This window comes from Arthrobacter sp. NPDC057009, from assembly GCF_042673905.1.
Classification (GTDB): Bacteria; Actinomycetota; Actinomycetes; order Actinomycetales; family Micrococcaceae; genus Arthrobacter.
The window spans coordinates 129,661-170,685 of the sequence record NZ_JBHUSB010000011.1; the positions used below are offsets into that span (position 1 = coordinate 129,661).

Consider the following 41,025-nt stretch of genomic DNA (forward strand, 5'->3'; position numbering starts at 1 on the left):
GGGCCGGGCATGCTTGGGCTCCTGGGGCGCCTGGGTATCTTTGGGGATAGCCACTTACCTGGGCAGGTGCTCGAGCAGGTGCCCCGTCACCGCACCGTACGCGAGGTGCGGCACGATGTCGCTGACCCAGTCCGCGGCGCTCCAGGTCCGCGGATCGGTGATGCCCAGCGCGGTCATGGGAACGTTGGAGACGAGAAGGGCTGCAAGGGACGCCACGCCCACCGATGCGACGGGTCCGGTGCGCAAGCCCAGCGACCCTGCAGCTCCCAGGACGGCACCCAGGCCCATGCCGGTGGCGATCCCGAGCAGCGGTCCAAGGGCCTCCACCCGGTTCCCGCGCTGGGCCTCGGTTCCCGGGATGGTGACCCCTGTCCGTTCGGCCAGCCGCTCCACCGAATCGGTGGGGGTCGTGCTCGCCGCGCGGCCCCGCCACACCATATCCAGGTAGCTGGCGGCATTCAGCGCGGTGGTTCCCGCGGCGCCGGCGAGCGCTCCGTTGACTAGTCCTTTGACCAGGGACATCCCGGCTCTCCTTCAGGCTGCGTGCTGGGCATTTCTATCCTGAAACTTACGTGTTGCCACAAATCCCGGCAACGCCGGCGGCCGCCAACGGCGGGACGTCCCGCCGCCGTTTGACCCGGACGTCTTCACATTGTCCGGACCCATAGAGCTGTGAAAACATGCCTCATGCGTGCCATGCAGAATTCCAGCCGATTGCAAGAAGTCCGTTACGACCTCAGGGGTCCGGTGCAGCATGCGGCGAAGAAAATGGAGTCGGAAGGCCACAGCATCCTGCGCATGAACCTGGGGGATCCGGCGCCGTTCGGCCTGCACGCGCCGGAGTCCATCGTGGTGGACATGATCCACCACCTCCGCGAGGCCCAGGGCTACAGCGACTCGAAGGGCATCTTTTCGGCCCGGACCGCCATCTCCCAGTACTACCAGACCAAGGGCCTGATGGAGATCGGTGTGGAGGACATCTTCATCGGCAACGGGGTCAGCGAGCTCATTTCCATGACACTCCAGGCATTCCTGGAGGATGGCGACGAGGTCCTGATCCCCTCGCCGGACTATCCGCTGTGGACCGCTGCCACGGTGCTTTGCGGCGGCACCGCCGTGCACTACGTGTGCGATGAGGAGAACAACTGGTGGCCGGACATGGCGGACGTCGAGGCCAAGATCACCGAGCGCACGCGGGCCATCGTGCTGATCAACCCCAACAACCCCACCGGGGCTGTGTATCCCCGGCACATCCTGGAGGGGTTCGCCGATCTGGCCCGGCGCCATGACCTGGTGCTGTTTTCCGACGAGATCTACGAGAAGATCCTGTTCGAGGACAACGTCCACATTCACATGGCTTCGGTGGCCCGGGACATCCCGGTGCTGACCTTCTCCGGCCTGTCCAAGGCCTACCGGATGCCCGGCTACCGGGCCGGCTGGGTGGCCGTGAGCGGTCCCCGCTGGGCCACCGCCGCCTACCGGGAGTCCCTGGAGCTGCTGGCCTCGCTCCGGCTCTGCCCCAATGTTCCTGCGCAGCACGCGATCCAGACCTCGCTGGGCGGTTACCAGAGCATCACGGACCTGATCCGGCCCGGCGGCCGGCTGCGGGAGCAGCGCGATCTTGCCTGCCGGCTGCTTAACGAGATTCCCGGTGTGAGCTGCGTGCCGGCGGCCGGCGCGATGTATTTGTTCCCGAAGCTGGATCCGGAGATGTACCCGTTCGTGGACGACGAGCAGTTCGTCCTTGACCTGCTGCAGGACCAGAAAATCCTGGTCTCGCACGGGACGGCGTTCCACTGGCACGCCACTGACCATTTCAGGTTCGTCATCCTGCCCGCGGTGGACGACATCCGCGAGGCCGTGCGCCGCATCTCCACCTTCCTGTCCTCGTACCGGGCCAAAGCCGGGCGCGCCCGCGCCATGTCCGGCAACGCGGCCCACCACGGCCAGGACGAGCTGACCGCCTAGGCACTGGCGCAAGAGGACGACGGCGGGAGGCTCCCGCCGTCGTCCGCTTTTCTGATGCTGTACCCGGCACTGTTCTTCTGCCCGGGCAGGACGACCGTCAGCCGATCGGCTCCGCCATCTGCTCCACGACGTACTGGACGTCCACGGAGTCGTCCGTCACCGGATCGGTCATTTCCACCTTCCAGCTGCGGGCGAACTGGTTGACGCCGTGGGTCATGGCCACCGTTCCGGAAATGAGCACCGTTCCGGGGGCGTTCAAGCCGCGCTCGGTGAGGACGTCCAGCCAGTAGTCAGGCGTCAGCAGGGCCTCCAGAGAGCTGTCCTGGATGAGGGTGTCCGGGGTGTCCCCTTCCCCCACCCATGCCTTCAGGGTGATCTGGTCCAGGTGGTCCCGCACGTCATCGAGGCGCCAGGCCTTGCGCCCCAGCACATCAGGGCTGGCGTTCTTGCTCCAGGCCACCCCATGCACTTCGAGGGCGCGGTCGGTGTGGTCGCAGGCGACGGTGAGCAGCACCCCGTCCCCGGTGATGACCATGGCCCATTCCGCTTCCCCGGAAGTCCGTCCATGCTGCACCTGAACTTCCGATACCTGTTGCGCCAGATAGGGGGACACTGGATACAAGGCGGGAGTAGTGGTGGGTCCCGGAACGCCAAGTTCAGCGAGCTCGGCAATATGGGCCTGGACCTCATCCTGCTCACGCCCGGCGTAGCCGGCATTCAGGAGGTGCCTGACCTCCACGTCCTGGGTGCGGCCGCCAGGTAGTTCGAAGCTCAGAGTCGTCATCGTGGATCCATCCTTTGCATGTGCTGCTGAAAAAATTTACAGATCGGAAACCGGAAACGGTCGCCAATGTACATCCAGTATGCGTAATGTATACATTTAACGCCAGCGTGACAGGCGTCACTATAAAAAACCTCGTGGAGGACTACACAAATGGCTAACGTCCCAGTTCCGGCTTCCGGTGGAGCGCCGCACCCGCACCCGCAGCCGCATCCGACGGTTCACCCCAAGGGCCTGTACAAGGCCTTCGCCGCCAGCCTTACCGGCACGGCTCTTGAGTGGTACGACTTCGCCGTCTACTCGGCGGCGGCCGCCGTCGTATTTCCCATCGTCTTCTTTCCGGCGTCCGATCCCCTGACCGGCACCATCCTCGCGTTTTCCACCTACGCGGTGGGCTACGTGTCCCGCCCGGTGGGCGGCATCATCTTCGGCCGGCTCGGGGACCGCATTGGCCGTAAGAAAATCCTCGTCACCACGCTCATGATCATCGGTGTAGCTACGGTGCTGATCGGCGTGCTTCCCGGGTACGACAGCATCGGAGTCACCGCCCCGATCATCCTGGTCCTGCTGCGGTTCGCGCAGGGCGTGGGCGTCGGCGGCGAGTGGGGCGGCGCCGTGCTGCTCTCCAGCGAATACGGTGATCCGCACCGCCGCGGCTTCTGGGCCTCCGCCGCGCAGGTGGGCCCGCCCGCCGGCAACCTCCTGGCCAACGGCGCGCTGGCCGTGCTGACCGTCGCACTCACCGAGGAGCAATTCCTGAGCTTCGGCTGGCGCATCGCGTTCCTGGTATCTGCCGTGCTGGTCGGCTTCGGCCTCTGGATCCGGCTGAAGCTGGAGGACACTCCGGTGTTCAAGGCCATCCAGGCCCACGGCGAGCAGCCGCACGCCCCGATCCACGAGGTCTTCCGTAAGGAACTCCGCCCGCTGATCGCCGCGATCCTGTGCCGCGTTGGACCTGACGTGCTGTACGCGCTGTTCACCGTCTTCACGCTGACGTACGGCATCCAGGTCCTGGGCTACGAGCGCAACCAGGTCCTGACCGCCGTCCTGATCGGCTCCGCTTTCCAGCTGTTCATGATCCCGCTGGCAGGCGCCGTCTCCGACCGCTTCAACCGCCGCCTGGTCTACGGCGTCGGCGCCACGGTGGGAGCGGTCTGGACGTTCATCTTCTTCGGCGTCCTCGGCGGGAACAACCAGCCGATGCTGATCGTCGGCATTGTGCTGGGTCTGATGGCGCACTCGTTCATGTACGGCCCGCAGGCCGCCTTCATCGTGGAGCAGTTCTCCCCCCGGCTGCGCTCCACCGGCAGTTCGCTGGCGTACACCTTCGCCGGCGTCATCGGCGGCGCCATCGCGCCGCTGCTGTTCACGGTACTGCTGGCTGAGTACGGAACCTGGATTCCGGTGGCCATCTACGTGGCCGTGGCGGCAGCCGTGACCCTCCTGGGTCTGGCCCTCGGCCGGGACAACGACGCCGTGGAGGACCTGGACTACCGGCTGCTGCTGGAAGGTTCCGCATCGGCCCGCCAGCAGTCCGGCGTCGAATCCGCCTAGCGGTTCCGAGTTTTTGCACAGATGTTGGCCGCCGAGGGCCCCGGAAGTCCCATTATCTGTACAAAAACTCCGTCAGGTGCGGAGCAGGATGTCGCGGGTGACGGCCAGGTGATGGTCGATCGCCTCCTGCGCCTTCGCCGCGTCTCCGGACACCAGGGCATCGAGGATGTCCTGGTGTTCGGAGCACACCTGCTCCCGCCTGCCTCCCGTCCGGAACAGGGCGGAAACCCCGACGACGATCTGCCGGACGTGCAGCTTGCTGTACGTCCGGGAAATGAGTTCGTTGCCGGCCGCGTCGATGAGGTGCTGGTGGAAGAGGGTGTCCAGCCGGATGAACTCCTGGGCGGCTTCGGCACTCTGGTCTTCCGGCAGTTTGGACTGCTGGTCCAGGGTCTCCTGCATCTTGCCGGCCGGCACGCTCCGGTGCGCAATGACAAGCCGGGCTGCGTGGCTTTCCAGCACGCCGCGCAGTTCCATCAGTTCCGAGATTTCCCGGCCAGTCACCGGGGGTACGTAGGCGCCGCGCTGCGGGATCAGTTCCACCAGCCCGTCAGAGACCAACAGCAGCAGGGCCTCGCGGACCGGGGTGCGGGAAACCCCGATCTCGGCGGCCAGCTCCTGTTCGTTGAGGAAGCGCCCCTGCATCTCCGGATTGGTCAGGATGTTTTCACGCAGATAGGCGTACGCCTTCTCCCGGCCGGACGCCGCCGTCCCCGAACTTTTTCGCATACATCAGGTATACAACAGGATCGTGTATATGACAGAGAGAAGCAGATACATGCGTTTAGCAGTCGCCCAGATCGTCACGGGCGCCAGCCCCGAAGCCAACCTAGAGCTCATCCGAGACTACGCCACGCAGGCAAAAAAGGCCGGGGCCGAGCTGGTGGTCTTCCCGGAGGCGGCCATGCGTGCCTTCGGTAACCCGCTGGCGGATATCGCCGAGCCGCTGGACGGGCCGTGGGCCACCGCGGTGCGGGCCATTGCAGCGGACCTGGACATCGCCGTCGTGGCCGGCATGTTCACCCCCGGCGACGGAGGGCGGGTGCGGAACACGCTCCTGGTGACCGGACCGGGGATCGACACGTCCTACGACAAGATCCACCTCTTCGACGCGTTCGGGTTTGCCGAGTCCGATTCGGTGGATGCCGGGACCGCGCCGGTGACCTTCGAGCTGAACGGCACCGTCATCGGCCTGGCCACCTGCTACGACGTCCGCTTCCCGGCACTATTCACCGCCAACGCCCGTGCCGGAGCCACCATCAACATCGTCTGCGCATCCTGGGGCGCGGGCGCAGGCAAGGCGGAGCAGTGGGACCTGCTGGTCCGTGCCCGTGCCGTGGACAGCACCACCTTTGTGGTGGCCTGCGGCCAGGCCGACCCCGCCAGCCTGGGGCTGCCGTCCGCCGGCACCGCCCCCACCGGGATCGGCCACAGCGCGGTGGTGTCGCCGCTCGGTTCCCCGCTGGTGGCGCTGGGCGGCAAACCCGAACTGGCGGTCGTCGACGTCGACCCGGCCATCATTCCGGACGTCCGCGGGAAGCTGCCCGTGCTGGCGAACGCCAGGAGCTTCTAGCCCGGCCACAAGTGCAGCCCGGCCATAAGTACAGCAGGGCAACGAAAAGCGGGGCAGGGCCACACCGAGTGGCCCTGCCCCGCCGTCGTTCTTCCCTGTTGCCGTGCCTTACTTACCGGCCGGCACCCGGTACGTGCTCTCCGGAACGTCCGTGATGAACATGTGTCCGGGAGCGTGGCTGATGGCAAAGGCAGGCCTGGACGCCATGACCGCGCTCTGCGGGGTGACACCGCAGGCCCAGAACACCGGGACCTCCCCCGGCCGGATGTCCACGGGGTCCCCGAAGTCGGGGCGGGCGAGGTCCGCGATGCCCAGGGCCTCCGGCGATCCGGCGTGGACCGGGGCGCCGTGGACCTTGGGCACTTCCGCAGTGACCCGGATGGCGGTGTCCACGAGTTCGGCCGGCATCGGGCGCATCGAGACGACCATGCGGCCATGGATCCGCCCCGCCGGGGTGCACTCGACGTTCGTGCGGTACATGGGGACGTTGCGGCCCATCTCGGTGTGGCGCAGCGGGATGCCCTCGCTGGCCAGGGCAGCCTCGAAGGTGAAGCTGCAGCCAATGAGCACGCCCACCATGTCGTCGCGCCACAGGGACCGGACGTCGGGCACCTCCGCGGCCAGAACCCCGTCCTTCCACACCCGGTAGGCCGGGATGTCGGTCCGGATGTCAGAGCCGGGGGCGAGGGCACTTTCATACTTTCCCGCGGGAATGACGTCGACCACCGGGCACGGCTTGGGATTCAGCCGGCAGAATTCGAGGAATTCGTCCGCGTAGTCGGCCGTCACCGCGATCAGGTTGGCCTGGGTGTAGCCGTCGCTCCAGCCGGAGGTGGGTGTGACCAGGCCGTTGCGGAACTGCAGGCGGGCTTCCGACGGCGGCAGGAGTGCGTTGGCCTGGCTTACCCGGGCGCTGCTCATCGGGTTGCGCTTTCGGCAGGTTCTGCGGATGCCCGCAGGTATTCCTCGTCCTCGGCCACGTTCGAGTCGCGGCCCAGGGCAAGGCCCACGAGGGTCAGCAGGCAGGCAACGCTGAGGTAGACGGCCACCGGAACCCAGCTGTGGAAGGTGCTCTGCAGCAGGGTGAACATGAACGGTGCGATGGCGCCGCCGATGATGCCGGCAAAGGTGTATGCCAGCGAGCTGCCCGTGGAGCGGAGCCGCGGCGTGAACTGCTCGACGACGAACGCGGCTTGCGGGCCGTACATGAAGGAGTGGCACAGCAGGCCCAGCACGGTGCCCACCACGAGCATCACCGGGGAGCGGCCCTCCAGGACGATGAAGAACAGGTAGGCCCAGACTGCTGCCGCCACTGCGGCGATGCCATAGACGAGGCGCCGGTTGATCCGGTCGGAGATGGCGCCCGCGAGCGGCATCGTGAAGAGCTGCAGGCCCGAGCCGATGAGCACTGCCAGGAGTACCTGCCCGCGGTCGAAGCCGAGTTCCTGGATGCCGTACGTCAAGGTGAAGACGGTGCACAGGGCATAGGTGACGTCCGGACCGATGCGGCTGAGCATGGCGGCAAGGAGCGGCCTGCGCTGCGTGGTGAGGACTTCCCTGATCGGGGCCTTGGGCTGATCGCCGCGGGCTTCCATGGCCTTGAAGATGGGCGTGTCCTCGAGCTTCAGGCGGATCCACAGCCCGAACGCCACCAGCAGGGCCGAGATCAGGAAGGCAATGCGCCAGCCGTAGTCCAGGAATGCCTGCTCGGACATGGCCAGGGTGAGGACCGCGAGCGCGCCGTTGGCCATCAGGTTTCCGGCGGGCGGGCCGATCTGCGCCGCAGAGGCCCAGAAGCCGCGCCGGCTGGGTTCCCCGAACTCGCTGGACAGCAGGACTGCGCCGCCCCATTCGCCGCCGACCCCCACACCCTGCGCAAACCGGAGGAAGACAAGGATGGCCGGGGCGATGATGCCGATGTTGTCGTAGGTGGGCAGCAGGCCGATGAGGAAGGTGGCCACGCCGATCAGCATCAGGGTGAACACCAGGATCTTCTTCCGCCCGATTTCGTCGCCCAGGCGGCCAAAGATGATGCCGCCGACCGGCCGGGAAATGTAGCCTACGGCGTACGTCGAGAAGGCCAGCAGGGTCCCCGTCACTGGGTCGGACGCCGGGAAGAAGATCAGTGGGAAAACGATGGCGGCAGCTGCGGAGTAGACGGCGAAGTCGTAGAACTCCAGCGCCGTTCCCGTAAGGCTGGCCGCGAATGCCTTGTACATGTCCTTGCGCCCGACGGCGGGCCTGGTACCTGCGGAGGCCAGTGCGGATTGATTGGCCATTAGTTCCTCCATGAAGAGTGTGGACGGCATCCGTTAGCTGCGGATGCACTGGGTGCGCCAGTCTGTCCGGCCTGCGACGTTGACAGGCGCGGGCGCTGAGGCTGGGTGGCGGCTTCCCCCGGACAGCCGCCGATAGCGGAGCGTTCTGTTGGATTGTGGAAATGTAGAACAATCCGGAACTTGTTGAACAATGTACGCGACCCAGATCACATGGTCAAGGGGTTCACACGGTCAAGGAGTTAAAGCGCGAACGGACACTTGTGGCCCTTGGAAAGCGGTTCCCAAGGGCCACAAGTGTCCGTTCGCGCTGTACCTAATTCGCGCTGTACCTAGGACGAGCTGTGACTAGGACGAGTGGACGGCGGTCTGGTGCTCCTCGGACCGGTCGAGGTAGGCCAGGAGTCGCTCGGCGGCGCGCTCATACTCCCCCGCCTCCAATGCCTTGCAGATCTGCTCGTTGTCCGCCAGGTAGTCCTGGTAGAAGCCGCCGTCGATGGAGGCCTTATGGAAGAACAGCCGCATCTCGGCCAGCACCTGCGACATGATGGTGTTCAGGCGTTCGCTGCCGGCCATGGCCACGAGGGCGCCGTGGAAATGCTGGTTGGCGCTGCCCAGCCCTTCACTGTCCCCGGCCTCGGCCGCGCGCTTACCTTCCTCCACGGCGGCACGCACTGCGGCAATACTCTCGGCGCTTCCGCCGCCGCGGACGGCGCTGACCTCGATGGCCCGGCGGACGGCATAGACGTCGTGGATGTCGCTGGCGTCAAGGCTCGCCACGAAGACGCCCCGGTTGGGCTGGCGGACCACCAGCCGCTCGCTGGCCAGTTCGGCAAATGCTTCGCGCACGGTGTTGCGGGAGACCCCGAGCTCTTCGGACAGCGCCTCCTCCTTCAGCTTGGTCCCCGGCGGAAGCGCCCCTTCCGCGATCTGGAGCCGGAGCTCACTCGCCACACGGGTGGCCACCGACGGCACCGCCACGCGCAGCCGGGAGACGCCTGGGCTCGGGTTCACTGTGGCCATACACCGAATCTACACGAATCCACCACAATTGGATTGTTGAATTGTTGAACATTTCTGCCGGAGGGTGCATCCTTGTGTTAGGACGAGTTGAGATGAGGGTCACAATGCACGCAATAGATTTGAACAGCGACGTCGGTGAATCGTTCGGGCGATGGAGCCTGGGAGACGACGCAGCCATGATGGCCTCCGTGTCGAGCGCCAATGTAGCCTGCGGATTCCACGCCGGCGATCCCAGCGTCATCAGAACCACCTGCGAGGCGGCCGCCAAGGCCGGCGTGGTGGTCGGCGCCCACGTGGGCTACCGCGACCTGGCCGGATTCGGCCGCAGGTACATGGAGGTGGACCCGCGCGAGCTGGCCGACGACGTCGTCTACCAGATCGGTGCGCTGCAGGCCCTGGCAGCGACGGCCGGCACCCGGGTCCGCTACGTCAAGCCGCATGGCGGCCTCTACAACGCGATCGTCCACAACACCGCTCAGGCCGGCGCCGTGGTGGACGCGGTGAAGTCCGTGGATCCGGAACTGCCCATCCTTGGCCTGCCCGGCTCAGAAGTCCTGCGCCTCGCGGAGGCCGCAGGGCTCCGGGCCGTCACCGAAGCCTTCGCGGACCGCGCCTACAACCCGGATGGCACGCTGACGTCCCGCTCCCAGCCCGGTTCCGTGCTCGAAGACCCGGACATGGTTGCGGCCCGCGTCCTGCAGATGACCACCGGGGAGGCCATCCGTGCCATCGACGGTTCCAGCCTGAAAATTGACGCCGAATCGGTGTGCGTCCACGGGGACTCCCCGGGCGCGGTGGCCATGGCTGTGGCCGTGAAGCGCGCGCTGGACGACGCCGGAATCAACATCAGGGCCTTCGCCTAGCATGAAGCGGCGGATTCAGGACCCGATGGCGAACGCCAACGTTGCAACCAGCCCGGGCAGGGTGCGCTCGGTGCGGCCGGTGGGAACGCGCACCGTCCTTGCCGAGGTTTCCGGCACCCAGGAAGTGGTCGCCCTCCAGGCCGCGCTCCTCGAGGCTCCGCTGCCGGGGCAGCAGGATGTCCTGGCCGCCGCCGAAACCGTCATGATCAGGGCGGAATCACCCGCGGCTGCCCGGCGGATCGGGCAGGCCCTCCTGGAGCTGGACCTCACGGCGCCGGCGGAGCAGGCCGGCGGCCTGGTGGTCATTGACACCGTGTACGACGGCGAGGATCTCGCCGAAGTGGGGACGCTCACCGGCCTCGGTGCCGACGGCGTGGTCGCGGCCCATACCGGCCAGGTCTGGACCGTTGCCTTCGCGGGCTTCGCGCCGGGCTTCGGTTACATGGTGGGTGAGAACCAGGTCTTGGAAGTTCCGCGCCGGAGTTCCCCGCGCACCGCTGTTCCGGCAGGATCGGTGGCGCTCGCCGGAAACTACTCTGCCGTCTACCCGCGCAAGTCGCCGGGAGGGTGGCAGCTCATTGGCCGCACCGGAGCCAGGATGTGGGACCTCGACCGCCCCGAGCCCGCCCTGGCCAGCCCCGGTCACCGGGTTCAGTTCCGCGCCGTCCGCGACGTGGTCCGGATGGCGCCTGAAGCCTCGGCGGACAACGGCGCAACCGACAGCAAGCAGGCCGACAGCACACAGTCAGCCCCGGCAACCACGCACGGCCTCCGTGTCCTGTCGCCCGGGCTCCACAGCCTCATCGAGGACCTGGGCCGGCAGGGGCATTCGGCCCTTGGTGTCTCCGCTGCCGGCGCCCTGGACCGGGCCTCGCTCCGGCGGGCAAACCGCATTGTGGGGAACGCGCCGTCGGCCGCCGCCATTGAGACAGTCTCCGGCGGGCTCAGGCTGCAGGCCCTTGGTGACCAGGTCCTGGCCGTCACGGGGGCGCCGTCGGCACTCACCGTTGTGACGCCGTCGGACTCCCCCGGCAAGACGGAAACCGCAGATGCGACGAACACCCGAGCAGGGGCGCGTCAGCGCACAGTTCCCATGGCTGCGCCGTTCGCCCTCCTCGACGGCGAAATCCTGACCATCGGCGTGCCCGAGGCGGGCTTCCGCAGCTATATCGCTGTCCGCGGGGGTGTGGACGTGAAGCCAGAGCTGGGCAGCCGCTCCACCGACACGATGTCCGGCATCGGACCGCAGCCGCTGGCGCCCGGCCAACTGCTGCCCTCCGGGGGCGAATCCGAATCCGGCGTCGTGGGCAGCCCGGAACTCCAGCCCGACTATCCGCGCGGTGGGGTCACCGTGCTGGACATTGTCCCGGGACCGCGGGCGGACTGGTTCGACCAGGCCGCGATCGACTCCCTGTGCGGCCAGGACTGGACGGTCAAGCCGGAGTCCAACCGCGTGGGCATGAGACTGCACGGAACACCCCTGCAGCGCAGCCGCACCGGCGAGCTGCCCAGCGAGGGGACCGTGGCGGGTGCCATCCAGATGCCGCCGGAGGGCCTGCCGGTCCTCTTCCTTGCCGACCATCCCATCACCGGCGGCTACCCCGTGATCGGCGTGGTGGTGGACCACCAGCTGGACCTCGCCGCCCAGGTCCCGATCGGCGGCAGCATCCGCTTCCGCATCGCCCCCGAATCGGCCGCCGCCCCGGCCGGCCCCTCCGACGAAATTTCCGAACGAAAAGCGAGTAACTGATGCACAAGGTCCTCATTGCCAACCGCGGTGAAATCGCCGTCCGCATCGCCCGGGCGTGCGACGACGCGCAGTTGGCCTCCGTGGCCGTGTATGCCGACATCGACGCGGACGCCCTGCACGTTGCCGCCGCCGACGAGGCCTTCAGCCTTGGCGGAAACTCGCCGGCGGACACCTATCTGAACATTGGGAAGCTGCTCGGCGCGGCTGCCGCTGCCGGGGCGGATGCGGTCCATCCCGGATACGGTTTCCTGTCGGAGAACGCGGATTTTGCGCAGGCGGTGCTGGACGCCGGGCTCGCATGGATCGGGCCGTCGCCGGAGGCCATCCGCCAGCTCGGCAACAAGATCACCGCCCGCGAGATCGCCGTCCGCGCCGGCGCCCCGCTCGTGGCTGGCAGTGACGGGCCGGTCGGATCCGCCGCCGAGGCGCACGCCTTCGCCGAAGAGCACGGGCTCCCGATCGCCATCAAGGCAGCGTTCGGCGGCGGCGGCCGCGGCCTGAAGGTGGTCCGGAACATGGACGAGGTCGAGGAGGCCTTCGATTCAGCCGTCCGCGAGGCGGTGGCCGCGTTCGGCCGCGGTGAATGCTTCGTGGAGCGGTACCTGGACAGGCCCCGCCACGTGGAGGCGCAGGTGCTGGCCGACACGCACGGCAACGTCATCGTCGTCGGAACCCGGGACTGTTCCCTCCAGCGCCGCCACCAGAAGCTGGTGGAGGAGGCTCCGGCGCCGTTCCTCACCGAGCATCAGCGGGCCCGGATTTACGACGCCGCCAAGGCAGTCTGCCGGGAAGCCGGCTACTCGGGCGCGGGGACGGTGGAGTTCCTGGTCGCCGCCGACGGCACGGTCGCCTTCCTCGAGGTGAACACGCGGCTGCAGGTGGAACACCCCATCACCGAGGAGACCACGGGCATCGACCTGGTCCAGGAACAGTTCCGCATCGCCGCCGGGGAACGGCTCCGCTTCACCGAGGATCCCGCACCGCGTGGCCATGCCTTCGAATTCAGGATCAACGCCGAGGACGTGGGGCGCGGCTTCCTGCCCTCCCCCGGCACCGTCACCGGATTCACCGCACCCACCGGCCCCGGCATCCGGCTGGACACCGGAGTCCGCTCCGGCTCTTTCGTGGCACCGCAGTTCGACTCGCTGCTGGCCAAGCTGATTGTCACCGGAGCCGACCGCCAGCAGGCGCTGCGGCGGGCCCGCCGTGCCCTCGCCGAACTCAGCATCACCGGGGTGGCCACCGTCCTGCCGTTCCACCGGGCCGTAGTGGAGGCCCCGGACTTCGTTTCGGAGGCCGCCCTGAATGTGCATACCCGCTGGATCGAGACCGACTTCGCGGACAGCATTCCGGCCGATCCCGACTTCAGCCCCACCGGACCCGAAGGCCGGCGCCGCACCATCACCGTGGACGTGGACGGACGCCGGCTCGCCGTCGGGCTTCCTGCCGATCTGCTGGACGGCTGGGCACGCTCCGGCCAGGGACTTCCCGGCGGCGTTGCGGCTGTTCACGCCGGCGGAGGCCCGTCCGACGGCGGTTCCTCCGACCCTGCCGAGCTCCGCGCCGCCATGAGCGGCACCGTGGTGAAGTGGCTCGTGGAGCCGGGAACCGAGGTGGCCGAAGGCGACCCGGTGGTGGTGCTGGAGGCGATGAAGATGGAGACCAGCGTCCCCGCGCACCGGGGCGGCATTCTGTCCGGCATCGCCGCCGGAGCAGGCGAAGTGGTCGCCGCCGGGTCAGTCCTGGCGGTCATCGGCTGAGCGCGAACGTACACTTGTGGCCCTTGGCAAGCGCTTGCTGAGGGCCCCAAGTGTACGTTCGCGCGTAATGGGGTGTGGCTAACCTCACCCATCCTTCGGGGTCAAATCGGTTGAAATGCCCTTCCGCGCCTGTGCATCATGGAGTGAGACCGAGTAGGAATACGCTTTCCGATTCGGTCTTGCTGAGAAGTTCAAACACAACAAAATCCTGGTGGACGCAATGAGGCCAAACCGGTGAGCTCGTCGAGCTGCCCTAGGCCTCCGAGCGTTCCTGGGCTGTCCTGTTCCGCGGCATCGCATAGGCGCCTTGCCCAGACACGAAAGCACTGAGAGATGACCTTTGACAACGCTGAATCAATGACGATCAAGATCTGGGACCGCTCCGCTGTGGACCACACCCTGGAGTCGCTGGTGCACGATTTTTCGAGCCGGGCGAACGCCCACAAGAATGACGTGGCCGTCCACCTCACCGGTCCGAACACCTTCACGCTCAGCCTGAACACGGCGGCGCTGTAACCAGCACCAATCCAAACGCAAGAGGACGACGGCGGGAACCCCCCGCCGTCGTCCTCTTGCTTTTGCCCTTGGCCGGCAGCCCGTCCCGGCCAGGGCATCAGCTAGGCGACGGAGTGCTCGGCCAGGAGGGCACCAATCTGCCCGGCGGCCTCCTTCATGCCTTCCTCCATGCCCATTTCCATCATCTCGTTCATCTGCTCTTCGGACTCGAACACGGACCGGACCGTCATCCGGGTCCGGCCGCCGATATCCTCGAGCGTGACGGTGGCGTGGGAGGCGCCCATGGCCTCCACCGGGGCGCCGTTGTCGTCGGCAAACCCGTCGTCGAATTCGAGCCGGTGCGGTGCCTGGATGTCGGTGATGCGCCACCAGCCGTGGGGCTTCTCGCCTTCCGGGCCGGTCATGTAATAGGAGGCCTCCCCGCCGGGAGTGAATTCGTAGCGGCTGAATGTGGCGGGGTAGGTGGGCGGGCCCCACCAGCGCTCGAGCTGCCGCGGGTCTTCCCAGATCTGCCAGACGCGCTTCACATCGGCGTCGAACTCCGCCACGAGGGTGAAACTGAGATCCTCGGGATTCTTGCTGGTGCTGATAACCGTCATTGCCGGACCCTTCCTATTCTTCAGTGCGGATGCCCGCTTCTTCAGTGAGGATGTCTGCGATCCGGGCGACGCGCTGCCGCCAGATCGCCTCGTACTCGTCAAGCAGGCGGCGGGCTTTCTCCAGGCCATCGTGGTTGCCCCGCACGATCTGCTCCCTTCCGCGCTTTTCCTTCGTGACGAGGGACGCGCGCTCCAACACCGCCACATGCTTTTGAACGGCGGCAAAACTCATGGCGTAGAGGGCCGCCAGACCGGTCACCGAGTACCCACCCACCGTCACCCGGCGCATGATGTCCCGCCGGGTGGTGTCCGCGAGCGCCTGGAAAAGGCGGTCAAGTTCGGCATCACTAAGCTGATCTACAACCATTTGGTTGTAGGATATGGCCGCCCGCCGCGGGTGTCAATGGGTCTGGAGAGCATCCGCCTCGGCGACTGCCTCCGCGGGCCTGGTCCCGTCGTCCTCGTACTCCACCACGCCAGCCAGGTCGCGGCCTGCCACGTACCCGAACGCGAGCGCCGGCCCCAGGTTGATGCCGCCGGCCGGATAGTGCCCGCCCATCACGCTGGCCTGGTCGTTGCCGGCGACGTACAGGCCCGGGACCGGCCGGCCGTCGTCGTCCAGGGCGCGGGAGCGGCCGTCCACATCCAGGCCGGCGAAGGTGCCGAAGCTCCCGGGCACGATGCGCACGGCGTAGAACGGGCCCTTCCCGATGGGGCCGAGCGAGGGGTTCGGCTTCACCGCAGCATCGCCGCCGTACCGGTTGAACGCCGTGGCACCCCGGCCAAAGTCCGGGTCCTCGCCAAGGGCCGCATGGCGGTTGAACCGCTCCACCGTCTCTTTCAATCCGGCAGGATCGATGCCGCATTTTGCGGCCAGTTCCTCGATGGTGCGGCCCTTCCTGAGGTAGCCGGAGCGCAGATAGGGGAAGAGCGGCACGGGCAGCGGCTTGGCCATGCCCAGCGGGAAGCGCCGCACAAAGCGGGCATCGGCGACCTGCCAGGCCTCCGCCTGCTCCCCCGCCGGCGTGGCCTCGAGCATTGCCGCCACGTAGTCGTAGTACCCGTTGGCCTCATTGACGAACCGCTTCCCGTTGCGCAGGACGCCGATGCTGCCAGGCTTGGCGCGGTCCATGATGTGCGGGAACGTGCCGGTCCGGCCGCTGCGGTACGGCACCAGCGACACCGGGCACCACGCAGCGGCGGATTTCACGTCGGTCCTGAAACGGGCACCCACCGACTGACCCAGGCTGATCCCGTCACCGTTGGCCTCCGCAGGGGCCAAGGTCCAGTGTTCGTGCCCGGAAGGCGCGTGCGGGAACAGCGCCTTCCGGCGCTCTACGTCGTGCGGGAAGCCTCCGGCGGCCAGCACAACTCCACGTGAGGCGTTGATCCGCAACTCCCCTTCTGGAGTTTCGACGACGGCGCCCGCCACTTTGCCTGCCGCGTCGGTCAGGAGACGGCGGGCAGGCGTGGACACGCGGATGTCGACACCGAGCTGGTCCGCCGACTGCAGCAGCCTGCCGGTCAGTGCCGTGCCGTTGACCAGCTGCATGTTGCGCCGGTGCGTCAGCAGATCCAGGAGGTGCAGGCCAAAGCGCCAGCCTGCATGCAGGATCCCGCGCGGATTGCCCCGGGAAGCGGACAGGAACTTGCCCAGGTCCTGCCCTGCCATGATGCCCATTCCCAGGAACGAGGTTTCATACAGCTGGTGCCGCAGCCTGGCGCGTACCTCCGGCCGGATCCGCCGGGCGTTCAGGGGCTTGGGCCCCACGGAGCGGTGACCGGTCCCGGCGCCGGGGAGCCCGCCGTAGATGTCGTTGATGTTGGCGCCGGGAACGAACTGCAGCGCCGTCTTGTCGTGAAAGAAGCCCACCATGTGCGGCACGGCTTCCAGGAATGCGTCCACCCTGTCCGCCTGGTAGTCGGGTCCCAGGACACCGCGCAGATAGGTCCGGAACGCTTCCTTGTCGTCGCTGACACCGGCGGCCTTGGCCAACGGATTGCCGGGCGCCCAGGCCCAGCCGCCTGACCACGCCGTGGCACCGCCGCACACGTCCGCCTTTTCCGCCACCACAACCTTTAGCCCGTGGAAAGCGGCCGTCACGGCGGCGGCCAGTCCGCCCGCGCCGGAGCCCACCACCAGAACGTCGCAGTTCAGCGATGGGGTTGTTGCATCAATCGGGGAAGTCATCTTTTACTCCATCAGTTTTTTCAGTGTCCGAATTCGTCAGAGTCCAGCCGCGGCGGTGCGCCGGTGTCCAGGGCGTCGATGGCTGCCATTTCCGGGGTGGTGAGGGCAAAGCCGAAGACATCGAGGTTTTCGCGCTGCCGCCGGTCGTCGGCGGACCTGGGGATGGCAATACGGCCGGACTGGACCTGCCAGCGGAGCACCACCTGCGCCGGCGTCTTGCCATATTCCGCGGCCGGGCCCATGACGGCGGGGTCGGAAAGGAATCCGCCGCCGCGGCCCAGCGGGCTGTAGGCGGCGGTCGCAATGCCATGCTCCGCATGGAAGGCCAGTTGATCCGACTGCTGGTGTTCAGGATCAACCTGCACCTGGTTGAGCGGAACGTCCAGGCCTGCCGCCTGCAGCTCCCGAAGGTGGGCAGGCTTGAAGTTGGACACGCCCCAGCACCGGATCAGTCCCTCCTCTGCAAGCCGGATGAGCCCTTCCGCCGCTTCGACAAACCGGCCCTGGGCAGGATTCGGCCAGTGGATGAGGAAGAGGTCCAGGTACTCGGTGCCGAGCCGCCGGGCTGCCGCACCGAAGGCCTCGCGCACACCGGCCTTGCTGTGCCAGTGCCGGTTGAACTTGGTGGTGAGGAACAGTTCTCCCCGGTCAATGCCGCTGCGGCGGATCCCCTCCCGAACGGCCTCCTCGTTGCCGTAATTCTCCGCGGTATCGATGTGCCGGTATCCGTTGGCGATGGCGCGGTCCACGGCACTGGCCGCGTCTTCGCCGGTCATGGGCCAGGTGCCCAGTCCTATGAGCGGAATGACGACGCCGGGTGCCAGTTCCGCCGTCGTTCCTGTTTCCGCCGTGGTTGCGGTTGCTTCTGCTGCTGTTTCCCTCATGCTTTTACCGCTTTCGCTGCTGCTGACGCTCTCTCTGATGTAGACACCGGCGCGAGGACGGCGAGCGCGGTCTCCCTCAGCTTCCGGGCCCAGCCGAGCTCGCCCAGTTGCGGGACCGTGCTGTCAGACGGCGCCTCGACACTCACCGGGACGTCCGCGGGAAAGAGGTGCACCAGGGCGGCGAGGTCAAAGCCGCCTTCGCCGGGCACGCCGCGTTCTGAGCGCGATTCCGCCACCAGCGCCGGCCGGTCGGCCGGACCCTGTGCCGGTCCGTCGCACAGCTGCAGCAGGGGCACCAGATCCAGGTTCCCTTCAAGGTCCTGCCATTGCTGCGAGCCCGGGACCGCACCGAAGCGGTTCAGGTGCAGCGCGTCCACCACAATGCTGCAGCCGGCGGCGCGGGCAAGGACCACAGCGGCGGGGATCGAGTTCACCGCCTGGTAGGAAATCGGCTCGAGCGTGGGCACGATTCCGTGGTTCCGGCCGTCCTCCGCCATCTGGGCCAGCGTGTCCGCGAGGCGGGCGGTGTCCGGGTCTGACGCGGCCACGGTCAGCGATGCGGCACCCAGCGCCTGCCCGGCTTCCATCATCGCCAGCCACGAGGCACGCTGGTCGGTGCCGTCCAGCAGCAGGAACTCGATGTCGCGGACGGTGACCCCGGTGTCGGCCATCCGGGCCAGCGTCTCCTTCAGCATCGGCGATCCCGGCTGCAGGTCGTAGGGCCGCTCGGTGGGCGTGACGGCGCGGACGCGGGCGCCGATGAAGTCGAAGCCGGCCTCTGCGGCGATGGCCACGAGCTGCGGCGGGGCGGTGTTGAGGAGGGAGAGCTGGGCCAGGCCCAGCAGGCGGCCAGGTGCGCTCATGATGTTGCTCCGTTCATGCTGAGTTCGCTGTATGTGGGAATGCCGGGACGGTCAGGTTCTGCACCGCCCGCGGCTTCGGCGGCGAGGGCTGCGGCGATGCGCTGCGCTGCGTCATAGCCGCTCTTCACGGCGTTGGACGCAATGGCAGGGGCCGGGTCCGCCACGGTTCCGGCGAACACCACCGGCACGCCGGCAGTCCGGGTCAGGTCAGCCTCGCGGTCAGCCACCGGGACGGAACCGTCCAGCGGCAGCACCGAGCGGGACACCAGGAGGCTTCCCGGCGCGTCCAGCCACTTGTCGGCTCCGGACCCGTCCCGTGCCGGTCCCGAGATCCGGATCCGGCCGCCGTCGTATTCCTCGATCGTGGCATCCAGCCGGATCCGGACCCGCGGGTTCTGTTCGAGCCTTGGAACGGCAAGGATCTTCGCCCGCCGTCCGGATTCCGGTGCCAGGACGTGTTGCGGCCCCACCAGCAGCACCGCGGTGCCACGGTCCGCGAGGGTATCCGCCAGGCTCATGGCCACGGAGTCGGCGCCCCAGATGGTCACAGCTTCCGGAACATCGCCTGACTCATTCACTTCCGGATGGTCCGCCAGCCAGTCCCGCACGTCCATAACTCCCGGCAGGTCGGCGCCCGGAAAGTCTGCCCCGGGACGGGTCCCGCCTGTGGCCAGGACGACGGCGTCGGCTCCGGTTTCCCGGGCCAGCGCCCCTGCGTCGCGGGTATTAATACGGCAGCCCAGCCGCAGCTCGATACCCAGCCGGTCATTCTCGGCGGCGGCCCAGTCGGTGAACCGGTGGAAATCCGGCGTCGATTTCATCTGTTCCGCAAGGGCGAACTGCCCGCCCGGCCGGGCGCCGTCGTCGAACACGGTGACCCGCGCACCTGCCAGGGCAAGTTCCCGGGCGGCCGTAAGTCCCGCCGGTCCGGCACCCACCACGGTGATCCGGGCTCCCGGACGCACGGCCGGCGTGGGAAGCGGCACCCGCGAGCGCCCGACGGCAGGGTTGACGGTGCAGGTAACCTGCCCCTGGCCGAGGGTGTCGATGCAGACGTTGCAGGCGATGCAGGGACGGTAAACCTCACCCCGCAGGACGCCGCCTACAAAGCCGGGGTCGGCGTGTATGGCCCGGGCCAGGCTGACGAAGTCACAGACGCCATCGCCGAGGACCTCCTCGATGACGGCCGGAGTGTTCAGCCGCCCGGCCATGCCGAGGGGAAGCCCGAACCGGCGATAGGCCGCTGCGTAGTCGCGCAGCAGCCCGAGCTCCCATTCACCGGGCTGCACGATCCATTCGCCGGCGTCGTAGCTGCCGGCGGACAGGTCCAGGAAGTCCAGCTGCTCCAGGTGCGCCTTGGCCATGATGGCTACCTGGTCCTCTGCGCTGATGCCGTCCGCCGGGCCCTCCAGGACGGAGACCCGCATGCCGATGATGGCATCCGGCGCGGCATCGCGGACGGCGTCGATGACCAGGTTGAGGAAGTGCTCGGGCGCGGCAAACTCGTCGGTGCGGTGGTTGGAGATCGGCGACGTGAACTGGTGGATCAGGTAGCCGTGGGCGCCGTGGATGTTGATGACGTCGAAGCCCGCGGCCACCGCCCGGCGGGCGGCCGCGGCGTAAGAGGCCACCAGCTCATGGCATTCGCTGGTGGTCAGCTCCCGGGGAACCTCCCCTCCGGCCACCTCACACGGCACCGGGGACGGCGCCACGTTTTTGTGCCCGGACACCGCTGTTTGGGCGGTCCGGCCGCCGTGGTTAAGTTCGACGGCGACCAGCGCACCTTCCGCGTGCAGCGCACCGGTGAGACGGCGCAGCCCGGGAATCACCGCGTCGGTGTGCAGGCCCAGCTGGTGTGTGCGGCCTTTGCCGTCGGCCCGGACGTACGTGGCTTCAGTCGTGACCAGCCCCAGGCCGGCCCTGGCCCGGGTGACGAGGTAGTCGATGTACTGCTCGGTGATGTGACCGTCGGCGGTGCCGTAGTTGCGTTCCATCGGCGCGGAGGCGAGCCGGTTGCGGAGTGTCCGCGGCGTGCGGCCGTTCCGGCCGAGGGTGAGCGGGCGGGCGGCGTGGCGAGTGTTGTTCATGGCTCAGCCTGCAGCTTCCGCCGGGACCCGGGTGCCGCCTGAAACCTCGACGTCGGCGGGCAGCTGGACTCTCGCCGGAGCTTCGGCATCAGCGAAGCGGACCGGGAGCCCGGTGCGTGCGGATTCGTAGACCGCCAGCAGGATCCGCAGCGACTTAAGGGCATCCTTGCCGGTGATGGCGGGTGCGGTGCCTGCCTCCAGCGCCTGCACGAAGTCCCGGACCTGGCTGGTGTGGTGCGGAATCAACTGGCCATTGATGGTGGACAGGTCCACGTTGGGCTCCACGCCCTCGGGGTGGACAGGCTCCACGGTGATCTTCTCCCCCACGGCCCACAGGTCCAGCCGGCCGTCGCTGCCCTCGGGGAATTCAGTGAGCGATGCCGAGGCACCTGTTTCACCGGTGATCCGGAGCTGGATCCCCAGGTTGGGGGACACCGCCGTCGACGCTTCCAGCGTTGCCATGGCGCCGGAGGTGAAGGTGATGACGGCCGTGGCGGAGTCCTCCACCTCGATGTAGTCGCCGTGCCGGTAGGTGTTGACCTTTCCGTAGACCTCCGCGACGTCGCCGAGGTACCACTGCAGCAGGTCGATCTGGTGGATGGCCTGCGTCATGAGGACGCCGCCGCCGTCGTTCTTCCAGGTGCCGCGCCACGCGTCGCGGGAATAGTATTCCGGCGCGCGGTGCAGCATCACGGAACACTGGGCCAGCAGCGGCCGGCCCAGCGTCCCGTCGTCGATCGCCGAGCGGATCCGCTGCGCCGCCGGCCAGAAGCGGCGCTGGAACAGCGCGCCGAACTGCACGCCGGCGTCCTCGCAGGCAGCCACCATGCGCTCGGCCGGCTCCAGCCGCGTGGCGATGGGCTTTTCGCACAGCACATGTACCCCTGCTGCCGCGGCCTTGAGCACCACCTCCTCGTGGGTGGGGTGGGGCGTGCACACCGAGAGGATGTCCAGGCCCAGCGCCAGGAGCTCGTCCACGGTGTTCAGCGCGTTCGGCACGTCCCAGGCACGGGCGGTGGCGCGTGCCCGGTCCGGGTCGATGTCGCACACACCCACCACCTGGACGTTATCCAGGGCGGCGAAGGCCTCGAGGTGGTTGCGGGAGATGGCGCCGCAGCCCACGATTCCGGCTCTGTACGTTCGGCGGGCGGTTGCTGGCGGGGTCATGGTTCCAACTTTCTTTCTGGAGGGGAAGGGGCGGGGAACGGGGAATCAGGCGGACATCCGGCGCTGGCGCGGCAGGCCGAGTTCCTCGAGCGGCGTTCTGTGGGTTTCGCGGGCCGTGGCGATGGCGATCGCGGACACCGCCAGGCAGGCCACCGTGAAGGCTGCCACCGGGACCCAGCCTCCGGGTCCGGGCTGGGCCAGGAGGGTGGCAATGGCGGGGGCGAAGCCGGTCAGGATCAGGCCCACCTGGCTGCCGATGGCCATCCCGGAGTAGCGGACCGGCGCCGGGAACATCTCAGGGAAAAAGACCGTCCAGACGCCGTTCCAGCAGGAGTAGAAAACGGACATGTTCAGGATCCCGAAGGCGAAGATCAGGGGGATGTTGTGCTCACTGATGGCCCAGAAGTACCCGAACGAGGTGACGGCGCAGCCGAAGGCACCCACCAGCAGCACCTTCTTGCGGCCGAAGCGGTCCGAGATGATGCCGGCCAGCGGGATGGTGAACATGGACAGGCCGATGGTGACGGCGTTGACCGTGAGCATCAAGGTCCGGTCCAGCCCGATGCCCTTGCCGGTGGCGTAGGCCAGGGCGTAGACGGTGAACGTGGTCTGCATGACGGAGAACAGCATCACCAGGGCCACCCGCAGGACATCGCGCCACTGGGTTTTCAGCACTTCGGCCGCCGGAATGCCCTTGGGCTTCTTCGTTTCCACCACCTCTTCGAACACAGGCGGCTCCTCCAGCCTGGTGCGGATCCAGTAGGCAACCAGCAGCACGACGGCGGACAGCCAGAACGGGACCCGCCAGCCCCAGCCCAGCAGCTGCTCCTCCGGGAGGGCGGCCAGCGGGATGAACACCACAGTGGAGAGCACCATGCCGGAGGCGTAGCCGGTCATCACAAAGCTGGTGAAGAAGCCGCGGCGTCCTTCCGGGGAGTGTTCCATGGTCAGGGTGGAGGCCCCCGCGGCCTCGGCGCCGGCGGAGAATCCCTGGGCCAGCCTGCCCACCAGCAGGAGGGCCGTGGCCCAGTAACCGATCTGGCCGTAAGTGGGCAGGCAGCCGATGCCGATGGAGGCCACGCCCATGATCACCAGCGTGATCATCAGTGCTTGCTTGCGGCCGATCTTGTCCCCGAAGTGGCTCATGATGACCCCGCCCAGCGGCCGGGCCAGGTAGCCGACGCCGAATGTGGCCATGGCACCGAGCAGGGCAACCACAGGATCTCCGCCGGGGAAGAAGATCTTCGGGAACACCAGCGCCGCGGCAGTGCCGTAGATGAAGAAGTCGTAGTACTCCAGCGTGGATCCCAGGAAGGAAGCCAGGGCGGCCTTCCGCGGGGTCTTTGCCGGGAGGCTTTCCGCGCGTTCCAGGACGGCGGTCTCCCCGACGGGGGTTGGGGGCTGGACGTGTCCCATAGGTTTCTCCTCATTGAGTTTCCAGGGCGGCCCCGCCGAAATCCGGGGGCCGGAAGTGTTGGCCTGCACCGCGTCCGGTGCCTGTGGCTCTGGGGAAAAACACTAGGAGCAGGGAAAAGCATCGCGGCGAGATTTCCCGTTCAATGGGATGCCGGATGGGAAGCTGCCGTCCGGCCAGGAGCTCAGAGCCTCAGGTCAGGCACCTTGGAGCCAGGGCCGTGTGCCGTAGGGCCGCCGTTCGGCGCCCATGGTCCGGGACAAGCCGCGCCCCGCGGCCACCAGCACAGGAAGGACCACCTTGGGATCCTCGTCCGCCGTCGGAATTACGACGGCGATCGCCCCGATCACGCTGTTACCCTCACCAAAGACGGGGACGGCGTAGGCGGTGTTTTCTTCCACCAGCACACCGGCCATGCGCGAGTAGCCGCGCTCCCGGATCAGGGCGAGCTGGGCCCGCAGGCGGCCGGGGTCGGTCTCTGTGGCGGCGGTGGATTTCTCCAGCGGACCCGCCAGGAACCGTTCCTGCACGTCACGCGGCATATGCGCCATCATGGCCATCCCGGAGGACGTGTTGTGGATCAGGAGCCGGCCTGCCACTGCAGCGAGATTGGTGACGGTGCCGTGCCGGTCCAGCTGCTCCAGGTACAGCACGGTGCCTGAATCGACGTCGGGAATGGAGAGTGAGACCTGTTCCCGGACAGCCGCGTGGACCCCTTCCAGGAACGGCAGGCCCCGCCGCCGGAATTCTTCAAGGGGATTACTGCGGGACGCAAGTTCCCACATCTTCATACCGACGCCGTAGTCACCGGCGTCGCTGCGGTTCAGCAGCCCGCTGTCCACCAGGTCGTTGGCCAGCCGGTGGGCGGTGCTGCTGGACATGCCCGTGGCACGGACCAGTTCGCTCAGCGACATCCGCGGACGGCCCTTCGAAAAGGCATCGAGGATCTTCACCACCCGCTGGATGACGGATTCGCCGGAGGGCGAGTTGGCCATCAGGCCCCCCGCAGCCCGGCCGCGCCCCCGCCGTAGTCCAGGCCGATCTGCCGGGCAGCCTCCTGCAGGCGCGGCACCACCGACTTTTCGATGTCCTCGGCCGGCGAACGGTGGGTCTGGAGGGAGACGTTGACGGCCGCTACCATGTCATGGCCGCGCCAGACCGGCACGGCCACGCCGCGCAGCCCCTCCTCCAGCTCCTGCGACACCATGGACCAGCCCCTGGCTCTGGCGCGTTCGATCTCCGTGCGCAGCTGGTCCGGGCTCGCGACCGAGCGCTCGGTCAGTTTCTGCAGCCGGACGTTTTCGAGGTAGGCCTGCAGCCCCTCCTCGGCCAGGCCGCCCAGCAGCACGCGCCCCATGGACGTCGCCCAGGCCGGGAACCTGGTTCCCACGGTGATGGTGACGCTGAGTAGCCGCGGCGAGGGCACGCACGCGACATACACGACGTCGGCCCCGTCCAGCACGCAGAGCGAAGTGGTCTCGTTCAGCTCGGCGGCGAGGGATTTCAGGTGCCGGTCCGCGATGGCCGGAAGCTCGAGGTTGGCCAGGTACGTCCGGCCGATGTCCAGCGAACGGGCCGTCAGCTCAAAGTGGGTCCCGTCCGTGCGCAGGTAGCCGAGGTCGGCCAGGGTGAGGAGGAACCGGCGGGCGGAAGCCCTGGTCATGTCCGCTGCGGCAGCCACCTGGGAGACCGTCAGTCGCGGGGAGTTCGGGGTGAACGCCAGGAGCACATCGAACGCCTTCTCCACCGATTTCACGAAGTAGGCCGGCTGTTCGTCCATGGGCTCCCTGCACTTCAAGCTGCGAACTGTTCCTGACCTACCAAGGATAAGGTCCGCTGCAAACGCGCAAGGGGGGCATACAGAAGCGGATTGTGAGTCACTTCACTCTGCGCTATTCTTTTTCTAGTCGCATATCGTACGTTTGTTCGCGATACGCACAATTCGAAAATCCGGACCCCGTCTTTCAGTGCGGAAGGACCCCTGCAATGACCGAGCTTGCCCCTAATGTCAGCACCGAGGCGCAGCAATACCAGCTGAAGCGTGCCAAAAAGGCCGCCCTCGCCGCCTTCCTCGGCGGCGCGCTGGAGTACTACGACTTCTTCATCTACGCCACCGCGGCATCACTGGTCTTCTCCAAGATCTTTTTCCCTGCAGGCGATGCAACCGTCGCCCTCATCGCCTCCTTTGCCACGTTCGGTGTTGCCTATGTGGCACGCCCCTTTGGCGCCATCGTCTTCGGCCACCTGGGGGACAAGATCGGCCGCAAAAACACGCTCGTACTGACCCTGGTGCTCATGGGTTCGGCAACATTCCTGATCGGCGTGCTCCCGGACTTCAACGCTGTCGGTTACTGGGCACCCGCCCTGCTGGTGGTCCTGCGCCTCATGCAGGGCCTGTCCGCCGGCGCGGAAACCGCCGGAGCCTCCGCCCTGTCCACTGAGGAGGCTCCTGAGGGCCGCCGCGGCTTCTTCGCCAGCTTTGCCATGAGCGGCATCTCTGCCGGCATCGTCCTGGCCTCGCTCGCGTTCCTGCCCGTGGCCGCCATGAGCGAAGCGGACCGCCTCGCCTGGGGCTGGCGCATTCCATTCTGGCTCTCGCTGCTGGTGCTTGTGGTCGCCTACCTGGTCCGGCGCTCCCTTGAGGAGCCTGAGGTGTTCGAGGAAAAGCACGACCACGGCGAACTCGTCAAGCTTCCCTTCGCCAAGATGTTCAAGACGCACCCGGCGCAGTTCTTCCAGGTTGCCCTGATGTCCTTCGAAACCGTCACCAACACGTTCATGCAGTCCTTCGGCCTCGCCTACGCCGTGTCCGTCGGCGTGCCGGCGTCGACCATGCTCTGGGTCAGCATCGTTGGCAACGTCATCGCCATCGCCAGCCAGCCGCTGATGGCCCACCTCTCGGACCGCTTCGGCCGCCGACCGGTGTTCATCACCGGTGTCCTGGGGTCCGGACTGATGATCTTCGTCTACTTCTCGGTCATCTCCACAGGCAACATCCCCATGATCTTCCTCGCCAGCACCGTGATCACCGCCGGCACGTACTCCATGTCCAACGCGATCTACCCGGCCTGGTTCTCCGAGCTGTTCAACGTCAAGGTCCGCTACTCGGGCATGGCCATCGGCCTGCAGGTCGGCATCCTCTGCGCCGGCTTCACCCCCCTGCTGGGCACTGCACTGGTCGGCGCCGACAAGGCCAACTGGGGCCCGGCCGCCTGGATCGTCGCGGCATCCTCGCTGCTGGCCGTGGCCGGCGCGTACTGGGCCCGCGAAACCCACAAGACCCCGCTGCGGCAGCTGGGCAACCCGGTGCGCTAGCTTCCTTCTGGACGCACAGCAACCAAGCGCGAACAAGCAGATAATGCCCTCAGATTGCTAATTTGAGGGCATTATCTGCGTATTCGGACCCGCCGCTGCGGGCACAGGAGGAACTGCATGGAGCTTCGGCAAATCGAGGCCTTCCTTGCCGTGGCCGAGGAGCTGCACTTCGGCCGGGCAGCGCACCGCCTCCGGATGGCCCAGTCGCCGCTGAGCCAGACCATCAGGAAGCTTGAGAAGGAGCTCGGCTCGGAGCTGTTTGAGCGCAGCACCCGTTCTGTGGCGCTGACGACGGCGGGTGTCGCCTTTCTCCCCCACGCCCGCCGGGTCATGGACGAACTTGATCTCGCCCGGCGTTCCGCCGTCACCGAGCCCGGCACGTTCTACGGCCGGCTCAGCATCGGCTTCTCCGGGGCACTGAACCACCGGACGCTTCCGCCGCTGACCAGGGCGCTCCGGCACCGCTATCCGGCGCTGGACCTCACGCTCACCGGCGGACTGCTGACCCAGGACGCGCTGCAGCAGCTCCGGAACGGTTCACTGGACCTCGCCTTTGTCGGGCTGCCACTGGACGCGGGCACGCTGTCCACGCGCAGCATCGCCCTCGAACAGCTGGGCGCCACCGTGCCGGTGGACCACCCGCTGGCGGAGCGGCCGGCGATCGCGCTCGCCGAGCTTTCCGACGACGGTTTTGTCACTATGCGCGCCGCCCAGGGGTCCACGCTCCGCGAGGCCATCTTTGCCGCCTGCGCCGCATCCGGCTTCAGGCCGAGAGTGGCGCAGGAGGTCACCGATCCCTATACGGCGCTGTCGCTCGTTGCGGGCGGTGTCGGGGTGAGCCTGATGCCCGCCTCCGTCGCCACCATCATGCCCGGCGGAACCGTGTTCATTCCTCTGACGGGCACCACACCGCTGCTGGAATCGGGCCTGGCCTGGAATCCGGCAGGCATCTCCCCCGCCCTGGCGGTGGCCCTGGCCGTCGCAGAGGAAGTCCTCCCCACACCTGCCGGCTGAGTCCCGCACAGGTCCCCCCGGGCACCCCGCCCGGCCTCCCGCCGTCGTGCATTATGTGTTTTCCAAACATACTCATAGACCGAATAAGTGTTGGACGCGGCACAATCGTGGTGCCCACCATGGAGGGAACAACCGTTAGCTCAACGATGAGGACACACCCATGGGAACCTTCGCTGTTACCTACGCCTACTCCGCCGCCACGTCCGCGCGACGGGACGAACACCGGCCCCGCCACGTGGAATTCCTGCAGGAACAGTTCGACGACGGCAGGCTGGTGAAGAGCGGCCCCTTCGGGCCCGGGGAGGATCCGGGTGCACTGCTGATCATCCAGGCGGACTCGAAGGCCGACGCCGAAGCATTGATGGACCAGGACCCGTTCTTCCGCCACGGACTTGTGGAGCACCGCAGCATCCGGCAGTGGAACATCGCTTTTGGTGCTGACGCCGCCGCCGGCGCCGCCCGGAACTAGAAGCGCGTCATGCTGATTGCCCGCACCGTCGCCAAGGAAACCATCCGGTACGAGGACGTTCCGGAGCCGGTCCTGGCACCCGGCCATGCCCTGGTCCGCGTCCACAACGTCACCCTGTGCGGCACCGACCTGCACATCTGGGAGGACGACTATCCCGCCGGGCTGCCCGTCATCCAAGGCCATGAGTTCGCCGGCATCGTCGAGGCCATCGGAACCAACGGCGCCGGCATCCGCACCGGTGACCGGGTCGCCGTCAGCCCGATGGTCTACTGCGGACAGTGCCGCCCGTGCCGCCTGGGCCGGTTCAACGTCTGCGAGAACATCGGCTGCATTGGCTGCTACTCGGACGGCGCACTAGTGGAGCTGGTTAGCGTACCGGTGGAGAAGCTGTGCCCGGTCCCCGACGGCGTGGACCTGGATCTCGCGGCCATGGCCGAGCCCGCGTCGATTGCGATGCAGGCCGTAAACCGGGGCCGGCCGTCGGCCGGGGAAACGGCGCTGGTGCTGGGCAGCGGCCCGATCGGGCTGCTCGCCGCGCTGTACCTGACGGACCTCGGTGTTCGGGTGGTTTGCGCCGATACCGAGCCGGACCGGCTGGAGCTGGCCGCCAAATTCGGTGCCGTGGACACGTTCCAGGTGGATCCCCGCACAGAGTTCCCGGGCGCGGACCAGTCCGCCCGGCTGGACGCGCTGACGGATTTAGCCGGGCCGGAGCTGGTCATCGAGGCCACGGGTGTTCCGTCCTCGCTGGAGAACGCCGTGCGCCTGGTGGCGAGTGCCGGACGGGTCGTCCAGGTCGGAATCTCGGCGAGGACCGCGTCCGTTCCCATGAACGCCATCCCCTTCAAGGAGATCGACCTGTTGGGCAGCCGAAACAGCCTGAACCTCATTCCGGCGGGATTGGAACTGCTGGCCAGGCATCAGGACCAGGCCAGGGCCCTGATGACGCACCGCTTCGCTTTCGACAACCTGCAGCAGGCCTTCGAACTGATGCGCAGCCGCACCGAGCCGGTAGGCAAGATCGTGGTGGACATGCCCGCCTCGTCCGCTGCCTGCGAGACGGACACCCCCGCGTTCACGGGAGCCAAGGCATGAGCCGGGCGGCGAATACCCCGTTGCTCACCCCCGCCGGGAATGTCTCGGACACCTACGATGTGGTGGTCGCAGGGAGCGGCGCGGCCGGCCTGGTCGCGGCGATCAGGGCAGCCGACACGGGGCTGCGGGTGCTCGTGGCCGAGAAGGCGGCACTGCTCGGCGGCACCACTGCCGCCGGAGGCGGCGTGATGTGGGCTCCCAACAACCATCTCGGCCGCCGGGCCGGCTACCGGGACAGCCATGAGGACGGCGTTGCGTATCTCACCGCAGCTGCGGGGCACGTGCTGAGCCAAGAGGAGGTGGAGTGGTACGTCAGCACGGCGCCGCGCGCCGTCGCCTATCTCGACGCCGAAACCAGGGTTTCGCTGACGCCGATCGCCCGCCCGGACTATCACATGGAATGGCAAGGCGCGGCCGACGGCGGACGCAGCTTGGACAACGGTGCCTTCGACATGTCGGGGCACCCGGGCCTCGCGGAGGCGATCCGGCCGTCGTCGTATTTTCCGCTGCTGACCATGACTGAACGCGATCGGCTCAACGGCCGGGCGGCGGATCCGGAGCTGCTGGAACGGCGCGCCGCAACGGGCGTGCGGACTATGGGCGGCGCGCTGGTGGGTTCGCTGGTGGTGAGCGCCCTGGACCGCGGCGTGGAGATCGCGGTCTCTGCGCCGTTCGAAGATCTGGCCCGCGATGGGGACAGATGGGTCATGACCCTCGGCGGTGCTGCATCGGGCAGAACGGTGTCCGCGGCCGCCGTCGTCCTCGCGTCCGGCGGTTTCGAATGGAATCCGCGGCTCCGCCAGGCATTCCTGCCGTTTCCCGTGACGCCCATCAGCGCACCGTCCAACGAGGGCGATGGCCTGGAACTGGGTCTGAAGGCGGGCGCCGCTGTGGCGGACATGACCGCAATCTGGGGAGTGCCGGTGATTTCCGAGGCATCACACGAGTATGACGGCGTGCGCTCCGGCCGGATGGGGAACGTGGAAATGACACTGCCTGGCTCGATCACTGTGAATGCTGCCGGGAAGCGGTTCGTGAACGAGGCGCTGAACTACCACGATGCGTGCCGTGTGTTCGCCTCCGTCGACCCGCTGACCGGCCGCCAGCAGAACAACCCGGCATGGCTCGTCTTCGATGCGGCGTACCTGGCGAAGTACCCGGTTGCCGGCTCGCCCGCCGGAGCCCCGGCGGATTGGATCACAGCCGGGGGTTCGCTGGAGGAACTGGCCGAAAAGTCCGGGATCGACCCCGCCGGACTGGCGGCCACGGTGGCCCGGTTCAACGCGGACGCCTCGAATGGAGTGGACACGGAGTTCCACCGCGGCGCAACCCCGCAGGACCGGTTCCTGGGCGACGCCGCCAACACCCCCAACCCGTGCCTTGCCCCGCTCGCTTCCGCCCCGTTTTACGCCGTCCGGATTTCCGCCGGCGTGCTGGGAACCTCCGGCGGCCTGGACACCGACTTCTCCGGCCGGGTCCTCGACCGGCACCGGCAGCCGATCCCCGGACTCTACGCTGCAGGCAACGTCTCCGCCGGCGTCTTCCGCAACAACTACCCGGGAGGCGGAGCGACCCTCGGCTCGGCCATCACCCGCGCCTTCGCAGCCGGCGAGCACCTGGCCGCGCATCTCTGACCGCATCCCATCAAAGCTAAAGGACGACGGCGGGACCACCCGCCGTCGTCGTTCTCTGGGTATGACCGGGCCGTGCGCCTATCTGCTGAGCTGGGCCGCCCCGAAAGAAACACTGAACTGGACGCACCACAGGTCCACGGACCGGTACCGGGCCAGGTCGACGTCATCGGGGATCGCGTACACCTGGTTGCCCTGGTTCCCCTTGATCAGGCCCAGGTCATAGTGTTCTGCGGAGCCGGCCGTGAACCATCCCGCTGTTCCCTCCACCACGTCGGCGGCGCTGAGCCAGACGTGCACATCCGGCCCGTTGGAAGTGTCCAGGTTCTCCAGCGTCAGGACCCGTGATCCGCCGGACTGCCGGACAATCCGGACGGTCCCGGAGGTGGCGTGTTCGTGGCTGATCAGTCGGCCTTCGGCAAGCTGGATTGGTCCGGCAGGCGCCGTGCTGGGGCTTCCGGAAGGCAGCTTCGGGCCGGCGGACGGAGCTGTCCGCTCCGGTGACGGCGAGACCGCAACAGTGGAGGCCGCAACGGTAGGAAGCTGCTCATCCACCCGCACGTCGATGAACAGCAGCCACGGCTTGAACAGCGCGAGTCCCAAAGCCACCACAACGGCACCCGCCGCAGCGGCGATCACCCAGCGGCGCTTGCGTCTGCGCTCCTGCATGCTGCCAATCTACTCCGCATCAACCCACGCCGGGCAGGGACTCCACCGCCGGGACCCTGGCCGGATGGGACTTCAGCCAGGCCGGGATCCGCTCCGCCGGCAGGGGCTTGCTCCAGAGGTAGCCCTGCGCCAGGCGCACACCGAGCCGGCGGAGTTCCGCGAGCTGGGCATTCGTCTCCACGCCTTCGGCCACGACATCAAGGCGGAGGCTTTCCGCCATGCCGAGGACCAGTTCGATGATGGTGGCCCCGTGCGGGTCGGTGCCGAGTTCCTCGACGAAGGTGCGGTCGATCTTGAGGGTGCGGGCGGAGAGCCACTTGAGGTAGCTCAGCGACGAGTAACCGGTGCCGAAGTCGTCGATGGACAGGCCGACGCCCAGGCGGGCCAGCCGCTGCAGCGTTTCCTTGGGCAGGTCCGGCTGGTCCATGAGCACTGTTTCGGTGATTTCCAGATGGACGGCGGCCGGGTCGATCCCGGTGTCGCGGATGGCCGCCTCCACGATGTCGGGAAAGTCGCTGGCCACGAGCTGGCGGCCGGAGATGTTCACTGCCGCCGTGAAGTTCTCCGCGCCCGGGACCTCCGTACGCCACTGCTGCACCTGGTGCAGCGCCTCGCGCAGCACCCAGGTGCCGATCGGCAGGATCAGGCCCGTCTCCTCGGCGATGGGGATGAAGGTATCGGGCATGATCGGGCCGTGCTCGTGATGGTGCCAGCGAAGCAGCGCCTCAAAACCGACGGCGCCCTCGGCGGAAAGGTCGATGATCGGCTGGTAGTTCAGGGACAGCTCATTGCGCTCCAGCGCAAGGCGCAGGTCGGATTCGAGGTCAAGGCGCCCGGTGGCCCGTCCGGTCATGCGCGCGTCGTAGATGGCCGACGAATCCCCGCCCGCGGACTTGGCCCGGTACATGGCGGCGTCCGCCCCCTGCAGCATGGATTCGGCGGTGTCCTCCTCGTCCGCCAGGGCAATTCCCACACTGACGTTGAGGTAGATCTGCCGGCCGTCCACGTCGAACGGCTGCCGGGTGGCCTCCCGTATCCGTTCAGCGAGACCCTGGGCACCGCACATCTGCAGGTTCTCGCAGATCACCACGAACTCGTCGCCACCGAACCGGCCCACCGTATCGCCGGCCCGGACGGCGGCCTTCAGCCGCTCGCCCAGCAGCACCAGGATGGCGTCGCCGGCTCCGTGGCCGATGCCGTCATTGATCAGTTTGAACCGGTCGACGTCGACAAACATCACCACCGGGCGGGCCTCCCCATCCAGGACATCCTGGAGCACCTCGGTGACCATGTACCTGTTGGGCAGCCCGGTCAGCGCATCGTGGCGCGCCCGCCACTCCAGGATCTGTTCCGTCTTTTTCCGGTCGGTGATATCCAGGACCGTGTCCAGGAACCGGATCGGCTTGCCGTCTGCGCCATTGATACTGCGGATCCGGGAATGCAGCCACCGCTGTTCGCCGCCGGGACGGATGATCCGGTATTCGAAATCTGCGAAGCCCAGGCCGCGCCCCAGGCTCTCCCACACTTCCAGCACGCGGTCCCGGTCCTCGTGGTGAATCCGCGCCAAAATGGTTTCCCGGTCCTTCCGGTCCCCCTTGGAGAACCCCAGGATCCGGTCGAATTCCTCTGAGTGCCACGTCTCCCCCGTGGCAACCGTGTGTTCAACGCTGCCGACGTGGGCAATTTCCTGGGCAGCCAGGAGCCGCTCCCGTTCGGCCTCAGCGGCGGCTTTCAGCCGCTGGATCTCGGTGATGTCCCGGGCGATGGCCGATGCCCCCACCCGGACGCCGTCCTGGTCATAGACGGGGGACACGGTCAGTTCGACGTCGATCACTCCCGCGTCCTTGCAGCGCCACTTCGCGCCCACACCCGTAATGAACGTCCCGTTCCCCGTGCGGGCGGTGACGTCCGCGCCGAAGTACGGGCCGTCGTCGGCCGTGAACAGCGAGAGGCTTTGCCCCACAGCCTCCCAGGAACTCCAGCCCAGCATCCTCGCCGCGCCGGCGTTCCAGCTGGTGATCTTCCCGCTGAGATCGGCGCCGATGATGGCGTCCCCGGAAGATTCGACCATGGCGGACAGCCTGCGCAGGATGGCCTCAGTGTGCTTGCGGTCGGTGATGTCCTTGGAGATGGCCACCACCGCGACCGGCACGGTGTGCCGGCCCCTGATCCGGCTGACTGTCACGTGGACCGGGAACTCCCGGCCTGTGCTGTGGCGGACCCACAGTTCGCCTGCCCAGTCCCCGCCGCGGGCAAGCCTGCCAGCCATCTCCCGGTCCGTGGCGTTCTGGCCCCGTGCCTCGGCTCCCAGGATTCCCAGATCCGAGATCTTCAGGCCCAATACTGTGTCCCGGCCGAACCCGTACAGACGCTCTGAAGCGCGGTTCCAATAGGTGATGCGCCAGTCGCCGTCCATGCCGATCACGGACTGGCCGATCTCGTCCAGCAGCAGTGACTGCATGACTAGATCGTCACGGTGTTCCCCCGCCATTGATCCTCCGAATGGTGCTCCCCCATAGCAGCGCGCTACAGCACTCGGACCCGTTTGCTTAAGGAACCGTGGGGGAAGTAAATCAGCATGCCGGGTTTTTCCGCAAGTGCCCGCTACGTGGCCGCTTCCGCCTCGGCGAGCCGAATCATGCGCAGCTCGTCCCGCACCGCGCGGGAGGGCCAATGCTCACCGGTCAACTCCCTGAGCCTGCCGGGACCGGCGCCCGGGAAAAGCTTGTCCATCAGCCCTGCCGCGTGCAGCAGGCCAATCAGGGCCGTTGTCCTGGCGTCCGACGCCGATCCGTTCAGTACGCCTTCGATCCTCGCCAACAGTGCCGCTTTCGGCGCATGGTCCTTTTCCGGGTACCGGGTGGTCCTGAAGACCCCCAGATGCTTTTCGCCGACGTGGGTCACGACGCCGAGAGCCGCCATGCCCTCATAGACGCGGTGCAGTTCGGCGCGGTTTTCCAGCATGGCAACCCACCGCCGAGGACTGTGCGGCCGGGACTTGTCGTGGATCAGCTCCCACTGGTGCCGGAAGTCCGACGGCGGGGGCTCACCTACCGCCCGCACGTACTTTCCGTCTAAGCGGACTGCCCCCAGCAGATCCAGCTCGGCCAGAATCGCCCCGGTCAGTCCCGCTTTAAGAACGCTTGACGGTACTTCCGGCTCGCCGTCCTTGTCATTCGTCGCCAGGAGGAGGAACGCCTGCGGGAGACTCAGCTCCCCTGTGCCCGGTGTTTCGGTGCTCATAAGTTCATGGTGGCGCGGTCTTAACGCTGCTGCAATGGGCCCTGGGTCCGGGTTTCGGAGACGGCAAACCAGAAAACACTTTTCGCAATTCGAATTGCAGAGTACATTAGACGCAAACGCACTTGCAGAGTGATCCGAGTTACAGACCCGTCAAAGGAAGAGGCTGACCTTGAACCCCGACACGGCCGGATTGGACACCAGCACGGGAACCGCCGCCGCACCCGCATCCCATTCCTGGCTCGGCGACGCGCTTCCGGACGTTCCCCTGTCCAAGGCCCAGACCCGGGTTGTCGACGTGATTGCCCGCAACCCGCAGCTGTCCTCGTACGCCGACATTGCGGAGATTGCCCAGCGGGCCGACGTCAACAATTCGACGGTGGTCCGCGCGGCACAGCGCCTGGGCTACCGGGGCTGGCCGGACCTCCAGCGGGAACTGCGGTCGCGTTACCTGGTGATGATTTCCACCGAGGACACGCTGACCGAGCACGGGGAACACCGCAGTCCCCTGCATGATGCGCTCAACCACGACATCGAGAACCTGCGCCTGACCCTGGACTCCAACACCGCCGACGGCGCGGAGGCGGCGATCGCCACCCTGGCCGCGGCCAAGTCCATCATCGTCCTGGGGCTGGGCTCCTTCGCCGGGCCCGCAAGCGTGATGGCACACCTGGGCTCGACCATGGGCTACCCCATCACCCTCGAAAACCGCGGCGCCGTCCACCTCGCCTCCAGCGCCAACGCCCTGGGCCCCGGCGACGTCCTGGTGGTCATCAACATGTGGCGCTCCATGCGGCAGATCATCGTCACCGCCGAGGCCGCCAAACAGGCCGGTGCGAAAGTGGTTGCCATCACCGACATGCGGCGCGGCCGACTCGCAGCCGTGGCAGACCACCTCCTCGTGGTGGCCTCGGAGGGCATCTCCTTCTTCCAGTCCGTCACCGCTGCAAATTCACTGGTCTACGGTCTGCTGGCAGGCATGGAAGCCGCCCACCCGGAGCGCAGCCGCGCAGCCATCCGCCGCACCCAGCAGCTATGGAAAGACCTCGACATCTACCTCGACTGACCTGCAGCCCTGTTTAGCACCCAACCCGTCCCACACACTTTTCTTCCAGGAGCACCTTCATGAACACCAGCACCGACCGCCGCATCGCCGTCATTGGCCTCGGCTCCATGGGCGGGGCGATGGCGGCCACGCTACACAAGGCCGGCTGGCAAGTCACCGGTTTCGACCCCTCCGAATCGGCACGGACCGCCGCAGCCGAGGCCGGGATCGCCGTCACCGCCAGCGTCGAGGAGCTGGCCGGCACCCCCTACGCGGTCCTCTCCCTCCCTGCGGCGAGCGTGGTTGAAGCCACCGTCCCGCAGCTCTTGGCAGCGCCGGGGACCATCGCGGTCATTGACACCACCACCTCCGAACCGGCAACAAGCAAGCAGCTGGCCGCACTGGCCGAGGCCCGGGGCGCAGCCTTCGTGGATGCCCCCGTCTCCGGTGGCCGCGACGGCGCAGCAACGGGCACGCTGAGCGCCTTCGTCGGGGCAACTGACGCCGCCCTTGCCGCGGCGGAACCCGTCCTGCTGGCACTCACGGGCGGCAAGTACAACCACATCGGCGGGCCCGGCAGCGGCAACGTGGTCAAGCTCCTGAACAACGTCCTGGCGGCGGCCAACCTGGTCTCTGTCGGCGAGGCCCTCGGCGTCGCCAAGGCCTACGGCATCGATCCGGCCAAGGCGGCGGCAAGCATCAGCGAGGCCTCCGGCGGCAGCAAAGTCTCCGCAAACATGTACCCCAACTGGGTGCTCTCCGGAACCCACGACTCCGGTTTTTCGCTCGGGCTCATGGCACGCGACGCCGCCCTCGCCGTCGACGTCGCCGCCCAGATCGGCGAAAACCCGTCGCTGCTGGCCGCCGTCGCCGGCCAGTGGCAAGAAGCCCTCGCCGCCCTCGGCCCCCGCGCGGACTTCACGGAAATTGCACGTACCGTCGCTCCGGCCATCACCCCGGCGGGCGCACCCGACAGCAAAAACGGCACCACCGCCGTCGCCTAACGGCCCCACAGCAAACGACCAAAACAAACCAGAGGACCATCACCTTGAGCACCACCACAGCACCCACCTCCTCCTCAGCGGCCACCGCCCGCGCCGTCCTGGATGCGGCCTTCCCCAACGGACTGGGCGCATTCCTTGACGGCCGGACCGTAGCCGGCAGCGGCGAGGGCATCACGCTCACCGCCGCCGCCACCGGCGAGCCCTTCGCCACGTACGCGGACCCGGGTGCAGAGGGCGCCAACGCCATCCTGGAAAGCTCGGTGGCCGGCGCCGCCGCCTGGGCCGAGCTGAACGGCTTCGAACGCGCCGCCATCCTGCGCAACGTCAGCCGCACGGTGGAGGACCACGCTGAAGAGCTTGCCGTCCTCGAGTCCGCCACCGCCGGAAAACCCATCCGCGACGCCCGGGTGGAGGCGGCCAAGGTTGCCGAGATGTTCGGCTACTACGCCGGCTGGGCCGACAAGCTGACCGGCCAGACCATCCCCGTTCCCGGCCCCTGGCACACCTACACCGAGCGCGTACCGTGGGGCGTCATCGTGGCCATCACGCCCTGGAACGCGCCGCTGTTCACCGCCGGCTGGAACTCCGCCGCCCCGCTGGCCGCCGGCAACGCGGTCATCATCAAGCCCAGCGAATTCACGCCCGCCTCCACCGTCCGCCTCGCCCAGCTGGCGCATGAAGCCGGCCTGCCCGCAGGCGTGTTCAACGTGGCCGCAGGACTCGGCCAGACCGTGGGCGCGGCCCTCACCAGCGACCGGCGCGTTGGCAAAGTCAGCTTCATCGGTTCCGTCCCCACCGGGCGGCGCGTGGCCGTCGCGGCAGCACAGGCCGGCATCCCCGCGCTGCTGGAGCTCGGCGGCAAGAGCGCCAACATCGTGTTCGCGGACGCGGACCTGGAACGCGCCGCCGACGGCGCCATCGCAGCCATCTTCTCCGGCGCCGGCCAGTCCTGCGTCGCCGGCTCACGGCTCCTGGTGGAGCGCAGCGTGCACGCCCGGTTCGTCGAACTGGTGGCGGACCGCGCCGCCCGGCTGCGCGTCGGCGACCCGCTGAGCCCGGACACCGAGGTGGGCCCCATCATCACGGCCCAGCAATTCGCCACCGTCACCTCGCTCATCGAGGCAGGAATGAACGACGGCGGACGCCGGGTTACCGACGGAACGCTTCCCGACGCTCTGGCCGGGTCGTCGCTGTCCGGCGGCCACTGGGTGATGCCCACCCTGCTCGATGGCGTGACGCCGCAGAACCGGCTCGAAACCACCGAGGTCTTCGGGCCCGTCGTCGGGGCCGATGCCTTCGACTCGGAGGCCGAGGCCATCGCCCGGGCCAACAACACGAACTTCGGCCTGGCCGGCGCCGTGTGGACCTCGGATGTTTCACGTGCTCACCACGTTGCCCGCCAGGTGAAGGCCGGCACGTTCTGGATCAACTCGTACAAGACCATCCACGTGGCGGTGCCGTTCGGCGGCTTCGGGGACTCCGGCCACGGCCGCTCGTCCGGCCCCGGTGTCCTGGACGAGTACACGCAGACCAAGGCCATCTGGGTGCCGACCCGTGCGGCAGGTGCCCCCTTCCCGTCCCTCTCCTACTAAGGCCGGCATACCCATGGAACTGAACGAGCCAACGCCTGCCCTGCAGGCCCACCGCACCGCGCTGGCGGAGGGCGTCCGCAACTGGAAACCGCGGGTCCTGGCCATGGCGCAGCAGATCCACGCCCTCAAGGAGGTGTCCTTCGAGGAGGTCCACTCCGCCCGGGCGGCGGCAGACCTGCTCGCTGAGGGCGGCTTCGAGGTGGAACACGGAACAGGCGGACTTCCCACCGCGTTTACCGCCACCGCCGGCAGCGGCGACCTGGTAGTGGCCCTGTGCGTGGAATACGACGCACTGCCCGATATCGGACACGCCTGTGGCCACAACCTGATCGCGGGCGCCTCGGTGGGCGCAGCCCTCGCCCTGCGCCCGCTCGTCGACGAGCTCGGCATCACCCTCAAGGCCATCGGAACCCCCGCCGAGGAACACGGCGGCGGCAAGTCGCTCCTGCTGGAACAAGGCGCCTTCGACGGCGTCAGCCTCGCCCTCATGGTCCACCCGGTCCAGGACGGGGTGACGTACAACCCGGCTGGCACCAGCGCCCAGGCCGTCGGCCGCTACCGGGCGACGTTCACGGGCAAGGCAGCCCATGCGGCAGCTGCCCCGCACCAGGGCGTGAACGCCGCGGACGCCGCGGTGCTGAGCCAGGTCGCCGTCGGCCTGCTGCGCCAGCAGATCCCCGGCGACCACCGCGTTGCCCTCTATGTCGCAGAGGGCGGACACGTCACCAACATCATTCCGGAACGGGCGGTGGTGGAGTTCGAATGCCGGGCCTTTACCCTGAAGGAATATGAGGCGCTGCTGGAACGCGTCCGCCGCTGCTTCGAGGGGGCGGCCCTCGCCACGGGCACCACACTGGCCATCGAGGACACGGAACCCCTGTACGAACCCCTGATCCAGGACGACGCCCTGGCGGCGCACTGGACCGAGGCCATGGACGTGTTCGGCAAGGACACCTCCCCGTCGGCAGGCATCAGCGGCGGCTCAACGGACATGGGCAACATCTCGCAGGTCATCCCGAGCCTGCATCCCTGGCTCAGCATTCCCGGCGCGGACGTTCCCATTCACTCGCACGCTTTCGCCGCGCTGGCAGACTCCCGGGAGGCCTACGCCGTGATGTCCGAGGCAGCCACCGCGCTCGCCTGGACCGTCGCCGCCGCGGCCACCACATCCACCGAAAGGGCACGCCTGATCAAAGCGGCCTACCGCCGTCAGACGGTTACACAGGAAGGCACATCATGAGCACCAGCACCACACCCGCGCGGACAGACCGGGCTGGTGCCCGGCTGACGCTTCCCATCGCCGCGCTGGCCTTTGTCATTGCCCTGGCGGTCCAGCTGATCGGCCAGGCCAAGATCGACGTCGGCATCGGCGCGATCGTCATCTTCCCCATGGTCTGGGGTCTTATCCTCGGCCTGCTGGTCTCGGTCCAGAAGTTCAAGCCCCTGGGACTGGACCTGCAGCGCGTGGCCGCCGCCCTGGTCGGTGTGGCTGTGCTGCTCCTGGTGGCGCGGCTGGCCTTCAACATCGGCCCCAGCCTGCCCACCCTGCTCAAGGCCGGTCCTGCACTGCTGCTGCAGGAGGTCGGGCACCTGCTGGGCACCATCGCGCTGGCACTGCCGCTCGCCGTCCTGCTCCGCATGGGCAAGGCCACCGTGGGTGCGACGTTCTCCCTTGACCGGGAGCCGTCCTTCGCCATGGTCTCCGAAAAGTACGGCCCCGACTCCGACCAGTACCGCGGCGTCCTGGCCATGTACGTGTTCGGAACCCTGTTCGGCGCCGTGTACATCACGCTGCTGACCTCTCTCATCTCCAACTGGAAGATCTTCGACCCCCTGGCCCTGGCCATGGGCGCAGGCGTGGGGTCCGGATCCATGATGGCGGCCTCCTCGGCCAGCATCATCGCCGCCTACCCCGGCGACCAGGAGGCCATCCTCGGCATGGCCGCCATCTCCAACCTGATCACCACCATCCTGGGCGTCTACGTCGGCATCTACCTTGCCCTGCCGCTGGCGGACCGTTTCTACCGGGCGCTGACCCGTAAGCAGACCCGGGAGGAGGCAGCGGTCACGGCCGGCGCCCCGTCGCAGCACACCGGCGCCGAGCTCGCCGATACCGACGCTGCAGCGGAGGCCCAGGCCGAAGAGAACCGCCGGTTCCGCGAACGGGTTGCCGAATCCTCGGCCGCCATGCACCTGCCGCTGTGGCTCTCGCTCTCGGTCCTCACGGTCCTGGGCATCGGCACGGCCTCGATCGCGGCCAAGGGATTCAGCCTGACCATCGTTGCCGGGTACGCCATCATGCTCGCGCTGGTGCTGGTCAGCATTGCCCTGGCCAAGCTCACCAAGAAGATCTCGGCGATCGTCTACATCACCACCATCGGCGCCTACATCTCCAGCCCCTGGTTCTTCGCAGCCGGGGCGCTGAACGGGCCCATCAAGGCGGTGGACTTCCTGTCGATCGCCACGGTCATGCTGACGCTCGCCGGCCTGTCCCTGGGCAAGGACATCCCGCTCCTGAGAAACATCGGCTGGAAGATCATCCCGGTGGGCCTCGTCGCCATCACCGCATCATTCCTGCTGTCCACGGTGATTGCGGAGTTTGCCCTAGGGCTTTGGCACTGAGTCTGTAGCGCTGAACAGCACAAAAGGGAGCGGACGACGGCGGGAGGTCCCGCCGTCGTC

General features: G+C 67.6%; 37 protein-coding genes (1 of these 37 only partly in view). 17 read left to right on the forward strand and 20 right to left on the reverse strand.

Features of this window, described 5'->3' with window-relative positions:
- Both ACFTR6_RS13405 and ACFTR6_RS13410 read right to left on the reverse strand, forming a co-directional pair.
- Nucleotides 1-54 carry the 5' end (the start) of an LssY C-terminal domain-containing protein gene (locus ACFTR6_RS13405; protein WP_253250338.1) on the reverse strand. Its footprint begins 855 nt before the window's first position, so the window shows 54 of its 909 coding nt (coding positions 1-54); the start codon lies at nucleotides 52-54; its stop codon lies off the left edge, out of view.
- Nucleotides 55-522, reverse strand: coding sequence for a hypothetical protein (locus ACFTR6_RS13410; protein ID WP_076800259.1), 468 nt, complete (start codon nucleotides 520-522; stop codon nucleotides 55-57).
- A 165-nt stretch (nucleotides 523-687) separates the two neighbouring features.
- On the opposite strand from ACFTR6_RS13410, the gene ACFTR6_RS13415 reads away from it, so the two are divergent.
- Entirely contained in the window at nucleotides 688-1,968 is a 1,281-nt protein-coding gene (locus ACFTR6_RS13415) for a pyridoxal phosphate-dependent aminotransferase (protein WP_076800257.1), read from the forward strand.
- 97 nt (nucleotides 1,969-2,065) lie between these two features.
- On the opposite strand, the gene ACFTR6_RS13420 is transcribed toward ACFTR6_RS13415, so the two are convergent.
- Complete coding sequence (locus ACFTR6_RS13420) at nucleotides 2,066-2,752, reverse strand: DUF2848 domain-containing protein (protein ID WP_377958267.1); 687 nt, start codon at nucleotides 2,750-2,752, stop codon at nucleotides 2,066-2,068.
- A 150-nt stretch (nucleotides 2,753-2,902) separates the two neighbouring features.
- On the opposite strand from ACFTR6_RS13420, the gene ACFTR6_RS13425 reads away from it, so the two are divergent.
- The gene (locus ACFTR6_RS13425; RefSeq protein ID WP_076800252.1) at nucleotides 2,903-4,303 is read left to right on the forward strand and encodes an MFS transporter; all 1,401 of its coding nucleotides are present in this window, start codon (nucleotides 2,903-2,905) and stop codon (nucleotides 4,301-4,303) included.
- 72 nt (nucleotides 4,304-4,375) lie between these two features.
- Here the strand turns inward: ACFTR6_RS13425 and ACFTR6_RS13430 are convergent, their stop codons facing one another.
- Complete coding sequence (locus ACFTR6_RS13430) at nucleotides 4,376-5,032, reverse strand: GntR family transcriptional regulator (RefSeq protein WP_087872670.1); 657 nt, start codon at nucleotides 5,030-5,032, stop codon at nucleotides 4,376-4,378.
- Between the two features lie 49 nt (nucleotides 5,033-5,081).
- On the opposite strand from ACFTR6_RS13430, the gene ACFTR6_RS13435 reads away from it, so the two are divergent.
- Nucleotides 5,082-5,876, forward strand: coding sequence for a carbon-nitrogen hydrolase family protein (locus ACFTR6_RS13435; RefSeq protein WP_377958268.1), 795 nt, complete (start codon nucleotides 5,082-5,084; stop codon nucleotides 5,874-5,876).
- Nucleotides 5,877-5,984: 108 nt separating this feature from the next.
- Here ACFTR6_RS13435 and ACFTR6_RS13440 read toward each other — a convergent pair whose 3' ends face one another.
- From ACFTR6_RS13440 to ACFTR6_RS13450, 3 genes are all read right to left on the reverse strand, one after another.
- Complete coding sequence (locus ACFTR6_RS13440; RefSeq protein ID WP_377958269.1) at nucleotides 5,985-6,797, reverse strand: putative hydro-lyase; 813 nt, start codon at nucleotides 6,795-6,797, stop codon at nucleotides 5,985-5,987.
- Nucleotides 6,794-8,155: an MFS transporter gene (locus ACFTR6_RS13445; RefSeq protein WP_087872667.1), complete on the reverse strand. Its 1,362-nt coding sequence runs from the start codon at nucleotides 8,153-8,155 to the stop codon at nucleotides 6,794-6,796. Before ACFTR6_RS13445 ends, ACFTR6_RS13440 begins: the two co-directional genes overlap by 4 nt.
- Nucleotides 8,156-8,500: 345 nt before the next feature.
- On the reverse strand, nucleotides 8,501-9,175 hold the full coding sequence (locus ACFTR6_RS13450) for a GntR family transcriptional regulator (RefSeq protein ID WP_076800242.1): 675 nt from the start codon (nucleotides 9,173-9,175) through the stop codon (nucleotides 8,501-8,503).
- A gap of 104 nt (nucleotides 9,176-9,279) precedes the next feature.
- Between ACFTR6_RS13450 and ACFTR6_RS13455 the strand changes: the two genes are divergently transcribed.
- The 4 genes from ACFTR6_RS13455 to ACFTR6_RS13470 all read left to right on the forward strand — a co-directional run bounded on the left by ACFTR6_RS13455 (nucleotide 9,280) and on the right by ACFTR6_RS13470 (nucleotide 14,064).
- Nucleotides 9,280-10,038, forward strand: coding sequence for a LamB/YcsF family protein (locus ACFTR6_RS13455; RefSeq protein ID WP_087872664.1), 759 nt, complete (start codon nucleotides 9,280-9,282; stop codon nucleotides 10,036-10,038).
- 1 nt (nucleotide 10,039) lies between these two features.
- The gene (locus tag ACFTR6_RS13460) at nucleotides 10,040-11,788 is read left to right on the forward strand and encodes a carboxyltransferase domain-containing protein (protein ID WP_377958270.1); all 1,749 of its coding nucleotides are present in this window, start codon (nucleotides 10,040-10,042) and stop codon (nucleotides 11,786-11,788) included.
- Entirely contained in the window at nucleotides 11,788-13,548 is a 1,761-nt protein-coding gene (locus tag ACFTR6_RS13465) for a biotin carboxylase N-terminal domain-containing protein (protein WP_377958271.1), read from the forward strand. Before ACFTR6_RS13460 ends, ACFTR6_RS13465 begins: the two co-directional genes overlap by 1 nt.
- A gap of 333 nt (nucleotides 13,549-13,881) precedes the next feature.
- Nucleotides 13,882-14,064, forward strand: coding sequence for a hypothetical protein (locus tag ACFTR6_RS13470; protein WP_076800236.1), 183 nt, complete (start codon nucleotides 13,882-13,884; stop codon nucleotides 14,062-14,064).
- Nucleotides 14,065-14,165: 101 nt separating this feature from the next.
- Here ACFTR6_RS13470 and ACFTR6_RS13475 read toward each other — a convergent pair whose 3' ends face one another.
- The 10 genes from ACFTR6_RS13475 to ACFTR6_RS13520 all read right to left on the reverse strand — a co-directional run bounded on the left by ACFTR6_RS13475 (nucleotide 14,166) and on the right by ACFTR6_RS13520 (nucleotide 25,049).
- On the reverse strand, nucleotides 14,166-14,663 hold the full coding sequence (locus tag ACFTR6_RS13475; RefSeq protein WP_377958272.1) for an SRPBCC domain-containing protein: 498 nt from the start codon (nucleotides 14,661-14,663) through the stop codon (nucleotides 14,166-14,168).
- A 13-nt stretch (nucleotides 14,664-14,676) separates the two neighbouring features.
- Complete coding sequence (locus ACFTR6_RS13480) at nucleotides 14,677-15,030, reverse strand: metalloregulator ArsR/SmtB family transcription factor (protein WP_087872661.1); 354 nt, start codon at nucleotides 15,028-15,030, stop codon at nucleotides 14,677-14,679.
- A 33-nt stretch (nucleotides 15,031-15,063) separates the two neighbouring features.
- A complete protein-coding gene (locus ACFTR6_RS13485) occupies nucleotides 15,064-16,854 on the reverse strand; it encodes an FAD-dependent oxidoreductase (protein WP_377958273.1) in 1,791 nt (596 codons plus the stop codon).
- Nucleotides 16,855-16,874: 20 nt separating this feature from the next.
- Entirely contained in the window at nucleotides 16,875-17,738 is an 864-nt protein-coding gene (locus ACFTR6_RS13490) for an aldo/keto reductase (RefSeq protein ID WP_377958274.1), read from the reverse strand.
- Nucleotides 17,735-18,601 carry a sugar phosphate isomerase/epimerase family protein gene (locus tag ACFTR6_RS13495; RefSeq protein ID WP_377958275.1) on the reverse strand — a complete coding sequence of 289 codons (867 nt, stop codon included), beginning with the start codon at nucleotides 18,599-18,601 and terminating at the stop codon, nucleotides 17,735-17,737. The genes ACFTR6_RS13490 and ACFTR6_RS13495 overlap by 4 nt, the downstream gene beginning before the upstream one ends.
- Nucleotides 18,598-20,688: an FAD-dependent oxidoreductase gene (locus tag ACFTR6_RS13500; protein ID WP_377958276.1), complete on the reverse strand. Its 2,091-nt coding sequence runs from the start codon at nucleotides 20,686-20,688 to the stop codon at nucleotides 18,598-18,600. The genes ACFTR6_RS13495 and ACFTR6_RS13500 overlap by 4 nt, the downstream gene beginning before the upstream one ends.
- A gap of 3 nt (nucleotides 20,689-20,691) precedes the next feature.
- A complete protein-coding gene (locus ACFTR6_RS13505) occupies nucleotides 20,692-21,855 on the reverse strand; it encodes a Gfo/Idh/MocA family protein (RefSeq protein ID WP_377958277.1) in 1,164 nt (387 codons plus the stop codon).
- 45 nt (nucleotides 21,856-21,900) lie between these two features.
- Nucleotides 21,901-23,271, reverse strand: coding sequence for an MFS transporter (locus ACFTR6_RS13510; protein WP_377958278.1), 1,371 nt, complete (start codon nucleotides 23,269-23,271; stop codon nucleotides 21,901-21,903).
- Between the two features lie 195 nt (nucleotides 23,272-23,466).
- On the reverse strand, nucleotides 23,467-24,264 hold the full coding sequence (locus ACFTR6_RS13515; protein WP_377958279.1) for an IclR family transcriptional regulator: 798 nt from the start codon (nucleotides 24,262-24,264) through the stop codon (nucleotides 23,467-23,469).
- Entirely contained in the window at nucleotides 24,264-25,049 is a 786-nt protein-coding gene (locus tag ACFTR6_RS13520; protein ID WP_377958280.1) for an IclR family transcriptional regulator C-terminal domain-containing protein, read from the reverse strand. The genes ACFTR6_RS13515 and ACFTR6_RS13520 overlap by 1 nt, the downstream gene beginning before the upstream one ends.
- A 206-nt stretch (nucleotides 25,050-25,255) precedes the next feature.
- Between ACFTR6_RS13520 and ACFTR6_RS13525 the strand changes: the two genes are divergently transcribed.
- The 5 genes from ACFTR6_RS13525 (at nucleotide 25,256) to ACFTR6_RS13545 (ending at nucleotide 30,796) form a co-directional block, all read left to right on the forward strand.
- The gene (locus ACFTR6_RS13525; protein WP_377958281.1) at nucleotides 25,256-26,584 is read left to right on the forward strand and encodes an MFS transporter; all 1,329 of its coding nucleotides are present in this window, start codon (nucleotides 25,256-25,258) and stop codon (nucleotides 26,582-26,584) included.
- Nucleotides 26,585-26,701: 117 nt separating this feature from the next.
- Nucleotides 26,702-27,598 (forward strand): LysR family transcriptional regulator, encoded by an 897-nt coding sequence (locus ACFTR6_RS13530; protein ID WP_377958282.1) that lies wholly within the window; start codon nucleotides 26,702-26,704, stop codon nucleotides 27,596-27,598.
- 160 nt (nucleotides 27,599-27,758) lie between these two features.
- Nucleotides 27,759-28,067: a YciI family protein gene (locus ACFTR6_RS13535; protein ID WP_377958283.1), complete on the forward strand. Its 309-nt coding sequence runs from the start codon at nucleotides 27,759-27,761 to the stop codon at nucleotides 28,065-28,067.
- A gap of 9 nt (nucleotides 28,068-28,076) precedes the next feature.
- Entirely contained in the window at nucleotides 28,077-29,162 is a 1,086-nt protein-coding gene (locus tag ACFTR6_RS13540) for a zinc-binding dehydrogenase (RefSeq protein WP_377958284.1), read from the forward strand.
- A complete protein-coding gene (locus tag ACFTR6_RS13545; protein WP_377958285.1) occupies nucleotides 29,159-30,796 on the forward strand; it encodes an FAD-dependent oxidoreductase in 1,638 nt (545 codons plus the stop codon). Before ACFTR6_RS13540 ends, ACFTR6_RS13545 begins: the two co-directional genes overlap by 4 nt.
- 78 nt (nucleotides 30,797-30,874) lie before the next feature.
- Here ACFTR6_RS13545 and ACFTR6_RS13550 read toward each other — a convergent pair whose 3' ends face one another.
- The 3 genes from ACFTR6_RS13550 to ACFTR6_RS13560 all read right to left on the reverse strand — a co-directional run bounded on the left by ACFTR6_RS13550 (nucleotide 30,875) and on the right by ACFTR6_RS13560 (nucleotide 34,705).
- A complete protein-coding gene (locus tag ACFTR6_RS13550) occupies nucleotides 30,875-31,462 on the reverse strand; it encodes a DM13 domain-containing protein (protein ID WP_377958286.1) in 588 nt (195 codons plus the stop codon).
- Between the two features lie 19 nt (nucleotides 31,463-31,481).
- On the reverse strand, nucleotides 31,482-33,923 hold the full coding sequence (locus ACFTR6_RS13555) for an EAL domain-containing protein (RefSeq protein ID WP_377958287.1): 2,442 nt from the start codon (nucleotides 33,921-33,923) through the stop codon (nucleotides 31,482-31,484).
- A 143-nt stretch (nucleotides 33,924-34,066) separates the two neighbouring features.
- Nucleotides 34,067-34,705: a GPP34 family phosphoprotein gene (locus ACFTR6_RS13560; protein ID WP_377958288.1), complete on the reverse strand. Its 639-nt coding sequence runs from the start codon at nucleotides 34,703-34,705 to the stop codon at nucleotides 34,067-34,069.
- A gap of 169 nt (nucleotides 34,706-34,874) precedes the next feature.
- On the opposite strand from ACFTR6_RS13560, the gene ACFTR6_RS13565 reads away from it, so the two are divergent.
- From ACFTR6_RS13565 to ACFTR6_RS13585, 5 genes are read left to right on the forward strand one after another with little or no spacing between them, the layout of a single operon-like run.
- On the forward strand, nucleotides 34,875-35,768 hold the full coding sequence (locus ACFTR6_RS13565) for a MurR/RpiR family transcriptional regulator (RefSeq protein WP_377958289.1): 894 nt from the start codon (nucleotides 34,875-34,877) through the stop codon (nucleotides 35,766-35,768).
- Between the two features lie 59 nt (nucleotides 35,769-35,827).
- On the forward strand, nucleotides 35,828-36,751 hold the full coding sequence (locus tag ACFTR6_RS13570; RefSeq protein WP_377958290.1) for an NAD(P)-dependent oxidoreductase: 924 nt from the start codon (nucleotides 35,828-35,830) through the stop codon (nucleotides 36,749-36,751).
- 44 nt (nucleotides 36,752-36,795) lie between these two features.
- Nucleotides 36,796-38,343: an aldehyde dehydrogenase family protein gene (locus ACFTR6_RS13575; protein ID WP_377958291.1), complete on the forward strand. Its 1,548-nt coding sequence runs from the start codon at nucleotides 36,796-36,798 to the stop codon at nucleotides 38,341-38,343.
- Between the two features lie 13 nt (nucleotides 38,344-38,356).
- Nucleotides 38,357-39,583 (forward strand): amidohydrolase, encoded by a 1,227-nt coding sequence (locus ACFTR6_RS13580; protein WP_377958292.1) that lies wholly within the window; start codon nucleotides 38,357-38,359, stop codon nucleotides 39,581-39,583.
- Entirely contained in the window at nucleotides 39,580-40,965 is a 1,386-nt protein-coding gene (locus ACFTR6_RS13585; protein ID WP_076800179.1) for a DUF3100 domain-containing protein, read from the forward strand. The genes ACFTR6_RS13580 and ACFTR6_RS13585 overlap by 4 nt, the downstream gene beginning before the upstream one ends.
- Nucleotides 40,966-41,025 lie beyond the last annotated feature (60 nt).

Bases quoted from the DNA above. Each gene is read 5' to 3' on its own strand.
- ACFTR6_RS13425 (WP_076800252.1), top strand. From the start codon at position 2,903: ATGGCTAACGTCCCAGTTCCGGCTTCCGGTGGAGCGCCGCACCCGCAC.
- ACFTR6_RS13430 (WP_087872670.1), bottom strand. From the start codon at position 5,032: ATGCGAAAAAGTTCGGGGACGGCGGCGTCCGGCCGGGAGAAGGCGTAC.
- ACFTR6_RS13435 (WP_377958268.1), top strand. From the start codon at position 5,082: ATGCGTTTAGCAGTCGCCCAGATCGTCACGGGCGCCAGCCCCGAAGCC.
- ACFTR6_RS13500 (WP_377958276.1), bottom strand. From the start codon at position 20,688: ATGAACAACACTCGCCACGCCGCCCGCCCGCTCACCCTCGGCCGGAAC.
- ACFTR6_RS13520 (WP_377958280.1), bottom strand. From the start codon at position 25,049: ATGGACGAACAGCCGGCCTACTTCGTGAAATCGGTGGAGAAGGCGTTC.
- ACFTR6_RS13450 (WP_076800242.1), bottom strand. From the start codon at position 9,175: ATGGCCACAGTGAACCCGAGCCCAGGCGTCTCCCGGCTGCGCGTGGCG.
- ACFTR6_RS13535 (WP_377958283.1), top strand. From the start codon at position 27,759: ATGGGAACCTTCGCTGTTACCTACGCCTACTCCGCCGCCACGTCCGCG.
- ACFTR6_RS13540 (WP_377958284.1), top strand. From the start codon at position 28,077: ATGCTGATTGCCCGCACCGTCGCCAAGGAAACCATCCGGTACGAGGAC.
- ACFTR6_RS13420 (WP_377958267.1), bottom strand. From the start codon at position 2,752: ATGACGACTCTGAGCTTCGAACTACCTGGCGGCCGCACCCAGGACGTG.
- ACFTR6_RS13545 (WP_377958285.1), top strand. From the start codon at position 29,159: ATGAGCCGGGCGGCGAATACCCCGTTGCTCACCCCCGCCGGGAATGTC.
- ACFTR6_RS13460 (WP_377958270.1), top strand. From the start codon at position 10,040: ATGAAGCGGCGGATTCAGGACCCGATGGCGAACGCCAACGTTGCAACC.
- ACFTR6_RS13455 (WP_087872664.1), top strand. From the start codon at position 9,280: ATGCACGCAATAGATTTGAACAGCGACGTCGGTGAATCGTTCGGGCGA.
- ACFTR6_RS13475 (WP_377958272.1), bottom strand. From the start codon at position 14,663: ATGACGGTTATCAGCACCAGCAAGAATCCCGAGGATCTCAGTTTCACC.
- ACFTR6_RS13580 (WP_377958292.1), top strand. From the start codon at position 38,357: ATGGAACTGAACGAGCCAACGCCTGCCCTGCAGGCCCACCGCACCGCG.
- ACFTR6_RS13470 (WP_076800236.1), top strand. From the start codon at position 13,882: ATGACCTTTGACAACGCTGAATCAATGACGATCAAGATCTGGGACCGC.
- ACFTR6_RS13480 (WP_087872661.1), bottom strand. From the start codon at position 15,030: ATGGTTGTAGATCAGCTTAGTGATGCCGAACTTGACCGCCTTTTCCAG.
- ACFTR6_RS13510 (WP_377958278.1), bottom strand. From the start codon at position 23,271: ATGGGACACGTCCAGCCCCCAACCCCCGTCGGGGAGACCGCCGTCCTG.
- ACFTR6_RS13530 (WP_377958282.1), top strand. From the start codon at position 26,702: ATGGAGCTTCGGCAAATCGAGGCCTTCCTTGCCGTGGCCGAGGAGCTG.
- ACFTR6_RS13495 (WP_377958275.1), bottom strand. From the start codon at position 18,601: ATGAGCGCACCTGGCCGCCTGCTGGGCCTGGCCCAGCTCTCCCTCCTC.
- ACFTR6_RS13515 (WP_377958279.1), bottom strand. From the start codon at position 24,264: ATGGCCAACTCGCCCTCCGGCGAATCCGTCATCCAGCGGGTGGTGAAG.
- ACFTR6_RS13505 (WP_377958277.1), bottom strand. From the start codon at position 21,855: ATGACCCCGCCAGCAACCGCCCGCCGAACGTACAGAGCCGGAATCGTG.
- ACFTR6_RS13490 (WP_377958274.1), bottom strand. From the start codon at position 17,738: ATGAGGGAAACAGCAGCAGAAGCAACCGCAACCACGGCGGAAACAGGA.
- ACFTR6_RS13550 (WP_377958286.1), bottom strand. From the start codon at position 31,462: ATGCAGGAGCGCAGACGCAAGCGCCGCTGGGTGATCGCCGCTGCGGCG.
- ACFTR6_RS13555 (WP_377958287.1), bottom strand. From the start codon at position 33,923: ATGCAGTCACTGCTGCTGGACGAGATCGGCCAGTCCGTGATCGGCATG.
- ACFTR6_RS13445 (WP_087872667.1), bottom strand. From the start codon at position 8,155: ATGGCCAATCAATCCGCACTGGCCTCCGCAGGTACCAGGCCCGCCGTC.
- ACFTR6_RS13410 (WP_076800259.1), bottom strand. From the start codon at position 522: ATGTCCCTGGTCAAAGGACTAGTCAACGGAGCGCTCGCCGGCGCCGCG.
- ACFTR6_RS13585 (WP_076800179.1), top strand. From the start codon at position 39,580: ATGAGCACCAGCACCACACCCGCGCGGACAGACCGGGCTGGTGCCCGG.
- ACFTR6_RS13570 (WP_377958290.1), top strand. From the start codon at position 35,828: ATGAACACCAGCACCGACCGCCGCATCGCCGTCATTGGCCTCGGCTCC.
- ACFTR6_RS13560 (WP_377958288.1), bottom strand. From the start codon at position 34,705: ATGAGCACCGAAACACCGGGCACAGGGGAGCTGAGTCTCCCGCAGGCG.
- ACFTR6_RS13440 (WP_377958269.1), bottom strand. From the start codon at position 6,797: ATGAGCAGCGCCCGGGTAAGCCAGGCCAACGCACTCCTGCCGCCGTCG.
- ACFTR6_RS13485 (WP_377958273.1), bottom strand. From the start codon at position 16,854: ATGACTTCCCCGATTGATGCAACAACCCCATCGCTGAACTGCGACGTT.
- ACFTR6_RS13415 (WP_076800257.1), top strand. From the start codon at position 688: ATGCGTGCCATGCAGAATTCCAGCCGATTGCAAGAAGTCCGTTACGAC.
- ACFTR6_RS13525 (WP_377958281.1), top strand. From the start codon at position 25,256: ATGACCGAGCTTGCCCCTAATGTCAGCACCGAGGCGCAGCAATACCAG.
- ACFTR6_RS13465 (WP_377958271.1), top strand. From the start codon at position 11,788: ATGCACAAGGTCCTCATTGCCAACCGCGGTGAAATCGCCGTCCGCATC.